At 66.9% G+C, this 55,699-nt stretch carries 51 protein-coding genes and 3 tRNA genes (1 of these 54 cut by a window edge); 23 read left to right on the top strand and 31 right to left on the bottom strand.

Going from position 1 to position 55,699, the window contains the following annotated elements:
• Nucleotides 1-297: the beginning of a 5-histidylcysteine sulfoxide synthase gene (gene ovoA, locus ABD022_RS01300; protein WP_325127192.1), read on the bottom strand. Its footprint begins 1,872 nt before the window's first position; 297 of the gene's 2,169 nt are visible here — the first part of the coding sequence; it begins with the start codon at nt 295-297; its stop codon lies beyond the left edge, outside the window.
• 113 nt (nt 298-410) lie between these two features.
• Nucleotides 411-1,124 (bottom strand): ferredoxin--NADP reductase, encoded by a 714-nt coding sequence (locus ABD022_RS01305; protein WP_343819664.1) that lies wholly within the window; start codon nt 1,122-1,124, stop codon nt 411-413.
• 86 nt (nt 1,125-1,210) lie between these two features.
• Between ABD022_RS01305 and ABD022_RS01310 the strand changes: the two genes are divergently transcribed.
• Complete coding sequence (locus ABD022_RS01310; protein ID WP_343819666.1) at nt 1,211-3,181, top strand: sensor domain-containing diguanylate cyclase; 1,971 nt, start codon at nt 1,211-1,213, stop codon at nt 3,179-3,181.
• Nucleotides 3,182-3,204: 23 nt separating this feature from the next.
• On the opposite strand, the gene ABD022_RS01315 is transcribed toward ABD022_RS01310, so the two are convergent.
• Genes ABD022_RS01315 through ABD022_RS01330 form a run of 4 tightly spaced genes read right to left on the bottom strand, consistent with a single transcriptional unit; the run spans nt 3,205 to nt 7,760 of the window.
• Nucleotides 3,205-3,972 (bottom strand): DeoR/GlpR family DNA-binding transcription regulator, encoded by a 768-nt coding sequence (locus tag ABD022_RS01315; RefSeq protein ID WP_325127198.1) that lies wholly within the window; start codon nt 3,970-3,972, stop codon nt 3,205-3,207.
• Between the two features lies 1 nt (nt 3,973).
• A complete protein-coding gene (locus tag ABD022_RS01320) occupies nt 3,974-5,671 on the bottom strand; it encodes an ABC transporter permease subunit (protein WP_343819668.1) in 1,698 nt (565 codons plus the stop codon).
• Nucleotides 5,672-5,679: 8 nt separating this feature from the next.
• Entirely contained in the window at nt 5,680-6,690 is a 1,011-nt protein-coding gene (locus ABD022_RS01325; RefSeq protein WP_325127203.1) for an ABC transporter ATP-binding protein, read from the bottom strand.
• A gap of 53 nt (nt 6,691-6,743) precedes the next feature.
• The gene (locus ABD022_RS01330) at nt 6,744-7,760 is read right to left on the bottom strand and encodes an ABC transporter substrate-binding protein (protein ID WP_325127205.1); all 1,017 of its coding nucleotides are present in this window, start codon (nt 7,758-7,760) and stop codon (nt 6,744-6,746) included.
• Between the two features lie 209 nt (nt 7,761-7,969).
• On the opposite strand from ABD022_RS01330, the gene hisN reads away from it, so the two are divergent.
• Nucleotides 7,970-8,770 (top strand): histidinol-phosphatase, encoded by an 801-nt coding sequence (hisN, locus tag ABD022_RS01335; RefSeq protein ID WP_325127207.1) that lies wholly within the window; start codon nt 7,970-7,972, stop codon nt 8,768-8,770.
• Between the two features lie 29 nt (nt 8,771-8,799).
• Here the strand turns inward: hisN and ABD022_RS01340 are convergent, their stop codons facing one another.
• The 8 genes from ABD022_RS01340 to ABD022_RS01375 all read right to left on the bottom strand — a co-directional run bounded on the left by ABD022_RS01340 (nt 8,800) and on the right by ABD022_RS01375 (nt 18,549).
• Entirely contained in the window at nt 8,800-10,260 is a 1,461-nt protein-coding gene (locus tag ABD022_RS01340) for a M81 family metallopeptidase (protein WP_325127211.1), read from the bottom strand.
• A gap of 44 nt (nt 10,261-10,304) precedes the next feature.
• On the bottom strand, nt 10,305-11,468 hold the full coding sequence (locus ABD022_RS01345) for an iron-containing alcohol dehydrogenase (RefSeq protein WP_325127213.1): 1,164 nt from the start codon (nt 11,466-11,468) through the stop codon (nt 10,305-10,307).
• A gap of 12 nt (nt 11,469-11,480) precedes the next feature.
• Nucleotides 11,481-12,866 carry an aldehyde dehydrogenase family protein gene (locus ABD022_RS01350; RefSeq protein WP_343819670.1) on the bottom strand — a complete coding sequence of 462 codons (1,386 nt, stop codon included), beginning with the start codon at nt 12,864-12,866 and terminating at the stop codon, nt 11,481-11,483.
• Between the two features lie 19 nt (nt 12,867-12,885).
• On the bottom strand, nt 12,886-14,268 hold the full coding sequence (locus ABD022_RS01355) for a glutamine synthetase family protein (RefSeq protein WP_325127218.1): 1,383 nt from the start codon (nt 14,266-14,268) through the stop codon (nt 12,886-12,888).
• A 72-nt stretch (nt 14,269-14,340) separates the two neighbouring features.
• Nucleotides 14,341-15,387, bottom strand: a complete 1,047-nt coding sequence (locus ABD022_RS01360) for a TRAP transporter substrate-binding protein (RefSeq protein ID WP_325127220.1) — start codon at nt 15,385-15,387, stop codon at nt 14,341-14,343.
• Between the two features lie 82 nt (nt 15,388-15,469).
• Nucleotides 15,470-16,798, bottom strand: coding sequence for a TRAP transporter large permease (locus ABD022_RS01365; RefSeq protein WP_325127222.1), 1,329 nt, complete (start codon nt 16,796-16,798; stop codon nt 15,470-15,472).
• Nucleotides 16,795-17,307 (bottom strand): TRAP transporter small permease subunit, encoded by a 513-nt coding sequence (locus ABD022_RS01370; RefSeq protein ID WP_325127224.1) that lies wholly within the window; start codon nt 17,305-17,307, stop codon nt 16,795-16,797. Before ABD022_RS01370 ends, ABD022_RS01365 begins: the two co-directional genes overlap by 4 nt.
• Nucleotides 17,308-17,487: 180 nt before the next feature.
• Nucleotides 17,488-18,549: a helix-turn-helix domain-containing protein gene (locus ABD022_RS01375; protein ID WP_343819672.1), complete on the bottom strand. Its 1,062-nt coding sequence runs from the start codon at nt 18,547-18,549 to the stop codon at nt 17,488-17,490.
• 178 nt (nt 18,550-18,727) lie between these two features.
• Between ABD022_RS01375 and serA the strand changes: the two genes are divergently transcribed.
• The 7 genes from serA (at nt 18,728) to ABD022_RS01410 (ending at nt 29,182) form a co-directional block, all read left to right on the top strand.
• Nucleotides 18,728-19,927 (top strand): phosphoglycerate dehydrogenase, encoded by a 1,200-nt coding sequence (gene serA, locus ABD022_RS01380; RefSeq protein WP_325127229.1) that lies wholly within the window; start codon nt 18,728-18,730, stop codon nt 19,925-19,927.
• 281 nt (nt 19,928-20,208) lie between these two features.
• The gene (locus ABD022_RS01385; RefSeq protein WP_325127231.1) at nt 20,209-21,639 is read left to right on the top strand and encodes a NarK family nitrate/nitrite MFS transporter; all 1,431 of its coding nucleotides are present in this window, start codon (nt 20,209-20,211) and stop codon (nt 21,637-21,639) included.
• 55 nt (nt 21,640-21,694) lie between these two features.
• Complete coding sequence (locus tag ABD022_RS01390; protein WP_343819674.1) at nt 21,695-25,450, top strand: nitrate reductase subunit alpha; 3,756 nt, start codon at nt 21,695-21,697, stop codon at nt 25,448-25,450.
• 12 nt (nt 25,451-25,462) lie between these two features.
• Nucleotides 25,463-27,004 (top strand): nitrate reductase subunit beta, encoded by a 1,542-nt coding sequence (gene narH, locus ABD022_RS01395; protein WP_325127235.1) that lies wholly within the window; start codon nt 25,463-25,465, stop codon nt 27,002-27,004.
• A 14-nt stretch (nt 27,005-27,018) separates the two neighbouring features.
• Nucleotides 27,019-27,720 carry a nitrate reductase molybdenum cofactor assembly chaperone gene (gene narJ, locus ABD022_RS01400; RefSeq protein ID WP_425545187.1) on the top strand — a complete coding sequence of 234 codons (702 nt, stop codon included), beginning with the start codon at nt 27,019-27,021 and terminating at the stop codon, nt 27,718-27,720.
• 12 nt (nt 27,721-27,732) lie between these two features.
• The gene (narI, locus tag ABD022_RS01405; RefSeq protein ID WP_325127238.1) at nt 27,733-28,419 is read left to right on the top strand and encodes a respiratory nitrate reductase subunit gamma; all 687 of its coding nucleotides are present in this window, start codon (nt 27,733-27,735) and stop codon (nt 28,417-28,419) included.
• A gap of 10 nt (nt 28,420-28,429) precedes the next feature.
• Nucleotides 28,430-29,182 (top strand): peptidylprolyl isomerase, encoded by a 753-nt coding sequence (locus ABD022_RS01410; protein ID WP_343819676.1) that lies wholly within the window; start codon nt 28,430-28,432, stop codon nt 29,180-29,182.
• A gap of 114 nt (nt 29,183-29,296) precedes the next feature.
• On the opposite strand, the gene ABD022_RS01415 is transcribed toward ABD022_RS01410, so the two are convergent.
• Genes ABD022_RS01415 through ABD022_RS01425 form a run of 3 tightly spaced genes read right to left on the bottom strand, consistent with a single transcriptional unit; the run spans nt 29,297 to nt 31,491 of the window.
• Nucleotides 29,297-29,761 (bottom strand): RrF2 family transcriptional regulator, encoded by a 465-nt coding sequence (locus ABD022_RS01415; protein ID WP_325127242.1) that lies wholly within the window; start codon nt 29,759-29,761, stop codon nt 29,297-29,299.
• A gap of 25 nt (nt 29,762-29,786) precedes the next feature.
• Entirely contained in the window at nt 29,787-31,091 is a 1,305-nt protein-coding gene (locus ABD022_RS01420) for an NnrS family protein (protein ID WP_343819678.1), read from the bottom strand.
• Nucleotides 31,069-31,491, bottom strand: coding sequence for a group III truncated hemoglobin (locus tag ABD022_RS01425; RefSeq protein ID WP_343819680.1), 423 nt, complete (start codon nt 31,489-31,491; stop codon nt 31,069-31,071). Before ABD022_RS01425 ends, ABD022_RS01420 begins: the two co-directional genes overlap by 23 nt.
• A gap of 170 nt (nt 31,492-31,661) precedes the next feature.
• On the opposite strand from ABD022_RS01425, the gene ABD022_RS01430 reads away from it, so the two are divergent.
• Both ABD022_RS01430 and ABD022_RS01435 read left to right on the top strand, forming a co-directional pair.
• Nucleotides 31,662-32,756, top strand: a complete 1,095-nt coding sequence (locus ABD022_RS01430) for a glycosyltransferase family 2 protein (protein ID WP_325127247.1) — start codon at nt 31,662-31,664, stop codon at nt 32,754-32,756.
• Nucleotides 32,753-34,399: an ArnT family glycosyltransferase gene (locus ABD022_RS01435; protein ID WP_325127249.1), complete on the top strand. Its 1,647-nt coding sequence runs from the start codon at nt 32,753-32,755 to the stop codon at nt 34,397-34,399. Before ABD022_RS01430 ends, ABD022_RS01435 begins: the two co-directional genes overlap by 4 nt.
• Here the strand turns inward: ABD022_RS01435 and ABD022_RS01440 are convergent.
• On the bottom strand, nt 34,359-34,751 hold the full coding sequence (locus tag ABD022_RS01440) for a GtrA family protein (RefSeq protein ID WP_325127251.1): 393 nt from the start codon (nt 34,749-34,751) through the stop codon (nt 34,359-34,361). The genes ABD022_RS01435 and ABD022_RS01440 overlap by 41 nt on opposite strands.
• A gap of 67 nt (nt 34,752-34,818) precedes the next feature.
• Here ABD022_RS01440 and ABD022_RS01445 point away from each other — a divergent pair, with 67 nt between their 5' ends.
• From ABD022_RS01445 to mobA, 5 genes are all read left to right on the top strand, one after another.
• Nucleotides 34,819-35,598, top strand: coding sequence for a ChbG/HpnK family deacetylase (locus ABD022_RS01445; RefSeq protein ID WP_414647488.1), 780 nt, complete (start codon nt 34,819-34,821; stop codon nt 35,596-35,598).
• Nucleotides 35,595-35,957 carry a protein tyrosine phosphatase family protein gene (locus ABD022_RS01450; protein WP_325127253.1) on the top strand — a complete coding sequence of 121 codons (363 nt, stop codon included), beginning with the start codon at nt 35,595-35,597 and terminating at the stop codon, nt 35,955-35,957. The genes ABD022_RS01445 and ABD022_RS01450 overlap by 4 nt, the downstream gene beginning before the upstream one ends.
• 70 nt (nt 35,958-36,027) lie before the next feature.
• Complete coding sequence (locus ABD022_RS01455) at nt 36,028-36,489, top strand: universal stress protein (RefSeq protein WP_325127255.1); 462 nt, start codon at nt 36,028-36,030, stop codon at nt 36,487-36,489.
• Between the two features lie 4 nt (nt 36,490-36,493).
• Nucleotides 36,494-37,579 (top strand): GTP 3',8-cyclase MoaA, encoded by a 1,086-nt coding sequence (gene moaA / locus ABD022_RS01460; RefSeq protein WP_325127257.1) that lies wholly within the window; start codon nt 36,494-36,496, stop codon nt 37,577-37,579.
• Between the two features lie 202 nt (nt 37,580-37,781).
• Nucleotides 37,782-38,411 (top strand): molybdenum cofactor guanylyltransferase MobA, encoded by a 630-nt coding sequence (gene mobA, locus ABD022_RS01465; RefSeq protein ID WP_325127259.1) that lies wholly within the window; start codon nt 37,782-37,784, stop codon nt 38,409-38,411.
• Nucleotides 38,412-38,476: 65 nt separating this feature from the next.
• Here the strand turns inward: mobA and ABD022_RS01470 are convergent, their stop codons facing one another.
• From ABD022_RS01470 to moaC, 5 genes are read right to left on the bottom strand one after another with little or no spacing between them, the layout of a single operon-like run.
• The gene (locus ABD022_RS01470) at nt 38,477-39,682 is read right to left on the bottom strand and encodes a molybdopterin molybdotransferase MoeA (RefSeq protein WP_343819681.1); all 1,206 of its coding nucleotides are present in this window, start codon (nt 39,680-39,682) and stop codon (nt 38,477-38,479) included.
• A 2-nt stretch (nt 39,683-39,684) separates the two neighbouring features.
• On the bottom strand, nt 39,685-40,212 hold the full coding sequence (gene moaB / locus ABD022_RS01475; protein ID WP_325127263.1) for a molybdenum cofactor biosynthesis protein B: 528 nt from the start codon (nt 40,210-40,212) through the stop codon (nt 39,685-39,687).
• The gene (locus ABD022_RS01480) at nt 40,209-40,667 is read right to left on the bottom strand and encodes a molybdenum cofactor biosynthesis protein MoaE (RefSeq protein ID WP_325127265.1); all 459 of its coding nucleotides are present in this window, start codon (nt 40,665-40,667) and stop codon (nt 40,209-40,211) included. Before ABD022_RS01480 ends, moaB begins: the two co-directional genes overlap by 4 nt.
• Before the next feature lie 7 nt (nt 40,668-40,674).
• Entirely contained in the window at nt 40,675-40,929 is a 255-nt protein-coding gene (locus ABD022_RS01485) for a MoaD/ThiS family protein (protein WP_325127266.1), read from the bottom strand.
• A complete protein-coding gene (gene moaC, locus ABD022_RS01490; RefSeq protein WP_325127269.1) occupies nt 40,907-41,401 on the bottom strand; it encodes a cyclic pyranopterin monophosphate synthase MoaC in 495 nt (164 codons plus the stop codon). The genes ABD022_RS01485 and moaC overlap by 23 nt, the downstream gene beginning before the upstream one ends.
• A 109-nt stretch (nt 41,402-41,510) precedes the next feature.
• Here moaC and ABD022_RS01495 point away from each other — a divergent pair, with 109 nt between their 5' ends.
• Nucleotides 41,511-42,839, top strand: coding sequence for an MFS transporter (locus tag ABD022_RS01495; RefSeq protein WP_343819683.1), 1,329 nt, complete (start codon nt 41,511-41,513; stop codon nt 42,837-42,839).
• Here the strand turns inward: ABD022_RS01495 and ABD022_RS01500 are convergent.
• Both ABD022_RS01500 and bioB read right to left on the bottom strand, forming a co-directional pair.
• On the bottom strand, nt 42,807-43,697 hold the full coding sequence (locus ABD022_RS01500; protein ID WP_343819684.1) for a DMT family transporter: 891 nt from the start codon (nt 43,695-43,697) through the stop codon (nt 42,807-42,809). The genes ABD022_RS01495 and ABD022_RS01500 overlap by 33 nt on opposite strands.
• Nucleotides 43,698-43,751: 54 nt before the next feature.
• Nucleotides 43,752-44,777: a biotin synthase BioB gene (bioB, locus tag ABD022_RS01505; RefSeq protein WP_343819686.1), complete on the bottom strand. Its 1,026-nt coding sequence runs from the start codon at nt 44,775-44,777 to the stop codon at nt 43,752-43,754.
• A 310-nt stretch (nt 44,778-45,087) separates the two neighbouring features.
• Here bioB and ABD022_RS01510 point away from each other — a divergent pair.
• The 3 genes from ABD022_RS01510 (at nt 45,088) to ABD022_RS01520 (ending at nt 45,358) form a co-directional block, all read left to right on the top strand.
• Nucleotides 45,088-45,163 (top strand) — tRNA-Ala (locus tag ABD022_RS01510).
• Between the two features lie 22 nt (nt 45,164-45,185).
• Nucleotides 45,186-45,261, top strand: a tRNA-Glu gene (locus tag ABD022_RS01515).
• A gap of 20 nt (nt 45,262-45,281) precedes the next feature.
• Nucleotides 45,282-45,358: transfer RNA gene (locus ABD022_RS01520), tRNA-Asp, on the top strand.
• 199 nt (nt 45,359-45,557) lie between these two features.
• Here the strand turns inward: ABD022_RS01520 and ABD022_RS01525 are convergent.
• Nucleotides 45,558-46,442: an alpha/beta fold hydrolase gene (locus tag ABD022_RS01525; protein WP_325124695.1), complete on the bottom strand. Its 885-nt coding sequence runs from the start codon at nt 46,440-46,442 to the stop codon at nt 45,558-45,560.
• 148 nt (nt 46,443-46,590) lie between these two features.
• Here ABD022_RS01525 and ABD022_RS01530 point away from each other — a divergent pair, with 148 nt between their 5' ends.
• Nucleotides 46,591-46,962, top strand: coding sequence for a winged helix-turn-helix transcriptional regulator (locus tag ABD022_RS01530; protein WP_325124694.1), 372 nt, complete (start codon nt 46,591-46,593; stop codon nt 46,960-46,962).
• Nucleotides 46,963-47,061: 99 nt separating this feature from the next.
• Here the strand turns inward: ABD022_RS01530 and ABD022_RS01535 are convergent, their stop codons facing one another.
• Nucleotides 47,062-47,448 (bottom strand): MerR family transcriptional regulator, encoded by a 387-nt coding sequence (locus tag ABD022_RS01535; RefSeq protein ID WP_325124693.1) that lies wholly within the window; start codon nt 47,446-47,448, stop codon nt 47,062-47,064.
• A gap of 85 nt (nt 47,449-47,533) precedes the next feature.
• Here ABD022_RS01535 and ABD022_RS01540 point away from each other — a divergent pair, with 85 nt between their 5' ends.
• Together ABD022_RS01540 and ABD022_RS01545 are read left to right on the top strand one after the other, a co-directional pair.
• On the top strand, nt 47,534-48,499 hold the full coding sequence (locus ABD022_RS01540; RefSeq protein WP_425545188.1) for an alpha/beta fold hydrolase: 966 nt from the start codon (nt 47,534-47,536) through the stop codon (nt 48,497-48,499).
• Between the two features lie 237 nt (nt 48,500-48,736).
• A complete protein-coding gene (locus tag ABD022_RS01545) occupies nt 48,737-51,619 on the top strand; it encodes an EAL domain-containing protein (RefSeq protein WP_343819688.1) in 2,883 nt (960 codons plus the stop codon).
• On the opposite strand, the gene lnt is transcribed toward ABD022_RS01545, so the two are convergent.
• The 4 genes from lnt to ABD022_RS01565 form a co-directional block, all read right to left on the bottom strand.
• Nucleotides 51,607-53,256, bottom strand: coding sequence for an apolipoprotein N-acyltransferase (lnt, locus tag ABD022_RS01550; protein WP_343819690.1), 1,650 nt, complete (start codon nt 53,254-53,256; stop codon nt 51,607-51,609). The genes ABD022_RS01545 and lnt overlap by 13 nt on opposite strands.
• The gene (locus ABD022_RS01555; protein WP_325124690.1) at nt 53,246-54,127 is read right to left on the bottom strand and encodes a CorC family transporter; all 882 of its coding nucleotides are present in this window, start codon (nt 54,125-54,127) and stop codon (nt 53,246-53,248) included. Before ABD022_RS01555 ends, lnt begins: the two co-directional genes overlap by 11 nt.
• 81 nt (nt 54,128-54,208) lie before the next feature.
• Nucleotides 54,209-54,685, bottom strand: a complete 477-nt coding sequence (ybeY, locus tag ABD022_RS01560) for an rRNA maturation RNase YbeY (RefSeq protein WP_325124689.1) — start codon at nt 54,683-54,685, stop codon at nt 54,209-54,211.
• Nucleotides 54,675-55,646 (bottom strand): PhoH family protein, encoded by a 972-nt coding sequence (locus tag ABD022_RS01565; protein ID WP_325124702.1) that lies wholly within the window; start codon nt 55,644-55,646, stop codon nt 54,675-54,677. The genes ybeY and ABD022_RS01565 overlap by 11 nt, the downstream gene beginning before the upstream one ends.
• Between the last annotated feature and the right edge of the window lie 53 nt (nt 55,647-55,699).

Here is a 55,699-nt window from a genome sequence, read left to right on the forward strand (position 1 = left end):
CTGGTCGATCAGGCGCGTGAGCATCAGCTTGTTGACGAAGAAGGTCGCGGTGTGGCCGAAGTAGAAGATCAGCGGGTGGCGCAGGGAGATCGGCTTGATGAAATAGGCTTCGTCGCTGGCCAGGCACTGGAACAGGGACTCGTAGCGGTCGAACGTGTCCAGGAAATAGCGCCGCATGGAGGCGCGCAGGCGGTTCGTGTCCGGCTCTGCAAGGTTGGGCGTGCGCGTGAACAGGGCGCCGGGCGCGGTACCGGGTTCGGGAGAGGAAGGCTGTGGCGCGGCGGTCGTGTGCATCATCGGATTCCTGGCGGATTGGATACGGTCGTTGCCTGGCGGCGTGCGTGCGGAGAGACTATTTAGACTACCATGGCCGCGCGCCGGGCGAGGACGGCGGCATGAGCGCCATGGTGTCAGTAGCCATGGAAGGATTCGTCGAGGATGTCTTCATCGGGAACGCCGGCCTCGGCCAGGCGCAGGCGGATTTCCTCGACCATGGCGGGCGTGCCGGTCACATGGCACAGGGGGGCGTCCAGCCCTTGCAGGGCCTGCCGCAGCATGGCCGCGTCGATCCGGCCGTGCAGCCCGTCCCAGCCGCTATCGGCCGGGCCGGTCAGGGTGGCCATCAGGCGCAGGCGCGGATGCCGTTGCGCCAGCGCGCGCAGTTCGTCCAGGAAGGCGGCCTGTTCCCGGGTGCGGTTGGAATACAGCAGCAGGAAGGGCCTGCCGGAATTCCGATGGGCGGCGTCGCGCAGCATGCTGATGCAGGGCGTGATGCCGATGCCCCCGGCCACCAGGACCAGCGGCCGGCTCTCGTCGGCCGGCGGGGTCAGCTTGCCGTAGGGTCCGCTGAAGCGCAATTCGGCGCCGGGTTGCAGTTGCGCCAGGGCCTGCTTGAATGCAGTGGCGCGGATGCGGGTGGCAATGCACAACTCGTCCTCGTGCGGGGCGCTGACCAGCGAAAAGGTATGCCGCAGGGCAGGCGCATCCGGTGCGTCCGACGGCAGAGTCAGCGCAATGGTCTGGCCGGGCTGGAACCGGAAGTCCCCGGGCTTGCGGAAATGCACCGCGACGGTGTCGCGTGCGATCGGGTCGATGCGCAGCAGGGCGGTGGGCCAAATGGCCATGATGTTCTCCTTGGATCGATCCCCTGCCGGCGGGATTTGATCCATAATCTGGTCGGAATGCCCGGCATGGGCTGGTCATTCCTTGGATGCGAAAAAACAATAATACGTTTCACATCTGTGTCAAGGAGACTGATCTGTCGGTGTGCGGCCGGATAGCCCTGGGAGCGCGCAGCAAGGCGGTGCCGCCGGGCGTGCGTGCCTGGTGGCAGCAGGCGTGCATTGCCGCGTTGATCGGCATGCTGCTGCTGTCCTTGCCGGGGGCATCGCGCGCCTTCGCGGCTGTGTCCGGCAATGCCTGCCCCACCCTGGATCTTGCCTTCGGGCAGCCCGACGTGCCGTCCCTGCCGCACCTGTGCTTCCTGCAGGACGAAACCCAGGCGCTCGGGCCGGACGACGTCCTGGCCGGCCGGCTGCCGATGGATCGCCGGGACGCAAGCGAGCTGGTGTTCCGGCACAACCAGTCTGCCTACTGGGTCTATGTGCCCTTGCGCAACCTCGAGCGTGCGCAGCGGGTCTGGTACCTGCAGCTCGACTACCCGTTGCTCGACGAGGTCGATGCCTGGGTCTACGACCTGGACACCGGTCCCGGGGCGGCACCGGTGCTGCTCGACATGGAGCGCATGGGGGATTCGCGCCCCTTCGACGCGCGGCCGGTGCGCCATCGGTTGTTCCTGCTGCCGCTCGAATTCGGGCCGCTGCAGTCGCTCGCGGTCGTCCTGCGGGTCCGCAGCAGCGGCGCGATCAACGTGCCCCTGTCCCTGCACTCGGGCGGCTCGGCCATCGGTTGGGCCCAGGATCAGGGCCTGAGCCAGGGCATGTTCCTGGGCGCGCTCGTCCTGCTGGCCCTGTTCAACGCCGCACTCTACCTGCGGCTGCGGATCCGCCAGCCCCTCTACAACGCGGCCTACATCGTCTGCGCCGGCCTGTTCCTGGCGTCCATGTCCGGCCTGTCCTTCCAGTATCTCTGGCCCGGCTGGCCCTGGCTGGCCAACCGCTCGGTGCCCCTGACCGAAACCCTGGCCATTCTCAGCCTGCTCTGGTTCACGCGGCATTTCCTCGGCATCGATCCCGACCGGTGGCCACGCCAGTCACGCTTGATCCGCCTGCTGGCCCGGGCAGGCGTGGCGCTGTTCGCGGTCAGCCTGTTCGTGCCCTATGCGCTCATCATCAAGATCGACACGGTCTATGCGCTGGCCTGCATGGTGGCGATGTTCGGCCTGGGCCTGCGCCACCTGCGCCGGGGCGAGCGCGCCGCCCGCTGGTACGTGCTGTCCTGGCTGGTGTTCTTCGCCGGTTACCTGGCCTACGGACTGGCGGCCTTTGGCTATATTCCCGGGTTCATGGCGCAGGAGCGCTGGATGCAGATCGCCCTGGGCAGCCAGATGTTCCTGCTGACCTACGCCGAAGTCATGCAGCTGCACGACCTGATGGACCGGGCGCTGGGCATCGAGGCCACGGCGCGCAGTTCCCTGCAGCACGAGGTCCGGGCTCGCACCGAAGACCTGCGCGCCGCCATGGGGGCGCTGGAACGGGCCAACCGGCAGCTGCGCGATCTGACCTTGCACGATCCCCTGACGGGCCTGCTCAACCGGCGCGGCCTGGACGAGGCGCTGGATCAGTTCGCCAAGTCCGGGGAGCCGGCCGCGCGCGGGGTGCTGGTCATCTTCGACCTGGACCATTTCAAGCGGGTCAACGATGTCCATGGGCATGATGCCGGCGATGCCGCGCTGCGCTGGGTCGCCGAGGTCCTGGTCAACCTGCTGCGGCGCCGTTCGGACGTGCTGGCGCGTTTCGGCGGCGAGGAGTTCGTGGCGCTGCTGGCGGCCACTTCGCTCGAAGATGCGCGCATCCTGGCCGGAAGCGTGCTGGATCATGTGCGGCGCCATCCCGTCGATCTCGGAGACGGCGTGACGATCCCGCTGACCCTGAGCGCCGGCGCAGCCGAATGGAGGCCGGGCGACACGCCCCAGTCGCTGTTCCGTCGCGCCGACGAGAATCTGTACCGCGCCAAGGCGTCCGGGCGGGACCGGCTGGTGGCCGACGGCGCCGCGGGCTAGCGTCGCGGCACCGCTTCCTCATTTCACGAGACCAGCACGACTTCGCCGACTTTTTTCCGCAGGGCCTCGAAGCCTTCCGTCTGCCGCGCCTGATGGTTGCAGAACAACCGGCCGATCCGTTCGGGCGGGCAGTAGGTTTCGCGGCTGGATGCGCCGATCTTGCTGTGGTCGGCCAGGATCCAGGTCTCGGCGGCGCCTTCCGACATGGCGCGGGCGATCAGCGCTTCGTCGTGCAGGAAGCTCGCGGCGCCCTGGCGGGCATTGACGGCCACCGGTGACAGCAGGGCGATGTCGGCATGGAAGGTCTGGATCTGCAGGATGGTCGAGGCGCCCGAGGTCGAGGACAGCGCGGTGTTCAGCACGCCCGGCAGGATGATGATCTGGTTGTCGGTGCTGCCGGGGTTTTCGGTGAAGCAGGCGGCCGCGCTCAGCGAGTTCGTGATCAGGGTCAGGCCGCTCAGCCGCGCCAGTTCGCGGGCCAGCAGGGTGGTGGTGCTGCCCGCGTCCATGAACAGGGTGACGGGAGGACGCAGCCGCTGGGCCGCGGCGCGCGCGATGGCCTGCTTGGCCGCGATGTGGATGGTGTTGCGCTTGTCGATGGGCGGCTCGTCGCTCAGGTAGACGGCGCCCCCGTGCACGCGCTGCAGCAGGCCCAGCGCTTCCAGCGCCAGGAAGTCGCGGCGCACCGTTTCCCGGGAAACGCCCAGCTCGCCGATCGCATCCTCGGTCGTGATGCGGCCGTGGCGCTGCAGCAGCATGCGGATTTTCTGGTGGCGCGCTTCGGACCACATGTCAGCTCGTTCCGGAGGAAAGATTGGGGCGGAAATAATAAACCAGCGTGCGCATCATCAGCATCGCGGCCGAGACGACCAGGATGATGATGGTGGAGAAGGCCGCGGCCTGGGATACGAAGCCCGCTTCGTTCAGGTGCATGACCGAGACGGCGGCGACGTTGAGCTGGGGCGTGACCAGGAAGATCACGGCCGACAGGGTCACCATCGAGCGCATGAACAGGAAGAAGAAGACCGCCAGCACGGTCGGCGCGATCACGGGCAGGATGGCGTCTCCCATGACGTGGTGCATCTTGCCGCCCAGGCAGGCGGCGGCTTCCTCCAGGGCCTGGGGCACCATGCGCATGCCGGTGGCCATCGTCAGGAAGCCCTGCGTATGGTAGTGGTAGAAATTGCACAGCGCGATCAGCAGCGCGCTGCCGTACAGCCAGTGAAGGGGATAGTGCGGGTCGTTGAAGGTGAAGATGTACGACAGGCCCAGCACCAGCCCCGGCACGCCCACGGGCAGGACCGACAGCAGGTAGATGGCCTGGGCCAGGCGGCCCTGCAGGCCGCGCACGCCGTAGGCCAGCAGGAACAGCAGCACGATGCCGATCAGGGCGGCCGCCACGGACACGTACAGCGAGGTCCAGATGGGCTGGTAGCCGCTGGCGATGTTCACTTTGAAGTTCGCCAGCGTCAGGGTCATGTCATAGGGCCATAGCTTGACGAAGCTGGCGAACACCACCACGGCGATGATCGCCCAGATGGCCGCCGCCGTGGCGTAGGTGACCAGGCCCAGCAGGACGTCGCGCCCGCGCGACGCGGCGGGGTCCAGCGGAATCCGGTTCTCGGAACTGCCGCCGAACTGCTTCTGGGATGCCACCCGCTCGATGTAGACCGACAGCAGGGCGGGCAGCAGCAGGATGATGCCGACGACCGAGCCCATGCCGAAGTTCTGCTGCCCGGATACCTGGCTGAAGATTTCCGTGGCCAGCACACGGTAGTCGCCGGCGATCACGGCGGCGTTGCCGAAGTCGGTGATCGTGATGGTGAAGACCACGAAGGCGGCGCTCAGCAGGCCGAACTTGCAGTTGGGCAGGGTGATGTCGAAGAACTGCTGCCGCGGGGTGGCGCCCATCACGGTCGCGGCGTCGTAGTAGCGGGCATCGGCGTTGCGCAGCGCCGCCTGGATGATCATGATGGCCTGCGGCAGGGCATAGAACACGTCGGAGATCAGCAGTCCCCAGTAGCCGTAGATGTTCTGCTCGATGCCGGTCCACTGGTAGAGCAGGCCATTGCGCCCCAGCAGGAACAGCAGGCCCAGGCCCTGCACCAGCGAGGGCGCCAGCAGGGGCAGCAGCAGGCTCAGGCGCACCCAGGGCTTGAGCCAGATGCGGCTGCGCTCGAGCGCGTAGGCGATGGGGAAACCCAGCAGGATGCAGACCAGGGTCGTGCTCAGGCTGATGGACAGGCTGTTGATGCCCGCCGTCACCAGCCCGGGCGTGGAAGGAATGGCTGCGTAGTTGTCCAGGCCCAGCGTGCCGTCCCACAGGACGAAGCTCTGCCAGAAGATCGTCAGCAGGGGGTAGCCGAAGAAAAGGATCAGCGCCAGGGTCGGAATGGCGACGCAGACCCGGGTCAGCCACTGCTCGGGGGTGCCCGTCAGGCGCGGATGGCGCAAGCCGGAAGCCGGAACCGCCGCGGAGGAATGAGGCATGGCGTCTCCTAGGCCGTGACCCAGCAGCCGTGCGCGGGATCGATGGTTGGCCGGACCCGGTCGCCTTCGCGGTATGCGGACGCCGCGTGCTGCTCGACGCGCAGGTCCATGTCGCCCCAGCGCAGCGTCATGCGGCACAGGTTTCCCAGGAAGGTCACCGCGCCGACCGTGGCCGGGCCATTGGCGTCGGCCGCCAGGCGGATGTGCTCCGGCCGCACGCACAACAGCCATCGGGACTCGTCCGCCGGCGGCGGGTGGGCGGCCAGCATCTCGGGCGCATGCCGGCGCGTCCAGTCGGCAGACAGCAGGTTGCTCAGGCCGATGAAGTCCGCGACGAAGCGGGTGCCGGGTTCGTGATAGAGCTGCCAGGGGGATCCGACCTGCTCGATGGCGCCGTTGTTCATGCAGACGATGGTGTCGGCCAGCATCAGGGCTTCTTCCTGATCGTGCGTCACCATGATGGTGGGGATCTTCAGGCGGCGCTGGACTTCGCGGATTTCGTGGCGCATTTCGTTGCGCACCCGCGCGTCCAGGGCTGAGAGCGGCTCGTCCAGCAGGATCAGGCGCGGGTTGACGGCCAGGGCCCGGGCCAGGGCCACGCGCTGTTGCTGGCCGCCCGAAAGCTGCCAGGGAAACCGCTCGGCCATGTCGGGGATGCGGATCAGCTGGAGCAGCTCGTCGACGCGGGCCGCGATCCGTGCGGGGGGCTCGCGCCGGATGCGCAGCCCGTAGCCGATGTTCTCGCGCACGGTCATGTTCGGGAACAACGAATAGGACTGGAAGACGATGCCGAAGTTGCGGCTGCGCGGCGGCATCTGCCCCAGGTCCTGTCCCGAGAACAGGATCTCGCCGCCATCGGCCTGCAGGAGCCCGGCGATGATTCTCAGCAGGGTCGTCTTGCCGCAGCCGCTGGGGCCCAGCAGGCAGACGAAATCGTGCGGTCCGACGCTCAGGCTGATGTCCTTGAGCGCCTGGAAACCGTCGAATGACTTGTGGACATGGGAGAGTTCCAGGCTCATGCGGGCTCCGGGGTGCGGCGGGCCGGCCGCGCAGGCGGCGCGGCCCGGGGCGGTCAGCGGGCGGTCATCTGCTGCCAGGTCTTGAGCGTTTCCGCACGGCCGGCGGCCGACTTCTCGAAGTCGATCGGGAACAGGACCTTGCCCACATCCTGCGGCAGGCCGGCCTTGATCAGCTGTTCGGAAGGCTCGACGCCGGGGATGGTGACGATTTCCTTGTATTTCTTGTACAGGGCGGCGGCCTCCGGCGACAGCGTCCAGTCGAGGAAGCGCTTGGCGTCGTCCGGGTTCCGGGTGCTCGACAGGATGCCCGAGGCTTCCAGCTCGTAGCCTTCCCAGTCGGACGGGATCACCATCTTGATCGGGAAGCCGGCCTCGATGGATTGCATGGCGGGGAAGGCGAAGGAAATGCCGATGGTGTATTCGCCGGTGCGCGCCATCTTGCAGGGCTTGGAGCCGGAACTGGTGTATTGGGCGATGTTCATGTTCAGGCGCTTGAGCAGGTCCCAGCCCTTTTCATCGCCCAGCCCTTGCAGGATGGCGGCGATCTGCAGCCAGCCCGTGCCCGAGGCGGCCGGATTGGGCATGACGAGCTCGTCCTTGTAGACCGGCTTGGTCAGGTCTTCCCAGGACGCCGGCATGGGCAGGTTCTTGGACTTGAGGCGCTCGGTGTTGACGCAGAAGGCCGCCATGTAGCCGGTGGCTGCGAACCAGGTGCCGTCCTTGCCGCGGTAGATGGGCGCCAGCTGCTTGGCGGCGGCCGGCTCGTATTGCATCAGGGCGCCGTGGATGCGGGGATCGAGCATGTTGGTGACGGCGAAGCCCCAGATCACGTCGGTGCGCGGGTTCTTGGCTTCGGCCAGCAGCCGCGCCGCCATGTCGCCGGTGGACAGGCGCAGCACGTGGAATTCGACGTCCGGCATGGCGGTTTTGGCGGCCGCCATGTATTCGGTGACCTCGTCGTCTTCCAGGGCGGTGTAGATGGTCAGTGGCTTGGCCTGGGCCGAGTGGATGAGGCCGGCGCCGGCAAGCGCGATCGCCGCCGCGAGGGCCCTTTGTGTGGAATGTCGCATGTGTGTCTCCTGCTGTCGTGGTGTAAGCCGGTCTGTGCCGGATCGGAAGGAGATTCGCGGCGGCTGCAGGGGTGGCGTATTGCGGCCGTGCCAACGAGCCGGGGCGCCTCGTGTTGTTATTTTGTGGAAATTTGCAAAATCATGCAAGAGTCATCAGAATACTTTTTCACCCGGCCTTCGCCGCCGGTCAACCGCCACGGGAGCCCGCGATGCCGATGACTCAGACCGTACCGCCCTGGACCGACGAGGTCCTCGATTTCGCCCAGGACCTGGCGGGCCAGGCGCGCGCCATGGCCCTGCGGTGGTTCCGCCATCGGCCCCGGGTCGAAACCAAGGCCGACGCCAGTCCCGTGACCGTGGCCGACCGCCAGGTCGAGGAATTCCTGCGCGCGGAAATCGGCCGCCGCTATCCCGACCACGGCCTGCTCGGCGAGGAATTCGGCATCCAGGATGGCGAGGCGCCGGTCGTGTGGTCGATCGACCCGATCGACGGCACTCGCAGCTTCATTACCGGCAATCCCCTGTGGGGCTGTCTGCTGGCCGTGCTGCACGAGCAGCGTCCCGTGTTCGGCATCATCGACGTGCCATGCACGGGGGAACGCTGGGTGGGGGTGCGCGGGCGCGGCAGCTGGCTCAACGGCGAACGCTGCCGCACGCGGACGGGGTCCAGGCTGCAGGACGCCATCCTCCAGACCACCTCGCCGGACCTGTTCGCCGGCGAGGATGCCCGCGCGTTCGAGCGCCTGAGTTCGGCGGTTCACCTGCGGCGTTTCGGCGGCGATTGCTATGCCTATGCCTTGCTGGCGAGCGGCACGGTCGATCTGGTGGCCGAGGCCGGCCTGATGCCCTATGACTATCTGGCGCTGGCGCCGGTGATCGAGGGCGCCGGCGGCGTCATCACCGATTGGCGGGGCGGGCCCCTGGGCCCCCGTTCCGACGGCCGGGTGCTCGCGGCGGCCAATGCCGATCTGCACCGCCAGGCCCTCCGGATCCTGGCGGCGGATGCCTGACGGCGCCTGCCGCCGGCGACCGGGCCGCATCACAGGATCTCCACGCCGGGACGCAGGCGCCTGAACGTCAGGTCGTGCAGGTCGGCCGTGTTCGCGCCGGGCGCCTTGACCATCAGGATTCCGTCGGCCAGGGCGGCGAAGTCGGCCCGGAAGTGGACCGAGCTTTTCAGCACCAGGATCCGGTAGTCCCGGGGATCGGCGCCCAGGTGCCTGAACATCGCCTGGTCGGCGGCCTGCTGCTTGCGGCTGGAAATCAGGATGTCCACGCCGTCCCGGCGTACGCGGACCATGGAACCCAGGTCCATGCGGCAGCCCAGGTAGAACGGACCCGTGCCGACGAAGCGGCCATCGCCCAGTGACAGGATCTCGAACGGCCCCGGCACCGGTTCTTCTCCGGGAAAGCCGCGCCCTCCCAGGGGCCGGTCGATGCGTGCGCCCACGCCCAGGGTATGCGCTTCGCGCGCAAAGGCCGCGTCGCACAGGACAGCCACGCAGGCCTGCCCGATGCCTCGGTCCAGCAGCGCGCGCAGCGTGCCGGTGGTGTCGCCGGATCCGCCGCCGCCCGGATTGTCCTGGGTGTCGGCCAGGATGTAGCGCCCCGGCCTCCGGTGTGCCAGCGCGTCCAGGGCTTCGCCGGGGGCGTACAACCGCCCCGTGAACGAGCGCCGCCGCGCCTCGACTTCCGCCGCCAGCGTCCGGACGGCTTGGTCGGCCTGCTCGAGATTCCGGGCGTAGGCCAGGACGCTGGGCCCGGATGCGGGCGTGTCCGACAGGGGAAAGCCGGGGATGAACTGCACTTCGGGGCAGTCGTCCGTTTCGAGAGCGCCCGCGGCAGCCATCAGGACCCCGGCCGGCTCGCCGTCCAGCGTGCACTGCCAGGGCATGGACACCAGGAAATCCAGCTTGCGCCAGGCGGCAAAAAAGGTCTCGCCGGCCAGAAGGCGCTGCATCATCCGTGCCGCTCGCTGCCCGGTTTCGGCCATGTCCACGTGGGGATAGCTGCGATAGGCGACCATGGCCTGGGTCCGGTCCACCATGGCCTGGGTGACGATGGCGTGGAAATCCAGCGCGGCCACGTAGGGCAGCGCCGGCCCGGTCACGCCGCGCAGGCGCCGCAGCAGTTCGCCCTCGGCGTCGTCCAGGCTCTGGGTGACCATCGAACCGTGCAGGTCCAGGAACAGGCCGTCCAGGGCCTGGCCGCGCAGGCGCGTTTCGATGCGGGCGGCGATGGCCTCGAAGGCTGCGTCCGCGACCGGGCCCGAGGGGTTGGCCGAACACCAGAGCAGCGGGACAATTTCGTGCCCGGCCGCCCGCATGGCGGCGATGAAGCCGCTGACCGCCAGGTTCATGTCCCGTGTCGCTTCGATGATCGCGTCGCCTTCGGTCAGGCCCGGCCAGGCATCGGCCTCCTCGAAGCGGTCCAGCCCCGTGACGTCCGGGGCGAAGGTATTGGTTTCGTGCAGGAAGCCGAGCACGCCGATCCGGGCCATGGCGATGTCCTTGAGTCGGGGGTTCCGGATGCGCGGGGGCGGCGCTACAAAGTGCCGTCGATCGCGTCGCGCAGTATCCGGTCGTATTCCTGCGCTGTATAGGGAATCGGGTTGGTGGCGGCCGAGCCGTCCTTCACGGCGAGTTCACCGACCCGGCCCACCGCGTCGCCCGGGATGCCGATGGCGGACAGGGCATGCGGGATGCCGATGGCTTCGCGCAGGGCCAGCACCCAGTCCAGCACTGCGCCGAAGCCGGGCCGGGGCAGGTCGAGATAACGCGCCAGGCGCGTCATCGTGCCGGTGATCGCCGGCTCGTTCGCCTTCAGGACATACGGCATGAGAATGGCGTTCAGCGTCCCGTGATGGGCGTCATAGAGCGCGCCCAGCGGGTGGGCCAGGGCGTGCATGGCGCCCAGCCCCTTCTGGAATGCGGTGGCGCCCATGCTGGAGGCAACCAGCATGCAGTGGCGGGCCTCCAGATCCGTGCCGTCGTCGACCGCGCGTTTCAGGTATTCGTGTACCAGGCGGCTGCCTTCCATGCCGATGCCCGTGGCCATCGGATGATGCACCGGCGAGCACAGGGCTTCGAGATTGTGCGACAGGGCGTCCATGCCGGTTGCGGCGGTCAGGCGGGGGGGCAGGGCCGTGGTCAGCTCGGCGTCCAGGATCACCAGGGCGGGCAGCATGCGGGCATGGAAGATGATGCGCTTGACGTGGGCGTTCTCGTCGGTGATCACCGATGCGCGGCCCACTTCGGAGCCCGTCCCGGCCGTCGTGGGCACGGCCACGACGGGCACCATGCCGGCGACATTGACGCGCTTGTAGTTGTCGCCGATGTCCTCGAAATCCCAGAGCGGGCGGGTCTGGCCGACCATCAGGGCGATGGCCTTGGCCGCGTCCAGCGCCGAGCCGCCGCCGAAGGCGATGACGCCGTCGTGGCCGCCCGCGTGGAAAGCCGCGACGCCGTCGTCCACGTTCTGGCCGGTGGGGTTGCCCTTGATGCGGGAAAACAGGCCGCAGGCCAGGCCCGCATCGCGGCAGGATTGCACGGCCCCGGCGATGATGGGCAGGGCGGCCAGGCCGGGGTCGGTGACCAGCAGGGGGCGATGCATGCCCAGGTCCTTGCACTGTTGCGGCAGTTCGCGGATCCGGCCCGGGCCGGCCTTGATGGCGGTGGGGTAGTTCCAGTTGGCGGTCAGTTCGGTCATGGTGATGCGCTCCTAGAGTGCGCGCAGGTGGTAGGACTTGACGCGCGTGAGCATGTGATAGCCGTAGATGGATAGTGAAATGCCGTGGCCGGTGTGCTTGACGCCGGTCCAGGCCAGGGCCGGGTCCAGGTAGTCGCAGCGGTTCATGAACACGGTCCCCGTCTCCAGCTGCTGCCCCAGGTGGCGGGCGGCATCCATGTCCCGGGTGAAGATCGCCGCCGTCAGGCCGTAGCGGCAGTCGTTCATCAGCGCCACCGCCTGTTCGTCGGACGCCACCGGCATGATCCCGACCACCGGGCCGAAGCATTCTTCGTTCATGACCGGCATCTCGTGGCTGACCTGCGTCAGGATGCTGGGCGCCAGGTAGGTGCTGCCGGGCAGCGCCATGGGAAAGCGTCCCGGGTCCACGCAGTCGCGCGCGCCCATGCCGATCGAGCGGGTCAGCGTGGCGCGGATTTCCTCGGCGGCCTTCAGCCGCACCACGGGCCCCAGGTTGATGTTGGGGTCCAGGGGGTTGCCCAGCCGGTATTGCTCTGCCAGGGCCACGGCCCGGTCCACGAAAGTCCGGTAGTGGGACTGGTGCACGTAGATCCGCTGGATGCCGCAGCATGACTGGCCGGAATTGAAGAAGGCGCCGTCCACCAGGGTTTCGACCGCCTGGTCCAGGTCGGCGTCCTCGCGCACGTAGGCGGGGTCGTTGCCGCCCAGTTCGAGTCCCCGGCCGATGAACCGGCCGGTGGCGGCCTCTTCCACCGCCGCGCCGCCGCGCACCGACCCCGTGAAGGCCACGTAGTCGACGGCTGGCGACTGGATCAGCGCGCGGATGGTGTCGTGCGTTGCATGGACATACTGGAACAGCCCTGCGGGCAGGCCCGCGTCGGCAAAGGCCTGGACCATCTGCTCGGCGCACAGGGGCGTCTGATCCGAGTGCTTGAGGATGACGGCGTTGCCGGCCGCAAGCGCGGGCACGATGCTGTTGACGGCGGTCAGCAGCGGGTAGTTCCATGGCGCGATGGTCAGCACGACGCCGACCGGCTCGCGCTCGATCGAGCGGTGCAGGTTGTCGCGCACCGGCAGGCCCAGCGGCGCCAGGGCTTCTTCGGCGATTGACAGCATGTAGCGGCCGCGCTCGGCGAAGCCGCGCAGTTCGCCCGGCGACTGGCTGATCGGCCGGCCCATCTGCTCGGTGATGGAGATGGCGAATGTTTCCGTGCGCGCCACGACCTGGTCGATGGCCTTTTCCAGCAGCGCCACGCGCGCGGACAGCGGTTGCTGCGCCCAGTCGCGCTGGGCCCGCCGTGCCGCCAGGGTGATGCGTTCCAGGTCGGCGGCGGTGGCGTGCGGCCGGCGCAGCAGTTCTTGCCCGTCGATGGGGCTGATCGTGATGAGTTCGCTCATGGTGGGGCGCCTGCTCGGCTCAGATGATTTCGAAATAGCGCTGGAGTTCCCAGTCGGTCACGTACTCGCGGAATTTGCGCTCTTCCCATTCGCGGGTGGACGCCAGGTGTTCCACGAACACGTCGCCGAACAGCTCCCGCGCGGCCTGCGACCGGCGCAGGCGCTGGGCGGCATCCCAGAGCGTGTGGGGAAACTTGATGTCGTCGGGGAACTGCTGCGCGTAGGCGTTGCCGGAAGTGAAGGCGGGCTCCAGTTCCTGCTCGATGCCCAGCAGTCCCGAACCCAGGGCCGCGGCCAGGGCGATGTACGGGTTGGCGTCGGCCGAGCCGATGCGCACCTCGATGCGCTGGGCCTTGGGGCTGCCCGGGATCACCCGCAGCGCCGTGGTCCGGTTCTCGATTCCCAGGCTGGCTTCCAGCGGTGCCCAGTATCCGGGCACCAGGCGGGTGTAGCTGTTGATGGTCTGCGCGTACATCGCCATGAATTCGGGCATGTAGTGCTGCAGGCCGGCGGCGAAATGCCGCTGCGTGCGACTCATGGTGTGCTCCGCCGCGGGGTCGTGGAAGACGTTCCTGCCGGTTTTGCGGTCCGCCAGCGACAAATGGATGTGGCCGCTCTGGCCGGAGCAGTGATGCGACCATTTGGCCATGAAGGTCGCCATCAGGCCCTGCTGTTCGGCCAGGGCCTTGGTGAATGTCTTGAACAGGAACCCCTTGTCGGCTGCCTGGCCGATGCGGTCCACGGCGATGGCGGCTTCCAGGACACCCGGCCCGGTCTCCGTGTGCAGGCTCTCGATCGGGATGTCCATGCGTTCGCACAGGTCCATCAGTTCTTCGTAGAAGTCCGCATGGACGGTGCTGCGCAGGACCGAATACCCGAAGTTGCCGGGCGTCCAGTTCCTCAGGTTGCGGTATTGCTTTTCGCGGACGGAATCGGGCGTCTCGTCGAACATGAAGAATTCGTATTCGAGCGCGGCGTAGGCATCGAAGCCCATGGCGGCGGCGCGGTCGATCACGCGATGCAGCAGGCGGCGCGGGCAGACGCCGGCCGCGGGGCCGTCGAGTTCCGCAATGAAGAACAGCATGTCCTCGCCCTGGGCGTTGCGCTCGAGCGGCAGGCGGCGGCAGGAACGCGGGTCGATGCGGGCGGGGGCGTCCGGGTAGGCGGTGTGCCAGCCGGTGAAGGCGGTGTTGTCGTAGAGCTCGTCGTTGGAATCCCAGCCCATCACGACATCGCAAAAGGCGAAGCCGTGCTTCAGCGAGCTGATGAACTTGTCCTTGCGCATGTACTTGCCGCGGATGACGCCGTCGATGTCGGACAGCCCCAGCTTGATGTGCGTGAGGCTGCTCTGCTCGACCAGCGCAATGGCCTCGTCTATGGTCTGGATGGATCGCTCTTGCATGATGCACCTTTGTGCCGTGTCGATGAACCGGGGGGCGTCGCACGGGCAGCCCCCCGGACCTGAAGATCGGAATCAGGCGAAACGGTACGGAGGGCCGGCCTTGGCCATGACTTCCGTGTATTGCTTCAGGATGCCGATGACCTTGGCATCGCGGGGGCTCTTCTGGGCGATTTCATCCCAGAACTTGTGGGCCTCGGTTTCCACCGCCTTCCATTCCGATTCGGGGATGGTGGTCAGTTCCAGTTTCCCGCCCTGGGTGCGGTAGTGGGCCTCGCCCCACCAGTACCAGTGCTGGCGGTAATAGTGCGAACTGTCCATGCACAGCTGGAACAGGGTCTTCAGGTGGTCGGGCACCGCATTCCACTTTTCCGTGTTGGCGATGTAGGAGCCCGCCCAGGCGCCCGATACGTTGTTGGTCAGGTAGTATTTGGTGACGTCCGCCCAGCCCACGGTATAGACCTCCGTGATGCCCGACCAGCAGACGCCGTCGAGCTCGCCGGTCTGCAGCGCGACCTGCACGTCCTCGTAGGGCAGGGTCACCGGCACGACCCCCAGGCGCGACAGGAAGCGCCCGCCGGTCGGAAAGGTATACAGCCGCAGTCCCTTCAGGTCCGCCAGCGATTTGATCGGCCGGGTCGTCGCCATGTTGCAGGGGTCCCAGGCGCCCGTGCCCAGCCAGGTGACGTTCTCGACTTCGCTGTAGGCTTCCTTCCAGATGTCGTTCAGGCCGTACCAGTGCCACAGGGCGGGCACGTCCAGGCTGTAGCGCGACGCCAGGGGGAAGTAGGCCGCGAAGATCGCGACGTCGACCGGCGCGGCCATGGAATCGTCGTCGCTCTGGGCGGCGTCGATGGTGCCTTTCTGGACGGCGCGAAAGAGCTCGCCCTGCGGGACGAGCTGGTCGGCCGTGTAGAGCTCGATCTCCATCTGGCCGTTGGCGGCCTGGTTGAAGGCGTCGATGGACGGCTTGATCACGTGGGCGGCCAGGGCCGGGCCGGCATAGGTCTGCAGCCGCCACTTGATGGGGGCCTGCGCGCGCACGACGGCGGGGGCCGCGATGGCGCCGGCGCCCAGGGCGGCGCCGCCGGCCAGCTTCAGGAATTCTCGTCTTTGCGTCATTGTCTCTGTCCTCCGGAGGGTAGGGGCAGCGCGCCGCGCCGTGCTGTCCCGCGTGATGACCCAGTGCTTCGCCGGCGTTTGCCTAGCGGGCGCGGTTGGAATAAAGATCGGGCAGCCACAGGGCGATATCGGGTATCCACATGATGATTGCCAGGGTGATGATCATCAGGATGGCAAAGGGCACGATCGACTTGTAGATGTCGACGATGGTGATTTCGGGGGGCGCCATCGCCCGCATCAGGAACAGGTTGTAGCCGAAGGGCGGGATGATGTAGGCCAACTGGCAGGTGATGGTGTACAGGATGCCGAACCAGATCGGGCTGAAGCCGAGCGCCTTCACCAGCGGGATGTACAGCGGCGCCACGATGACCAGCATCGCGGTGTCGTCCAGGAACATGCCCAGCACGATGAAGGACAGCATCATGATGATCAGGATGGTCCAGCGATCGAAGCCTAGCTGGCTCAGGAACAGCTTCTCGATGGCCTTGATCGCGCCCAGCCCGTCGTAGACGGCGCCGAAACACAGGGCGGCCAGGATGATCCACATGAACATGCAGCTGACGCTGAGCGTCTGGCGCAGGCAGGATTCCATGACCTGGCCGTTGAGCCTGCCCTTGAAGGCGGCGGCGATCGTGGCCAGGCCGGCGCCCAGCGCGGAAGTCTCCACCAGGCTGGTGACGCCCGACATGAAGCAGCCCATCATGATGGCGAAGATCAGGACCGGCAGGATGCCTTCGCGCAGCAGCCTCCACTTCTCGGGTTCTTCGGCCCTGCGTTCGTCTTCGGACAGCGGCGGCCCGAGCTTCGGGTTCATGCGGCAGCGGATGTAGATGTAGACCGTGAACAGCGCCGCCATCAGCAGTCCGGGCAGGATGCCGGCGATCCACAGCTGCAGCACCGGCTGGCGGGCGATCATGGCGTACAGCACCAGCACGATGCTGGGCGGGATCAGGATGCCCAGCGAGCTGCCGGCCTGGATGACGCCCGTGACCATGACCTTGTCGTAGCCGCGCTGCATCATCTGCGGCAGGGCGACACTGGCGCCGATGGCCATGCCGGCCACGCTCAGGCCGTTCATCGCCGAGATCAGCACCATCAGGCCGATGGTGCCGATCCCCAGGCCCCCGGGCAGGGGGCCCATCCAGACGTGGAACATGCGGTAGAGCTTGTCGGCCAGTCCCGACTCGGACAGCATGAAGCCCATGAACACGAACAGGGGCAGGGTCAGCAGGGCGAACCAGTTCAGCACCGTGAAGGTGGCATTGAACGGCATTTCGATGTCGTTGCCGCCCCACAGGAAATACGCCGCCGTGGCGCCGATGAAGCCGACGACCCCGTAGACGCGCTGCCCGGTGGTCATCAGCACCAGCAGCGATGAAAACATGGTCAGGGTGATCAGTTCGTGGCTCATTCGATGGGCTTCCCGATCGCGGTCGCCAGGTCCCGGAAGAACGTGGCCAGGGTCTGGAGCAGCATCATGAAGATGCCGAAGGTCATGATGATCTTGATGGGGGCCAGCGGTGGCGCCCAGGCGGTGTAGTTGCGCTGGTCGTTGACGAGCGCGTATTCGGTGCTGGATATCCCGCCCAGCAGCAGGAAGGCCAGGAAGACGATGACCAGCCAGATCGTGATGGCGTCCATGCAGGCCCGGGTGCGCGGGCTCCAGCGCGAATACAGCAGATCCATCCGCACATGGGCGTCCAGCTGCATGGAATAGCCGCCGCCCAGCAGGTAGTAGGCCGACAACAGGAACTGGGCGCTTTCCATCATCCAGTTGATGTACACGTTGAAGGCCATCCGCATGATGGTCGAATACAGGAACCCGGCCATCATGACGAGGACGAAATACATGGCGAAGCGCCCGATGAACCGGTTCACGCGGTCAACCCAGCGCACATAGAGCTTGATGATGCCCGGCACGTGCCTCCTCCTGGGGCGGTCCGGCCGTGGCCTGCCGCCGCTTTCTGATGAGGCCTATGATTGCGCGTGCCTGGGGCAGCGCCTATCTGAAAATGGCACTGCTCTATCGGGAATCGGCAATGCCTTATCGGATTTCGGCAAAACCAGGGTTATTCCCGATGCCCTTCGGGGCAGGGCCGTTCAGCCGTGCGTGGGGATGTGCTTCAGGGTGGCGGATGGGCATTCACCGAACAGATGCCGGTAATCCTGGGAGAACTGGCCCAGGTGCTCGAAACCCCAGGTGGTGGCGGCCTGGGTGACGCGGCCGGAGAAGTCCTGCGCATTGCGAAGCCGCCGCCGTACCTGGTTCAGTTTCAGGATGCGCAGGTAGGCCAGCGGGGACAGCCCGACGGCGGTCTGGAAGCTGTATTGCAGGGTGCGCCGGCTGATGTGCAGCTGGCGGCAGATGTCGGCGATCGACAGGCGGTGGCTGGCCTGGGCCAGGACCAGTTCGCGGGCCTGCTGGACGATCTGGCGGCTGTGGCGGATGCGGGAATAGTGGGGATCGGGATCGGGCCGGGATCCCTGCGCAATGGCGGTCCAGAGCAGGTCCAGCACGGTTTCCTGCAGGGCTTCGGCCGTGGCGCCGCCGGCCGGCAGGGGCTCGAACAGCGCGTGGCCCAGGGTCTGGGTCATGCGCTGGTACAGCACGGGCTCGATCGTCAAGGTGCCGCCTTCGCCCAGCATGTCGCTGATGTCCTCGTCCTGCGGCGTCAGGTGCTCGCGCAGCAGGTCCTGGTCCAGCACGATGCCGAAGATGTTGTAGTCCTGGGGCGTGTTCAGTTCGAACTGGCGGGCGCCGGGCCGGAACAGCAGGGTATGGTCGGGAATGGGCAGGGCATCGAGGCGTGAGACCTGCTGGTGCGGGGCGGGCAGACCGAACCACAGGGAATCCCGCCAGGCGGCGCAGGACTGGCGCAGGGCCTGATTGGCCGATTCCTGGAAAAGCTGCAGGCGGGGCAGCCACAGCTCGGTCAGGCGGCCCTGGAAATCGCCCGAGGAGAACTGGTCGTAGCTCTGTTCCCACTGGCTCAGATTGCGTGCGTGGTCGTCGGCGTCGCGCGCGGTCCGGGTCCGGCGGCGGATGGCCGGCTGCGAGGGTGGCGTATCGTAGGCGAATGACGTGACCATCGTGGAAACCACCTTGCTGATGATGTCGGAGGTGACGGCTGCCGGTAAAACGGTGCGGCTCTTGCGGGGCATGGGGCGGCGAACCCCGGAACGGGGTGCGACCCCGCCGTATGGATATGAGCATATATCCCCGAACATAGAATACCCGTGAAATTTGTGGGTTTTGACCCTGCCTTCATTAGGGATGACCCTGACGAGAAGCTTGAAATATCGCACAATGAATGTTTTTCATTTGCCGGAAAGGGTCCAAATGCCACGCATAGTCCTGTTCGAAAACATACACGCCAGCGCCCGGGAAGTCTTCGTCGCGGCGGGGTTCGACGATGTCGTCACCCATGCGGGGGCGCTTGCGGGCGACGCCCTGCGCGAGGCGCTGCAGGGCGCGAACGCGGTCGGCATCCGTTCCCGGACCCATCTCGATCAGGCGCTGCTGGCCGACCTGCCGGATCTGCGGGCCATCGGCTGCTTCTGCATCGGCACCAACCAGGTGGACCTGGAAGCCGCCGCGCTGCGCGGGATTCCGGTGTTCAATGCGCCGTTCTCGAACACCCGTTCGGTTGCGGAACTGGTGCTGGGCGAGGCCATCCTGCTGCTGCGCCGCATCCCGGAAAAGAACGCCCGCGTCCATGAAGGTTTCTGGGACAAGACTGCCGACGGCGCCTACGAGGCGCGCGGCAAGACGCTGGGCATCGTCGGCTACGGCAACATCGGCTCGCAGGTGGGCATCCTGGCCGAATCCTTCGGCATGCGCGTGATCTACCACGACATCGAGGCCAAGCTGCCCCTGGGCAACGCCCATGCCACGTCCTCGCTGAAAAAATTCCTTGGCCAGGCCGATGTGGTCACCCTGCACGTGCCCGGCGGCAAGGACACGGCCAACCTGATCGACGCCGAAGCCATTGCCGCGATGCGCCCCGGCAGCATCCTGATCAATGCCTCGCGCGGCACGGTGGTGGATATCCCCGCGCTGCAGCGCGCCCTGAAATCCGGCCATCTGTCGGGCGCCGCCATCGATGTGTTCCCCACCGAACCCAAGAGCCGCGACGAAGCGCTGGACAGCCCCCTGCGCGGCATGCACAACGTGATCCTCACGCCGCACATCGGCGGCAGCACCCAGGAATCCCAGGAAAACATCGGCCGCGAAGTCGCCGAGAAGCTCAAGCGCTTCATCAGCAGCGGCACGACCAAGGGCGCCGTCAACTTCCCGGAAATCTCCTATCACGAGCAGGCGGGTGCGGCACGCATCATCCACATCCACCAGAACGTGCCGGGCGCCATGGGCGCGCTCAGCAACCTGATGGGCGAATACGGCCTGAACATCGTCAGCCAGCAGCTGCAGACGCGCGGCAAGATCGGCTATGCCATCACCGACGTCGACGGCGAGGCCACCGACCAGGTCATCGAAGGCCTGCGCCGCCATCCGATCACGATCCGCTGCGACCGGGTCTGACGCGCCCGCGCCCGGCCGCGTGTCCGGGCAGGCCGCGTTTCCCGGCATGGATTTCCCGGCCTAGGGAAGTCCCTATAGACCCCGCGCTCTGCGGGGTCTTTCCGTTCTCCGGGCATGCTTCTATACTGGACCAGGCATTCCCAGGTGACCCGCTGACATGATTCTGCTGTATGGAAGGTCCGGTGTCCTGCATGGAAGATCCGCGACTGTTTGATCCAGATCAGCGTCCCTACCGAACGTAGGGGTTTAAGGTGTGGGGTCCCTGTACCAGGAGCCCTCGCATGCGCCCATCGCCCGATGTTGCTTCGTCCACGACCCGCCGCGGTCGCCTGCTCACCGTCTGGACGCCCGAGGACAAAGCTTTCTGGGTACGCGAAGGCAGCGCGATCGCCAACGTCAATCTCTGGATATCGATCCCGGCCCTGTTCCTGGCCTTTGCCGTCTGGCAGATGTGGAGCGTGGTGGCCGTCAACCTGCCCAATCTGGGCTTCCAGTACACCGAGAACCAGCTCTTCTGGCTGGCGGCGCTGCCCGCCCTGTCCGGCGCCACCCTGCGCATCTTCTATTCCTTCATGGTGCCCGTGTTCGGCGGCAGGCGCTGGACGGCGCTGACCACGGCCAGCCTGCTGCTGCCCACCATCGGGGTGGGGCTGGCGGTCCAGGATCCATCCACGCCGTATTCCACCATGCTGCTCCTGGCCCTGTTGTGCGGCCTGGGGGGCGGGAATTTCTCCTCGTCGATGTCCAACATCAGCTTCTTCTTCCCGAAGGAACGCAAGGGATCCGCCCTGGGCCTGAACGCCGGCCTGGGCAACCTGGGCGTCTCCTCGGTGCAGTTCCTGGCGCCGCTGGTCATCACCATGGGCATCCTGGGGCCGTGGGCGGGCGAGCCGCAGATGGCGAAGCTGTCGGGCGCGCACGGCGGTCCGGTCGAGATCTGGGCCCAGAACGCCGCCTTCATCTGGGTGCCGTTCATCATCATCGTGTCGATGCTGGCCTGGGTGGGCATGCACGACATCGCCGACGCCAAGGCGTCCTTCCGCGACCAGTCCGTCATCTTCAAGCGCAAGCACAACTGGATCATGTGCTTCCTGTACCTGGGCACGTTCGGTTCCTTCATCGGCTTTTCCGCCGGCTTCCCGCTGCTGATCAAATACCTGTATCCCGACGTCCGTCCGCTGCAGTACGCCTGGCTGGGGCCGCTGGTCGGCGCCGTGGCCAGGCCCTTCGGCGGCTGGCTGTCCGACCGCCTCGGGGGGGCGCGGGTCACCTTCTGGACTTTCTTCTGGATGATCCTGGGGGTGCTGGGGGTCATGGCCTCGCTGCCGGGCGGCCAGTCGTCGGGAACTTTCCTCGGATTCCTGCTGTCTTTCCTGTTCCTGTTCTTCCTGACCGGCATCGGCAACGGTTCGACTTTCGCCATGATTCCGGTGATCTTCAACACGCTGGCCCAGCGCCGCCATGCCGCAGGCGGGCCGGGCGGCCAGGCGAGCGCCGACGCCGAAGGCGCCAAGGAATCCGCCGCCGTGCTCGGTTTCAGCGGCGCCATGGGGGCCTACGGCGGCTTCTTCATTCCCAAGAGCTTCGGCACGTCCTTCGAACTCACGGGCACCCCGTACGCCGCCCTGGTGTTCTTCGTCGTGTTCTATGCCGTTTCGATCGCCGTGACCTGGTGGTATTACTCGCGCCGCCGCGCCGAAATCCCCTGCTGAGACGCGGTCCCGCCGCCCGTCCGCGGCCGAACCCCTTTCCAATGGAGCATCTACCGTGAGCCATTTCATCGACCGCCTGAAGTATTTTTCCCGTCCCAAGGAATCCTTTTCCGATGGGCACGGCGCCGTGGTCCGCGAAGACCGCACCTGGGAAGACGCCTACCGCAACCGCTGGCAGCACGACAAGATCGTGCGTTCCACGCACGGCGTGAACTGCACCGGGTCGTGTTCCTGGAAAATCTACGTCAAGGGCGGCCTGGTCACCTGGGAAACGCAGCAGACCGACTATCCGCGCACCCGTCCCGACATGCCCAATCACGAGCCGCGCGGCTGTCCTCGGGGGGCCACGTTCTCGTGGTACCTGTACAGCGCCAACCGCGTCAAGTACCCGATGCTGCGTGGCCGCCTGGCCCGGCTGTGGCGCGAGCAGCGCAAGACGATGGGCGCCGTCCAGGCCTGGGAGGCCATCGTGTCCGACCCGGAAAAGGCCGCCAGCTACAAGTCCGTGCGCGGCCTGGGCGGCTTCGTGCGTTCCAACTGGGACGAGGTCAACGAGATCATCGCGGCGGCCAACATCCACACCATCAAACGCCATGGCCCCGACCGCATCGCCGGTTTCTCGCCGATCCCGGCCATGTCCATGGTGTCCTATGCGTCCGGCAGCCGCTACCTGTCGCTGCTGGGCGGGTCGCTGCTGAGCTTCTACGACTGGTATTGCGACCTGCCGCCGTCCAGCCCCCAGACCTGGGGCGAGCAGACCGACGTCAGTGAATCGGCCGACTGGTACAACTCGACCTTCATCATGCTGTGGGGCTCGAACGTGCCCCAGACCCGCACGCCCGATGCCCACTTCATGGTCGAGGCCCGCTACCGGGGCGCCAAGGTCGTGTCCGTGTTCCCGGACTACGCCGAGGGCGCCAAGTTCGGCGACATCTGGCTGCACCCCAAGCAGGGGACCGACGCGGCGCTGGCCCTGGCGATGGGCCATGTCGTCCTGAAGGAATTCCACCTGGCGGGCAAGAGCGCCTACTTCGAGCGCTATTGCCGCCAGTACACCGACATGCCCTTCCTGGTGCGCCTGGTGCGCCAGGGAGACCACTATGTGCCCGACCGCAAGCTGCGGGCAGCCGATTTCGCCGATCGGCTGGGCCAGGACAACAACCCTGAATGGAAGACCGTCGCCATCGACCAGGACAGCGGCGAACTGATCGTGCCCCAGGGCTCCATCGGCTTCCGCTGGGGCCAGCAGGAAGGCGGTGACGCCGGCAAGTGGAACCTGGAATTGAAGGACGCCCGGGGACACGAGGTGCGGCCGTGCCTGTCGCTGATCGACGCCAGCGACGAGGTCGCGCCGGTGGCCTTCCCGTATTTCGGCGGCATCCACCATGATCATTTCCAGGGCACGGAGCACGACGAGGTGCTGGTGCGCAACCTGCCGGTCAGGCGCGTCCGGACCGCCGACGGCGATGTCCTGGTCGCCACGGTGTTCGACCTGTTCGTGGCCAACTACGGCATCGACCGGGGGCTGGGCGGCGACAACGTGGCGTCGTCCTATGACGACGACGTGCCGTACACCCCCGCCTGGCAGGAGCGCATCACCGGCGTGGACCGCGAGAAGGTCATCACCGTGGCCCGCCAGTTCGCCGACAACGCCGACAAGACCGAAGGCAAGTCCATGGTCATCCTGGGCGCCGGCCTGAACCATTGGTACCACATGGACATGTCGTACCGGGGCATCATCAACCTGGTGTCCATGTGCGGCTGCGTGGGGCAGTCCGGCGGCGGCTGGTGCCACTACGTGGGCCAGGAAAAGCTGCGTCCGCAGACTGGCTGGACCATGCTGACCTTCGCGCTGGACTGGCTGCGGCCGCCGCGCCACATGAACGGCACCTCGTTCTTCTACGCGCACACCGACCAGTGGCGCTACGAAAAGCTCCAGGTGCCCGAACTGCTCTCGCCCCTGGCGGATGCCTCGAAGTACCAGGGCAGCCTGATCGACATGAACGTGCGCGCCGAGCGCATGGGCTGGCTGCCCACGGCGCCGCAGCTGCAGACCAATCCGCTCGAAGTCGTGCGCAACGCCCGGGTGGCCGGGCAGGATCCCAAGGAATACGCCGTCGGCGCCCTGCGCAACGGCTCGCTGAAGTTTTCCTGCGAGGACCCCGATCATCCCGACAACTTCCCGCGCAACATGTTCGTCTGGCGATCCAACATCCTGGGGTCGTCCGGCAAGGGGCATGAATACTTCCTCAAGCACCTGCTGGGCACCCAGCATGGCGTGCAGGGCAAGGACCTGGGCGAGGCGGGCGGGGTCAAGCCGCTGGAAGTCGCCTGGCGCGACGACGCTCCCCAGGGCAAGCTCGACCTGCTGGTGACCCTGGACTTCCGCATGTCCACGACCTGCCTGTATTCGGACGTGGTGCTGCCCACGGCCACCTGGTACGAGAAGAACGACCTGAACACCTCGGACATGCACCCCTTCATCCATCCGCTGTCCGCGGCCGTGGATCCGATCTGGGAATCGCGCAGCGACTGGGAAATCTACAAGGATCTGGCGAAGAAGTTCTCCGAACTGGCTGCCGATGCCGACCTGCCCGACGAAGACCTGGTGCTGCAGCCCCTGCAGCATGATTCCCCGGGCGAGCTGAGCGACCCCTACGACGTGCGCGAATGGCGCAAGGGCGAATGCGACCTGATCCCCGGCAAGACGTTGCCGAACATGATGGTCGTCAACCGGGACTACAAGCACGTCTACGAGCGCTTCACCACGCTCGGGCCGCTGGCGGAAAAGCTCGGCAACGGCGGCAAGGGCATCGCCTGGGACACCAAGGAAGAAGTCGAGCTGCTGCGCCAGCTGAACGGCCGCGAGCGCGAGCCCGGCGTGGGCCAGGGCCAGCCGCGCATCTTCACCGACATCGATGCCTGCGAGACCGTCCTGACCCTGGCGCCGGAAACCAACGGCCACGTGGCCCTGAAGGCCTGGCAGGCCCTGTCGAAGTTCACCGGCCGCGACCATTCCCACCTGGTCAGGTCCAGCGAGCACGAGAAGATCCGCTTCCGCGACATCCAGGCCCAGCCGCGCAAGATCCTGACTTCGCCCACCTGGTCCGGGATCGAGTCCGACAAGGTCAGCTACAGCGCCGGCTATACCAACGTGCACGAGCTCATCCCGTGGCGCACGCTGACCGGGCGCCAGGAACTCTACCAGGATCACCCCTGGATGCGCGATTTCGGCGAATCCCTGTGCGTGTACCGGCCGCCGGTGGACACCAAGACCATCAAGCCGATGCTGGAAAAGCAGTTCAGCAACGGCGAACCGCACGTGGTGCTGAACTTCATCACGCCGCATCAGAAATGGGGTATCCACTCCACCTATTCGGACAACCTGATCATGCTGACGCTTTCGCGCGGCGGCCCGATCGTCTGGATGTCCGAGATCGATGCGGCCAAGGCGGGCATCGTGGACAACGACTGGATCGAGGTCTTCAACGTCAACGGCGCGCTGGTCGCGCGCGCCGTGGTCAGCCAGCGGGTGCCCGAAGGCATGACCATGATGTACCACGCCCAGGAAAAGATCGTGAACGTGCCGGGGTCGGAAATCACGGGCAAGCGCGGCGGCATCCACAATTCCGTCACCCGCACCGTGCTCAAGCCCACGCACATGATCGGCGGCTACGCCCAGCTGTCCTATGGCTTCAATTACTACGGCACGGTCGGCTCGAACCGCGACGAATTCGTGGTCGTCCGCAAAATGAAGAAAATCGACTGGATGGACGAGACCCACGAAGTGTCCGCCCAGCCCCAGGCCTGAGGAGTCCGGCACATGAAAATCCGCGCGCAAGTCGCCATGGTCCTGAACCTGGACAAATGCATCGGCTGCCATACCTGTTCGATCACCTGCAAGAACGTCTGGACGTCCCGCGAGGGCATGGAATACGCCTGGTTCAACAACGTCGAGACCAAGCCCGGCGTGGGCTACCCCAAGGACTGGGAAAACCAGGACCGCTGGAACGGCGGCTGGCGCCGCCGCGACAACGGCCGCATCGAGCCTCGCCAGGGCGGCAAGCTGCGCCTGCTGTCGCGCATCTTCTCGAACCCGAACCTGCCCGAGATCGACGACTACTACGAGCCCTTCACCTACGATTACGATTACCTGCAGAAAGCCCCGGAACGCACCACGCCGCCCGTGGCGCGGCCGCGTTCCCTGATTTCCGGCAAGCGCATGGAAAAGATCGAGTGGGGGCCCAACTGGGAAGAAATCCTGGGGGGTGAATTCGCCAAGCGTTCGCAGGACTACAACTTCGAGGCGGTGCAGAAGGACATCTACGGGCAGTTCGAGAACACCTTCATGATGTACCTGCCGCGCCTGTGCGAGCATTGCCTGAACCCCACCTGCGTGGCCAGCTGCCCGTCGGGTTCCATCTACAAGCGCGCCGAGGACGGCATTGTCCTGATCGACCAGGACAAGTGCCGCGGCTGGCGCATGTGTGTCTCCGGCTGCCCGTACAAGAAGATCTACTACAACTGGAAATCCGGCAAGGCGGAAAAGTGCATCTTCTGCTACCCGCGCATCGAGGCGGGCATGCCCACGGTCTGTTCCGAGACCTGCGTGGGGCGGATCCGCTACCTGGGCGTTCTGCTCTACGATGCCGACGGCATCGAGGCGGCCGCCAGCACGACCCACGAAAAGGACCTGTACCAGGCGCAGCTGGACCTGTTCCTGGATCCGAACGATCCGGAAGTCCGCCGCCAGGCCCTGGCCGACGGGATTCCCGAAAACTGGCTGGACGCGGCCTGCAATTCCCCGGTCTACAAGATGGCCGTCGAATGGAAGATCGCCTTCCCGCTGCATCCGGAATACCGCACCCTGCCCATGGTGTGGTACGTGCCGCCGCTCTCGCCGATCCAGTCGGCCGCCAACAGCGGCCGGATCGGCGCGTTCGGCGAAATTCCCGATGTGCAGTCCCTGCGCATCCCCCTGCGCTACCTGGCCAATCTCCTGACCGCTGGCGACGAGGCACCGATCGCCACGGCGCTGGAGCGCCTGCTGGGCATGCGCGCCTTCATGCGTGCGCGCTCGGTGGACCGCCAGGAACGGCTCGACATCCTGGACCAGGTCGGCCTCACCCTGCATCAGGTCGAGGACATGCACCGCTACCTGGCCATTGCCAACTACGAGGACCGCTTCGTGGTGCCCACCGCACACCGGGAAAACGCCGAGAATGCCTTCGAGATCCGGGGCGGCTGCGGCTTCACATTCGGCAATGGCTGCTCGGGCGGCGCATCCGAGGGCTCGCTGTTCGGCAAGCCGCGCAACAAGCGCAAGCCCAGCGTGGTATTCCTGGATCCGGCCCGCACGGCCTGAACGGGAGAGACGCCATGGATTCCATCCAATCCCCCCCCCGCCAGGTGCCGGTGTTCTCGGTGTTGTCCGTCCTGCTCGGCTATCCCGAGCAGGACTGGCTCGATGCCCTGCCGGAACTGCATGCGGCCCTGCCTGCCGATGTACGCACCCGGCTGGCGCCCCTGTTCGATTTCCTGGACCAGGGCGACGACCTGATCGATCTGCAAGAGCAATACGTCGCCACCTTCGATCGCCGGGCCGCCCATTCGCTGCACCTGTTCGAACACGTGCATGGCGAATCCCGCGACCGTGGGCAGGCCATGGTGGACCTGCGCAACGAATACCTGAAGTACGGCCTGGAGCCGTCCACGGTCGAATTGCCGGACTACGTGCCGCTGTTCCTGGAATTCCTGGGGCAGATCCCCCCGGACGCCGCCGAAAACCTGCTGGGCGACGCCATCCACGTGCTGGCCCGGCTGGGCGACAAGCTGCGGGAGGCCGGCAGCCCCTATGCCTGCCTGTTCGCCCAGCTGCGGACCATGACCGACGTCGAACCCGAGGTTCTCCCCGATCCCCCCGAAGGCGACATGGAGGAGACCCTGATCACCTTCGGCCCCGAGGCCGATGGCACCGAGCCGCTGCTGATGCGGCGTCCGGGCGGCGCGGGCGGCGTGCAGCCCATCGTGTTCCACCCGCCACGTTCCCGCAAGCCGGGCCCGGCCGACGGCCAGGCCTGAGAGGAGATTCAGATGAAAGACACACTCGACCTGTTTTTCTTTGGGGTGTATCCCTATATCGCCCTGACCGTCTTCTTCCTGGGCAGCCTGGTGCGTTTCGAGCGCGAGCAGTACACCTGGAAAAGCGATTCCAGCCAGCTGTTGCGCAGGGGCACGCTGGGTTGGGGCAGCAACCTGTTCCACATCGGCATCATTTCCCTGTTCTTCACCCACCTGGTGGGGCTGCTGACGCCGCCGGCCGTCTACCATGCCTTCGGCGTGACGACGGCGTTCAAGCAGTTGATGGCCATCGTGGTCGGCGCGATCCTGGGGGTCGTTTGCCTGATCGGGCTGCTGCTGCTGATCCATCGCCGCTGGACGGAAATCCGCCTGGCGCACAATTCCAATCTGTCCGATTGGGTGACGCTGCTGTGGATCCTGATGGTGCTGGTGGTGGGCATCGCCTCGATCTTCACGTCCGTGCATCACACGGACGGCGCGGTGATGGTCCAGCTGGGCGAATGGGCCCAGCGCATCGTCACCTTCCGGGGCGGCGCGGTGGGTGCCATGGAAGGCGTGCCCGCCGTCTACCGCCTGCACATGGTGCTGGGCATGACGCTGTTCCTGATCTTTCCGTTCACCCGCCTGGTGCACGTGTGGTCCGGCTTCGCCTCGGTGACCTACCTGGCCCGGGCGTGGCAGATCGTGCGGCCGCGCTGAACGCCACGGGATGCAGATGATCACAGTCAACGACACCCTCATCACCGAGGACGAGATCCTGGCCGAAGTCCCGCGCCACCAGCGGGAAAGCAATCCCCGCCTGGCGGCCGGCCAGGAGCTGGTGCTGCGCGTCCTGTGCCGGCAGCGTGCCGCCGAGCTGGACCTGTCGGCCGAGGACGACGATGCCCTGCTCGAGGCCGTGCTGGCCCACGACGTGCGCACGCCCCAGGCGGACGAGGCAAGCTGCCGGCGCTACTACGAGCAGCACCCCGACGAATTCCGCGAAGGCGACCGGGTCGAGGCATGGCACATCCTGTTCCAGGCGACGTCGGGGCTGGACGTGCAGAAGTTGCGCGCCCGTGCCAACGGCGTGCTGGCCGAACTGCACCGCGAAGGACTGGGTGCGTTTGCGGCCTTTGCCCGGAGCTATTCCAATTGCCCCACCGGAGCGGGCGGTGGCGCCCTGGGCGAACTGTCTCGCGGCGAGATGGTGCCCGAATTCGAGCGGGCGATCTTCGCCCTGCCGGAATACACCCTGGGCGGCGAGCTGGTCGAGACCCGCTTCGGTTTCCACATCGTGCGCACCGGCCGCAAGACCGAGGGCCGTGCCCTGCCGTTCGAGTCCGTGCATGAACGGCTGGCGGCCTGGCTCGAGGAATCCAGCCGGCGGCGGGCCGTGCATCAGTACCTGAAGCAATTGGTCGGAGCCGCCCGCATCGAAGGCATCCCCATGCCGGGGGCGGATTCGCCGCTGGTGCAATAGCAGGATTGCCGCTGCGCGCGTGGCGGCGGGCGGTGCGCAAACTCGTCGCGCTGCCCACCCTTCAGGCAGTGCGCGCCGGCTGCTCCCGCCTTTCCTTCGGATACATCGGGCGGCTTACGTGGTTGTCGGGAAACCACCCGCCGCCGCGCGCTCGGGTGCGATGCGGATCGCGGCCGGCGGGAAGGGGGGAATCACGTCGGCCAGGGTATGGGCGTCCAGGTGATCCATGAAGGCCTTCATCGCGCCCGCCACGATGGGTTTCAGGCCGCAGCAGCCGCTCAGGATGCAATGGTTGTCGGAGCCCATGCATTCGACCAGGGCCAGGTCGTTTTCCATGTCGCGGATCAGCGCCCCCAGGCGAATTTCACCGGGCTCGTGGGCCAGTTCCATGCCGCCGTTCTTGCCGCGCACGGTGCGGATCCAGCCGCGCTGGGCCAGGCGGTGCGTGATCTTCATCAGGTGCGGCTCGGAAATGCCGTAGACCTGGGCGATCTCGGCGATGGTGCAGAGGCGGTCGCGGTGGCTGCCGAGATAGATCAGCAGCCGTACCGCGTAGTCGCTCATGTTGGTCAGGCGCATGGCGGGCTCGGGCTCGAAGCGGGGGTCAGCGCGCCTGGGCCGGCTGCGCGGAAGCCCGGGGCGGCGCGACGACGGGCGCGGGCTTGTCCGGACGGGGTCGGATCAGCATCGGCACGAAGCGCCACAGGTACAGGCCCATGCACAGGATCCAGGCGACGGCGGCCAGGTGGAGCAGGTGGGGGCTGGCTGCCGAGGGCCACAGCGCGGCCAGCCGGAAGACGGCTGCCGCGATCATCAGCCAGTAGCTGGCCAGCATGCTGCCGTCCAGGGCCAGCGGGCGCCCGAGATGGCCCAGGGCCGTGCGGGTCAGCATGCCGATGATCAGGATGCAGAAACCCGCCATGCCGATCAGGTGGACGTGCGTGGCGCTGCGCGCCAGCAGGCCGCTCAGCAGCGACGGATCGAGCAGGCCGCTGACCTGGACAGCCGCGGCCAGCAGCCCCACGCCGATGAAGGCATAGCCCAGGTACAGGATCCACAGCATCGGCTTGCGCAGCACCGCCAGCGGCCGCCAGGCCAGCAACTGGCCCAGGCTGATGAGGCCGGTCAGCGCCAGGCTGAAGGCCATGAGCAGCGGCAGGAAGGCCGGCCCGTCGCCGGCGGCGGGCAGAATCTGCATCAGCACGCCGGCAGCCATCGCCAGGACGCTGAAGACCATCTGGACGTGGCCGGAGCGGGTCAGCATGGGGATCTGCAGGCCCTGGACCATGCGCATGGAGAAGAAGGGGATGACGCGCCGGGCGATCAGCAGGGCGATCACGGCCATGCCGATCAGGCCCAGGTCGAAGCGCTGCATCAGCAGGGCGTAGTTGCCGTTCCGGGCCGCCAGCAGGTACAGCAGGTCGGCCACGCCGAGCGCCAGCATCACCGCGGGCAGGCCATAGTTGCGGCGGCTGCGGCCCTTGATCATCACGCGCATCAGGCTGGCCGAGGCGACCAGGAAGAACAGCACTTCCGCGGCCGTGGCGATCCAGAAGCCCGGCAGCCCGCCTGCCAGGAAACCGACGCGGGCGATCACCCACAGCAGGCTCAGCAGGCCCAGGGGACGCCCGGACAGGGGATTGAAACCGGTCCAGGTGGCGCTGGCAGTCAGCAGGAAGCCGACCGCGATGGTGATGATGAAGCCCCACAGCATTTCGTGGGCATGCCAGTAGACGTGCGGCAGGGGGCCGTCCAGCACCTGCGGGACGAAGATCCACAGGGCGATGGAGATCAGCGCCCAGGCGGCGCCGGCCATGTACAGCGGCCGGAATCCCAGGGCCAGGAAGGCCGTCATGGATGGCCGTTGCGCGGCGGCGGCCGGTTCCTCAATATTCAGCAGGCGGGACATGGGCGTCGAACTCCGTCACGGGTTGATCTGGTTGGTGGCTGACTTGGTAGCCGTACCACAGGCTGCGGGCGATGCGGCGGGCGAAGTCCTCGGCCTGGGCGGTGAAGGCGGTATTGTCGAATTCGTCCAGCGTTTCACGGAACAGGTCCAGCCAGCGGACGAACATCGGGCCTTCCAGGCCTGGCAGGGCGACGTGGCGCGGCATGGGCGTGCCGCTGTAGGTGCCGGTGCGCAGCAGCAGCGACGACCAGAAGCGCACCATGCGTTCCAGGTGCTCGTCCCAGTCGTCGATATGGGCGTCGAAGATCGGCCCCAGGATGGGATCCTGCCGGACCCGGCGGTAGAAGTTGTGGACGAGGGCGACGATTTCGTCCTCTGTACAGACCGGAGTGTCTTCCATGCGGGAGGCAGATCAGGATTTCAAAGGTTCATATTATAGATATCTTATCGCCGGGTCGTAAAGCCCATCCTGGAGAGCCGCGGCCCGCCCGGCCTGCCGTTCAGTTATGATCGTAGACTTCACTCGTCCCCTGGATTGCGCGCCGTCCAGCCCCGCTGGCGTTTCACACCATGCCCGAAACCGTCACACTGTCCTGCGTCATTCCCTGCCTGAACGAGCAGGCCAACCTGGGCGTGCTGCTGCCGGAATTGCTGGCCGTGCTGGCACGCCAGGATTGCGTGCCGGAAATCATCGTCGTCGACGACGGCAGCACGGACGGCACCCCCGATCTGATGCGCCACTGGGTCAGCCTGCATCCGGAAATCGTCTACCTGCGCCTGTCGCGCAATTTCGGCAAGGAAGCCGCCCTGACCGCTGGGCTGGACGTGGCGCGCGGCGATGCCGTGGTCTGCCTGGATGCCGACATGCAGCATCCGCCGGACATGATCCCGGCGATGCTGGCGCGCTGGCGTTCCGGGGTGCATATGGTCTATGCCGTGCGCGCCTCGCGCGACGACGAGACCTGGTTTAAGCGCATCGGCACCCGGGTGTTCTACGCGCTGATGCGCACGTCCGATGGCCTGGGCGTGCCGCCCAACGCCGGGGATTTCCGCCTGATGGACCGGGCCGTGGTCGATGCCCTGAAGCGGCTGCCGGAACGCGACCGCTTCATGAAGGGCCTGTTCGCCTGGGTCGGCTTCCAGTCCGAAGCCATGACCTATACGCCGCCCCAGCGGCTGCATGGCATCAGCCGCTTCCGGCCCCTGAAACTGCTGCGCTTCGCCGTGGACGGGCTGACGGCCTTCACCACCTGGCCGCTGCGGCTGCTGAGCCTGCTGGGCGCCTGCGTGTCGCTGCTGGCCTTTCTGTATGGCCTGTTCATCATCGTCTCCCACCTGCTCTATGGCGACGCGGTGCGCGGCTGGGCCACCCTGATCACCGTGATCCTGTTCTTCGCCGGGGTCAACCTGATGTCGCTGGGAGTGGTGGGGGAATACGTCGCCAGGATCTTCACCGAGGTCAAGGGCCGCCCCGTCTACCTGCTGCGCGAGCGCGCCGGCACGGGGCTCGATGCCGGCTACGGCAGCACCGGAAGCGCCGGCCCCCGGCCGGGGCTGGAAGTCCCGCCGCCACTCCATCCGCAGGCCGGCACCGGCCTGCCGCCCGAGGCCGGGGATCCCCGCGCATCCGGCGCTTCCCCCGCACCAGGAGAACGGCCGACATGAAGTTTCCCGCGATCGGTACTCGCCTGGTGGACGCCGGCGAGTCGCTCTGGCGGCGCCTGCAGGCCCGGCGCGCCTGGCCCTGGGTGGCGCTGTTCTCTTTTCTCTGGCTGGCGGCCACGACCTGGATGTATCCGCTGCTGCTGCCCGACGAGGGCCGTTACGTCGGGGTGGCCTGGTACATGCTGGCCTCGGGGGATTACCTGACGCCGCACCTGGACGGCCTGCCGTTCTTCCACAAGCCGCCGCTGTTCTACTGGCTGACGGCGGCATCCCTGGCGCTGTTCGGCGACAATGCCTGGGCCGGGCGCCTGTGCTCGGTGCTGGCCGCCACGGCGCTGGTGACGGTCTTCTACGTCTTCCTGCGCCGCTACGCCAGCGGCCGTGCCGCGGGCCGCACGACCCTGATCCTGGCGGTGCAGCCCTTCCTGTTCGGCGCGGCGCATTACGCCAACCTGGACATGCTGGTGGCCGCCCTGATGGGCCTGACCGTGATGGCGGGCGCAGACGCGGTGTTCCGCCGCGAGCAGTTGCGGCCCGATGGCTGGTCGCTGGCGGCCATGTACGCCGCTGCGGCGGCCGGGTTCCTGGCCAAGGGCCTGATCGGCATCGTGCTGCCGGGCGGCGTGCTGTTCTTCTGGCTCCTGGGCCGGCGCCGGTACCGCGCCCTGGCACGCCTGCTGTGGTGGCCGGGCATCCTGCTGTTCCTGGCACTGACCCTGCCCTGGATGGTGACCATGCAGCTGCGCCATCCCGGCTTCTTCGATTACTACATCGTCTACCAGCATTTCCAGCGCTTTCTCGAAACCGGCTTCAACAATCCGCACCCGTTCTGGTTCTATGTGCCGGTGGTGCTGGGCCTGACCCTGCCGTGGTCGATCCAGTTGTGGCGCTGGTTCCAGCCCCAGGGGCCGCTGCAGACGGCGTTCGTGCCGCCCGCCCACCGGATCGAGCAGGTCGACCGCCGCGTGCTGCGTGGCCTGATGCTGTCCTGGCTGGCGGTGGTGCTGGTGTTCTTCTCGATCCCGGCTTCCAAGCTGGTCGGCTACGTGATCGCCGTCCTGCCGCCGCTGGCCTGGTTCATCCAGGAAACCTTCGAGCAGCGGGAAGAGTCCAACGCGCCGGGCGCGGGGCGCAGCCTGGTCCGCCATGCCCTGGTGGCAGCCGGCCTGTGCCTGCTGGCGGTGGCGGCGCTGGTGCTGTTCCCGCAACGCAGCACCAAGGGACTCGCCCAGGCGCTGGCGGCGTCGGCGCAGCCCGGCGATCATCTGGTCATGCTCGACCAGTACTCCTACGACGTGCCGATGTATGCCGGCTGGCGCGATCCGATCATCGCCGTCTCCCATTGGGACGACCCGCGCATCATGCAGGGCGACGACTGGCGCCGTGAGCTGGCCGATGCAGCCGGGTTCGCGCCCGATCGGGGCGCCGACAGGCTCTGGCCGGAGCAACGGCTGCAGGCCTATCTGTGCGATCCGGGTCATGCGACGACCTGGCTGCTGGCCTGGCTGGACGAGGCGGAACGCTATCCGGCGCTGGCGGGCCGCGAGCCCTGGGCACAGTCGCGCAAGATGGGTCTGTGGCGCGTTCCGGCCGCCGAGACCGTCAATGGCTGCGGCGAAACGCCCAGTAGCGCCCCAGAATGAACGTCATTCCCGCGATGCCGATCAGCACCAGGGCCAGCAGCACGTCGTAGCGGATCGCCGTCAGGTGCAGCAGCGTGGCGTAGGCGGCTTCGTTGACGGCGAAACCCAGGGCGGACACCACGAAGAACCGCGTGGCCGCGCGCAGCAGCGGCGCGCGCTGGTGGCGGAAGGTCAGGTGGTAGTGGCCCGCGAACGAAACGCCGAACGCCACCAACCAGCCGACCCCGTTGGCGGCCAGCGGGGGCAGGTTTCCCAGGGATACGCAGGCAACGGCGACCACCCAGTGGGTGGCCGCGGCCGCGCAGCCTACAATGACGAACCAGCCGATCTGGGCAGCGAGTTTCTTGAACATGGATCCGGGGTCACAAACAGCAGGGCATCGATACCGGCGCATTGTATTGTGCGCCGATGATTTCGGAATGAATCCGGCGGTCAACGCCGGCATTCTCTCATTGGCCGCGCAGGGCCGCCTGTCGGCCACCAGCCTGCTGGTCGACGGCCCGGCCGTGCGCCGGGGCGCACACGCCCTGCAGGCCAGCGGCCTGCAGATCGGCCTGCACCTGAACTTCACCGAATCCTTCGGCCAGCCAGGCCTGTGCCTGCCCCTGGGGGCACTGATCCGGGCAGCCTGGCTGGGGCGCCTGCCGGGCGATGCCGTGCGCGCCGCCGTGCAGCGGCAGCTGGCGCTGTTCCAGGACATCACGGGCCGGGTGCCTGATTACATCGATGGTCATCAGCACGTGCATCAGTTGCCCGGCATCCGCGATGCGCTGCTCGATGCGCTGCCCGAGCCCCGGGACGGCCGGCCCTGGATCCGCGATGTCGGGCGGCCCCGCATGTCGGGCCTGCCGCCGCGCCTGCGGTTCAAGGCCGCCGTCATCGCCGGGCTGGGCGCTGCCGGCCTGAGGCGGCGGGCGGTTGCGCGCGGCCATGCGCTGAATCCCGGCTTCCTGGGCGTGTATGATTTCCAGGGTGGCGTTCCTGCCTACGAAGGGTGGATGCGCCGCTGGCTGGCGTCGTGCCGCGACGGCGACGTGCTGATGTGCCATCCCGCGCTCGGCGCGGATGGCACGGACGCCCTGTCGGCGCAGCGCCAGGCCGAACACGAGGTGCTGGCGAGTCCGCTCATGGGGCGGCTGCTGGCGGAACATCACCTGACGATCGAAGGGGCGGCGCACCGCCCCGAGGAACCCGCATGAGCCCGACCTACCAAACCCTGACGCCCGATTTCTCCGTCGCTCCCCAGCTGCAGCCCGATGACATGCAGGCCCTGGCGGACGCGGGCTTCAAGTCCGTCATCATCAACCGCCCGGACGGCGAAGGCGGCCCCGAACAACCCCTGTCCGACGACGTGTTGCGGGCCGCCCGGGCGGCCGGACTGCAGGCGCGCTACCAGCCCGTGGTCAGCGGCGCGATCACGGCCGCCGACGTGGCCGAGTTCGCCGGGCTGCTGCGCGAGCTGCCTGCGCCGGTGCTGGCCTTCTGCCGTTCGGGGGCGCGCTGCACGAATCTGTTCGTGGCGGCCCGGGAATCTGGCATAGATCAAACTCAGGGCTGATCCGACTGTCATTTCGCCGGACCAGCGGTTATGCTCGTGTCTCCTAGTCAGCGTTTTGGATGATCCGCGTATGTTCAAGAAGATCCTGATCCCCACGGATGGCTCCAAGCTTTCCGCCCAGGCGGCCAACAAAGGCGTCTGCTTCGCCCGTACCATCGGCGCGGAGATCGTTGCGCTGCATGTGACCCAGCCCTTTGCCGCCACGGTCGGCTTCGACGGCATGGCCGCTGCCTATGCCATCACGGACGAAGACTACGACCGGACTGCCGCCGAGCAGGCCCAGAAGTACCTCCAGGCCGTGCTCGACCGGGCCGAGACCGCCGGTGTCAAGGCCACGTCCCTGGCCGTGTCCAATTTCAACGTCGCCGACGGCATCGTGCAGGCCGCCCAGACAGAAGGCTGCGACCTGATCTTCATCGGCAGCCATGGCCGCAGCGGCCTGTCGCGCCTGCTGCTGGGCAGCGTCACGGTCAAGGTCCTGGGCCTGGCCAAGGTCGCCACCCTGGTCTACCGGGTCAAGGAAAACGACTGATTCCATGCCCCGCGTGATCCATCACCGGCCTGCAACGGCGCCGGAAGACCGCGATGCGGTCGCCGCGCCGGGTGGGTCGGTGTCCGACGCGTTCGGGCGCCCCTTGCGTGACTTGCGGATCTCGGTCACCGACCGCTGCAATTTCCGCTGCACCTACTGCATGCCGCGCGAGCTGTTCGGCGCCGACCATGCCTTCCTGCCCCACGGGGCCTTGCTCACCTTCGAGGAAATCACCCGGTTTGCCAGGATCGCCCTGGCAAGCGGGGTGCGCAAGATCCGCCTGACGGGCGGGGAACCCCTGTTGCGCAAGCAGATCGAAACCCTGGTCGGCATGCTGGCGGGCCTGCGCACGCCGGACGGCGAACCGCCCGAGCTGACCCTCACCACCAACGGCACGTTGCTGGCCCGCAAGGCCCGCGCGCTGGCCGACGCCGGCCTGACGCGCGTGACGGTCAGCCTCGACGCGCTGGACGATGCCCTGTTCGAGCGCATGAGCGACAGCGGCGTGCCGGTCGCCACGATCCTCGATGGCATCGAGGCCGCCGCCGCAGCGGGCCTGAAGCCCGTCAAAGTCAACATGGTCGTGCGGCGCGGCATGAACGACGGCCAGATCCTGCCGATGGCGCGCCATTTCAGGGGCACCGGGCACACGCTGCGCTTCATTGAATACATGGATGTCGGCAATACCAACGGCTGGCGCATGGACGAAGTCGTCACCGGAGCGGAAATCGTGCGGATCATCGGCGCCGAATTCCCGCTGCGGCCGGTCCAGGCCCGCTATCGGGGCGAAGTCGCCGCCCGCTGGGCCTACGAGGACGGCGCGGGCGAAATCGGCCTGATCACCAGCGTGTCCCAGCCCTTCTGCGGAGACTGTACCCGGCTGCGCCTGTCGCCCGAGGGGCGGCTGTTCACCTGCCTGTTCGCCGAGCAGGGGCACGACATCCGCGAACTGCTGCGCAGCGGGGCCAGCGATGATGCGCTGGCCCGGCGCCTGGCGGGCGTCTGGCAGGCCCGCGACGACCGCTATTCCGAGCGCCGCGGAGAGGCCCACCGCGACCACAAAGTAGAAATGAGCTACATCGGGGGATGAGACAGGACACATGAGGGTCCCTGCGGACCCTCATGTGCCTGTCGAATCGGAGCGCCTTGCAAGGCGCGACGTGGAGGGATGTTTCGAACGAAGCCCGGAGGGTCCCTGCGGACCCTCATGTGCCTGTCGAATCGGAGCGCCTTGCAAGGCGCGACGTGGAGGGATGTTTCGGACGAAGCCCGGAGGGTCCCTGCGGACCCTCATGTGCCTGTCGAATCGGAGCGCCTTGCAAGGCGCGACGTGGAGGTTAGCTGAAGTGTTTGATGGACTGGTCCTGGCGGGCGGGCAATCCCGGCGCATGCGCACAGCCCATGGCGGCCAGGCCGACAAGGGACTGATGACCTGGCGCGGCGAGCCCCTGGTGGCCCATGCCTGCCGCCAGCTGCGTGCCCAGGGGGCGGGCTCCCTGTGGATCAGCGCCAACCGCCATTTCGACGATTACGCAGCCTACGGCACGGTCGTGAGCGACGATCCGGCGCATGCCGATTGCGGCCCCCTGGCCGGCGTGCTGGCCGGGTTGCGGCGGTCGCGATCCCCCTGGCTGTTCGTGCTGCCGGTGGATGTGCTGCGCTGGCCCGAAGACCTGGGCGCGCGCCTGGGCGCGGCGGCCCGGCCCGGCAGCCCGGCCTATGCATGCACACCCGATGGTCCGCATCCGCTCTGCCTGATGGCGCATCGCGACCTGGCCGACGGGCTGCAGGCCTACCTGGATGCGGGTGGCCGCCAGGTCCAGGGCTGGCTGCGCTCCTGCGGCGCGGCCGCTGTCGATTTTCCCGGCGCAGACGTGCTGGTCAACCTGAATACCCCCGAGGACTGGGAACGCTGGCGCTGACCCCAGGCTGTTGCGCCCGGCTTCGAGATGCCTGGGGATGGCCGGCGCGCATGCGGGCCCGGATGTCAGGACAGCCAGTCGGACAGCGCCATCCAGTCGACTTCCGCACCCGATTCCAGCCGTGCGCCCGCCGGGATGCGGGCCAGGCCGTGCGCCCAGGCCAGGCTGGACAGCGCACCTGAACTCTGCTGGGAATGCGGCGTCAGGCGGGGCAGCCCGGCACCCTGCGCAGCCTGGACCCGCAGGAAATCATCGCGTTCGCCGCCCACGGGACGGAGCGTGTCGAGGATGCCGCGCCGCACGGGGGGCAGTACGTCCCGTCGGCCCTGCAGGCCGCGGATCAGGGGGCTGACCAGCAGCATGAACACGGCGAACGCCGAGACCGGGTTGCCGGGCAGGCAGACCACCGGACGGCCGTTCAGCTCGGCCAGTGCGACCGGCTTGCCCGGCTTCATGCGCACCTTCCACAGGTCCAGCGTGCCGCCCAGGGATTCGAGGGCGGGCTTGACCAGGTCCTTTTCTCCGACCGAAGCCCCGCCCACGCTGAGCACCAGATCGCAGGCTTCGTTCAGTTCGGCCAGCGCCCGGCGGGTGGCGTCCGCGTCGTCGCGGGCGTGGCGCAGCATGGGTACGGCCGTACCCAGGCCGCTGCACAGGCTGGCGAGCATCGGGGCGTTGGAATTGTGGATCGCGGCCGGCGGCAGGGGCTGGCCGGGCGGGATGAGTTCGTCGCCCGTGGTCAGGATGCCGACCTTCAGGCGGGGAAAGACCGGGGCCCGGTCGTAGCCCTGGGCCGCCAGGACGGCCAATTGGCCGGCCCCCAGGCGGGTGCCCCGGGCGAGGACGGCCTGGCCCCGCTGCATGTCTTCCCCCTGGCGGCGGATGTGCCGCCCCGGTACGGAAGGCGCCAGGATGGTGACGCGTCCGTCGTCCTCGCGACAGTCTTCCTGCATGACCACGGTATCGGCGCCGGCCGGGATCACGCTGCCGGTGAACAGCCGGATGGCCTGGCCGGGAAGCAGGGGTTCGGGGGCCTGGCCGGCAAAGCAGCGCTGCTGGACCGGCAGCGTGGTGCCGGGGACCACCGCATCTGCGGCGCGCAGCGCGTAGCCATCCATGGCGCTGTTGTCGGCGGGCGGCAGGTCGAGAACGGCGACGATGTCCTTGGCCAGCACGCGGCCGCAAAGCGCGTCGAGCGCGACGGTTTCGTGTGCGGCGGGCGCGCGTCCGCGCGCCGCCAGACGGGCCTGGGCGGTATCGAAGTCGAGCATGGTCAGGTTTCCGTACGTGCGCGGTAGGCGCTGGCGAAATTGCAGGGGCGCTGGCGGCTGTCGAGCTGGGGCTGGAGGATCTTTTCCCAGGCCAGCCGGCAGGCGCCCGTCGAGCCGGGCAGGCAGAACACCAGGGTGTCGTTGGCCAGGCCGCCCAGGGCGTCGGATTGCAGCGAGGAAGCGCCGATGTCCAGCCAGGAAAGGTGGCGGAACAGCTCGCCGAAGCCGGACACGGTCTGGTCCAGCAGGGGCGCGACGGCGGGGATGGTGGATTTGCCGTGGGTGAAGCCGGTGCCGCCGTTGCACAGGACCACCTGGATTTCGGGATCCGCGATCCAGTCGCTGACGACCTTGCGGATCTGGTAGCGGTCGTCGGGGCATAGCGCGCGGGCCTGCAGGATGTGGCCCGCTTCGCCCAGGGCGGCGGCCAGGTAGTCGCCTGTCGTGTCCTCGGCGGCGGTCCGGCGGCTGGAGATCGTCAGCACCGCGCAGCGCAGGTTGACGGGCGGCAGGGCGGGGTTGGCTTTCATGGCGTATCCCACTGGGCGGTTTTCTCGGCGTCGGCGGCCTGCTGTTCGACCCAGAAGGCGCGGCCGTCGGCCAGGGTTTCGCGCTTCCAGAACGGCGCGCGGGTTTTCAGTGCGTCGATGATGTATTCGCAGGCCCGGAAGGCCTGGCCGCGGTGGGCGGCGGCCACGCCGACAAAGACGATGGGATCGCCCAGCGGCAGCTCGCCCACCCGGTGGACGACCACGGTGTCGAGGATGTCCCAGCGCTGCCTGGCGTGATCGCACAGCGCCTGGATCTCGCGCTCGCACATGCCTGGATAGTGTTCCAGGAACAGGCTGCGGGATCCGGCGTCGGGGCTGTAGTCGCGGACCATGCCCAGGAAGTGCACCAGGGCGCCGGCACGCCCGGCCGCGCGGGCCTGCAGCAGCCCGGTCAGTTCGGCGACGTCGAAGCGTTCGGTCTGGATGCGGATCATGATGGTCCTAGCCGCCGGTGACCGGCTCGAACACGGCGACTTCGTCGCCCGGCCGGATCATGGCGGTGCGTGCGGCGTGCTCCTGGTTGATGGCGAGCTTCAGGCGGGCCGAAGGGCCCAGGGCGGGGCAGCGCGCTGCCAGCGCGTCGAGCCAGTCGCCGGCCCGGACGGGAGCGTCCAGGGGCTGGGTCTCGCGCCGCACGCCCATGTGCTCCGCCACCTGGGCGAAATACAGGACGTCAATCGTTGTGCCAGTCGCCACTCTTGCCTCCGGTTTTGCTGAGCAGGCGGATCTGCTCGATGACGATGCCCTTGTCGGCCGCCTTGCACATGTCGTAGACCGTCAGGGCGGCGACCGAGCAGGCAGTCATCGCTTCCATTTCGACCCCGGTCTGGTGACGGGTGCGGCAGGTGGCGCGGATGGTGAGCGTGCGGCTGGATTCGTCGGCCGAGAAATCCACCCCGGCGAAGCTGAGCGGCAGGCTGTGGCACAGGGGGATCATTTCGGCGCAGCGCTTGGCCGCCAGGATGCCGGCGATGCGGGCCGTGTTCAGGACCTCGCCCTTGGCGTTGGCCTGGGCAGACAGCAAGCCCCAGGCATGCGCGTTCAGGCGCACCCGGCCTTCGGCCACGGCGGTGCGGTCGGTGGGCGCCTTGGCACCGACGTCGACCATGCGGACCTGGCCGTTTTCATCCAGGTGGCTGAGGGTGGGGGAGAGGTCTGCTTCGCTCATGGTCCTATGATAAACGAGGACGAAGCCGGGCGGCAGGCACCACTGCTATGATGGTTATTTGAGGGCAAGGCCGGCTGGATGCCGGCAGGGCTCCCGACCGGAATCCCGCATGGCCAAGACGATCGGCGCTTTCTTTTCCCTGTACCTGGCGACTCTGATCCTGTTGCTCAGTTCGGGGCTGTTCAATACCTACCTGGGCCTGCGGCTGACGGCGCTGTCCGTGTCCGAAATCTGGGTCGGGGCGATGATCGCCGCGTACTACCTGGGCCTGGTGCTGGGCGCCCGGGTGGGCCACCGCCTGATCATCGGCGTGGGCCATATCCGCGCCTATGCGGCCTGTGCGGCGCTGGTCACCGTCACGGTGCTGGTCATGATCCTGATCCAGGGCCTGTGGATCTGGCTGGCGTTGCGCTTCGTTGCGGGCATTGCCATGGTCAGCCTGTTCATCGCCATCGAAAGCTGGCTCAACGAGCAGACCGAGAACGCCTCGCGGGGCACCGTATTCGGCTTCTACATGGTTGCGTCCTGTCTGGGCACCGTGCTGGGCCAGCTGGCGCTGGGGCTGTTTCCGAAACTGGATTCCGAGCCACTGGTGTTCGTGGCCATCTGCAGCGTGCTCAGCCTGATCCCCGTGACCCTGACGCGGCGCCTGCACCCGGCGCTGCAGGTGCCCGCACCGCTGGCCCTGCGGTACTACGTGGCGCGCGTGCCGATGTCCCTGACCGTGCTGTTCCTGGCCGGCATGCTGACGGGCGCGTTCTATGGCCTGGCGCCCGTCTACGGGCTGCAGCACGGCATGGACAACCACCAGGTGGGGGTGTTCCTGGCCGTGTCCGTGGCGGCCGGCCTGGTGTGCCAGTGGCCCCTGGGCTGGCTGGCCGATCACATGAGCCGGGTGCGCCTGATCCGGTGCGGTGCGCTGCTCCTGCTGGTCCTGGGCGTGCCGCTGTGGGGCTGGTTCCAGTTTCCCTACCTGGCCCTGGTCGCGTTTTCCGGGGTGCTGGGCATCGTCCAGTTCACGCTCTATCCCATGGGTGCGGCCTTCGCCAACGACAATGTCGATCCCGAGCGGCGGGTGGGCCTGAGCGCCTTGCTGTACATGGTCTACGGCCTGGGGGCCTGCCTGGGGCCGCTGGCGGCGGGCGGCCTGATGCGGGCCTGGGGGCCGGACGTGTATTTCGTCTTCGTGTCGGCCTGTGCCGCCCTGCTGGTGGTGTTCATCCGCGAGCGGAAGGTCAAGGGCACGCACCGCAGCGAAGACGCGCCCACCCAGTTCGTGCCCATGGCCGACACGCTGCAGAATTCCCACGTGATGGCGGTGCTGGATCCGCGCGTCGATCCGCAGCGCGACATATCCCACGACCCGGTGATCGACGATCCCCTGGCGGATGCAGCGCCGCAGGCGTCAGCGGGGGAACAGCAGGACGATCGCGCCTAGGGCCAGGCCGATGCCCAGCATGTTCAGCGGACTCAGGCGTTCGCGGAACACGCCCGCGCCCACCAGTGTCCCGATCGAGATCACGCCGATGTTCATGGCCGCGAACACCAGCGTGGGATTGTCCGGGAAGGTCTGGTGCGCGCGGATGTAGAAATAGATGTTGCCGAAATTCAGCCCGCCCAGCAGTATCCCGGACGCCAGGCTGCGGGCGTCCCAGCGGGTGCGCCGGAACAGCAGCCACAGGCACATCAGCAGGCCCGCCAGGACGAAGCTCAGCAGCAGGCTGCCGGTGAAGCCGGCGCCGATCCGGGCCATCTGCTTGAACAGGATGTCGATGCAGCCGTAGCCCGCCCAGACGCCCAGCAGCACGGCCCAGCCGCGCGCCGCGGACTCCTGCGGTTCTTCCTGGTGCGCCATTGCCCTGGCCGGAAGCCGCGCGCCGTTGGCCCGGGGGCGTGCCAGCAGGCAGGCCAGCGCACACAGTGCCAGGGCGATGCCGAAGGCCTTGCGGCCCGACAGGACTTCATGGAACACCAGGAAGGCGGCCAGGATCGGCAGGATCAGCGACAGGCGCTGGGCCGTGTCGCTGCGCACGATCCCGGCGCGGCGCACGGCCGCCGCCATGACCAGGAACACGGTGGGCAGCAGCACGCCCAGCAGGCCCAGGATCAGCCAGACGGCGGGCGGCTGCTCGAACAGCGTGTCCAGGGGCGGGCGCAGCAGCCACACGCTGAGCGCCGCGGCCGTCGCGTAGTTGACGGCGATGGCCTGGTCGACCTGGATCTTGCCGGCCCGGGCCAGCTTCAGGAAGATCGAGACGACGACGCTGAAGGAGATGCTGAGGATCAGGGTGTGCATGGTCGGGTAACGAAAGGATGGGCGGCGGTGCGTGGGATCATGAAGCCGTATGCGTCAGACCGGACTGGAAGCCTTGGCCGTGGCGGCGGGTGGGCACGCGGCCTCGGGTTCTTCCTGGGGCATCGGCACCAGCCCCAGGCGCTCGAACAGCCGGGCATCGGCCTGCGCCTGCGGGTTCGGGGTGGTCAGCAGGCGTTCGCCGTGGAAGATCGAGTTGGCGCCGGCCATGAAGCACAGGGCCTGGGTGCTGTCGTGCATGCCTTCGCGGCCCGCGGACAGGCGCACCACGGCGCGGGGCATGGCGATGCGGGCAACCGCGATCGTGCGCACGAATTCGATGGGATCCAGGTCGGGCGCGTCGGCCAGCGGGGTGCCCGGCGCCTTCACCAACTGGTTGATCGGGACGGATTCCGGATAGGGCTCCAGGTTGGCCAGGGTGGCGATCAGGCCTGCGCGGATCTCGCGCGATTCCCCCATGCCGACGATGCCGCCGCAGCACACCTTCAGGCCGGCTTCGCGCACGCGCTGCAGCGTGTCCAGCCTGTCCTGGAAGCTCCGGGAGCGGATGATCTCGCCATAGTATTCGGGGGCGGTATCCAGATTGTGGTTGTAATAGTCCAGGCCGGCGGCCTTCAGGCGTTCGGCCTGGCCGTCCTTCAGCATGCCCAGGGTGACGCAGGTCTCCAGTCCCAGGGCCTTGACGGCCTGCACGTGCTCGATCACCTGGTCGAGCTGGCGTTCGGTCGGCGAGCGCCAGGCGGCCCCCATGCAGAAGCGCTGCGCGCCCGCGTCCCGCGCCTTGCGCGCGGCTTCCAGCACCTGGTCCAGCGGCATCAGCGGCGCCGGTTCCACCTCGGTCTGGTAGCGCGAGGATTGGGGGCAGTAGGCGCAGTCCTCGGGACAGGCGCCTGTCTTGATCGACAGCAGGCTGGATTGCTGGACGGCATTGGCCGGGTGGTGCGCCCGGTGCACGGTCTGGGCCCGCAGCAGCAGGTCGTTGAAGGGCAGGGCGAACAGGTCCAGGATCGCCTGGGTCGTCCAGGCGGGGACCAGGGTTTCGTGACGGATGCTGGCGTGCATGGCGGGCTCCGGAATGTAAAACAGCCCGGATCGTAGGCGCTGCAGGCCTGCCCTGCAAGCCGCAACATTCCTCTATCGGTCGCCAAGTTGCTGCCAAGTCATGGCTATTGGCGCCATTTTCATGGCAATCGGATGGCTGGTCCGGCTTTCGGCCGCGATCTTTCCCGGCGGGCCCAGATGTAAAGAGTTGTGATCCAGGACCGGGTCGGAAAGGGGCCTGACAGGGACTGAAGAAAAAAATCTGGGCTCGCTTGCACGCGAAAAAAAATTCGTGCATAATCTCGTTTCTTCGTTAACGAAGACCTTGTTTGGGGGTATAGCTCAGCTGGGAGAGCGCTTGCATGGCATGCAAGAGGTCAGCGGTTCGATCCCGCTTACCTCCACCAAACTTTCGTTGTCGAATGTCCTGTCCCCTTCGTCTAGAGGCCTAGGACATCACCCTTTCACGGTGAGTACAGGGGTTCGAATCCCCTAGGGGACGCCAGGATTTTCTGGCACCGCTGCGGAGCGGTAGTTCAGTTGGTTAGAATACCGGCCTGTCACGCCGGGGGTCGCGGGTTCGAGCCCCGTCCGCTCCGCCAAGGAATTCAAGAAAAGCACCTACGTCATGTAGGTGCTTTTTTTCGCCCGGCTCATGTCACAAAGCCGGGGTCTTTCTTCCGAAGCCTGGACTTTCCAGCTGGCGTCGCAATGATGGCGCGTATGGCGATGGCGGTTCGCTGATCAAAGCATCCAACGAGAACTGGCCTGGAATCAGATAGGGGTTCCAGCCGGAAATCACTAAAGTGCATCAATCCAGGAAGCCACGGCAGCGTTCACATCGTCCTTGCGGTCTTGCATGATCCAGTGGCCTGCGTGGGGCCATGCGTCGACCTTCGATTTGGCGTTAGAGAACCACGGGCGCATACGGTCGGCCTGGGTCGGATTGCGGCAGAGATGATAAAACGGCAACGCCAGGCGCTTGCAGAATTCCGCGCTGGCCTCGCCGACGCCTACTTGATCCGGTCCTACAAACAAGGGGCCAAATGATTCGCGTACCGCGATTTTTTCCATCCCTATGGCGCGTCTCGCGTGCCAGCTTTGCAGGGCTGGGTCCGTGGCCGGATCGTAGACTTGCTTGAACAAGGCCGCCGCTACCATGCCCGGGTCGGCAGACTGCAGATTTTCAGTGACGTCTGCAAAAGCTGCCCCCACCTTGTCTGAGAATCCTAACGAACCGTCAACGGAGACCACGGCCTTAACCAGATCAGGCCGCTTTACCGCAAGGCGCGCAGCAATCTGTCCTCCCATCGAGTGGCCCACGAGAATGAACTTCTGATTTGGGTAGTGGGTTGTGATCAGCGACTCGATGTCGCGAACATAATCATCAGGCTTGTAGGCACCCGAAGGCATGACTTCGGATCTTCCGTGCCCCCGCAAATCCACTGCTATCACCCGGTACTTGCTTTCAAAGTATGGCAATTGCCAGATCCAGTCATTGGAATCGGCGGTCCAGCCATGCAGAAACATCAGATTTTCACCGGTTCCCGCTTCAGTAAAAAACAGTTTCGCGGTAAGCCCGCTGGCTGCGATCGCGCTAGGCACGGGGCTGGCGGCTACCAGCGCGGCTGCCGCGGTTTGCTTGAGCCAGCTGCGCCGGGACATACCAAATTGCTGCATTTCCATTGATGATTCTCCTGGATGTCTGATGTCTTTGTTCGACCCCCGGACCGTTTCCGGGATCTAGGGATCGAGCGGGATATGATGGTATACAATTTATACTTAGTGTCAATTACGCACTTCAAGGTGCCTAGGTATACGCGAGGTTATCGGGATGCCGCATGATGTGAGCAATGTGTTTTTTGCGGACTGCGCTGCGCGCTCTTTTTTCGATCAGGTCGCCAATAAATGGTCGGTCATGATCCTTAGCGTGCTCAGTGAGAAGCCGACGCGCTTCAACGAAATCAGGCGGCGGCTGGAAGGCGTAACGCACAAGGCGCTCACTCAGGCGCTGCGGCGCCTGGAGCGTAACGGGCTGATTGCCCGGCACGTATTGGCCACTTCGCCGGTTGCGGTCGAATATTCACTCACGGAGCTTGGACGTACCCTGCAAATACCGCTGGGGGCCGTATACGATTGGGCGATCCATCATTTGCGCGATATTGAACAAGCGCGGGAGGCTTATGACGGAAGGGCCTCAACCTGAAATGCTCGCGGTGCAACGGCAGCTGCTCATCGCGAATGGCTGCCTCTCGCCATGGTTGCCTGGCGCAGTAGGCTGCGGAGTTGCCCGCTACGCCAACGGCTACTGATCGGCTTCCTGGCTTTCGATCAGCATGGCGCGCAGGCGTTGGCGTTGGTTTTCAAGCGCTTCTATTTGCCGTTCGAGGATTGCGAGCCGCTTGCGCTGAGCTTCCGTAATGTTTGCGCATGCTTTCGCGCCTTCGATTAATAGCATGCAATCGGGAAAGCTGCGGATTTCTTCCAGGCTGAAGCCGGTCGCTATAAGACGCTGGATCTGCCTGACTTGGGTGATGGCCACTGCCGGGAAGGAACGATAGCCGTTCTCGGCTCGGGTCGATGCCAACAGACCCTGCTGATCGTAGTGACGAATTGAGCGCACGCTGGCTCCGGTTGCCCTGGCCAGGGCACCGATTTTCAGATCGTCGGCAGGCGATGGTCTTTGCTTCATGGATTGAACGATATCACTTTCTGCTTGACCGTGACATTAGTGTCAGGGTTTAGGATGCGATTTTTCGTTCTACCAGAGCTTCAACATGAAATCTTCAAAGGCCTTCAAACACTGGCAAAGCTGGCTGGTTGCGGTTGTTCTTATGGGGGCTTCCGTACTGGTGCAGGCCGCTACGAAATCCTATACCGTGACTGCTCCTGATGGTGTATCCATCGCAGTACAGGAAGCTGGAGATCCAAACGGCCCACCCATTGTCTTCATTCACGGCTTGCTGGGCAGTCATTTGAGCTGGGAAAAGCAGGTCGGCAGTCCGGCGCTGCAGCATTACAGATTGATCACGTATGACATGCGGGGGCATGGTGTTTCCGGCCAGCCGGAGAATGCCGATGCTTACAGCGATGGACGGCATTGGGCCGATGATTTGGCTGCCGTCATTGCCGGGGCGGGTGTCGAGCAGCAGGTTGTCGTGGGATGGTCTCTCGGGGCGGCCGTGATTACCAATTACTTGGCCGCTTATGGCGACGAGAAGATTGCCGGCGCCGTGTATGTGGGCGGTGTCATCGAGCTCGCGCCCGAACAGATCGTTCCGCACCCACGTGTGTACAGTGGAATGGCGTCGCCCGACCTGAAGACCCACCTCGATGCCGAGCGTGAGTTCGTGGCACTGTGCTTTTCCACCCAGCCTGATGCCGTAACTTTCCAACGCCTGTTGGCCAATGCGGCCATGGCCTCCGAGAACATGCAGAATGCAGTGCAAAGGATGTCACTGGATGCGCCCAAGGGATTGGGAGCGATGCACAAGCCGTTGTTGTTGATCTATGGCGCTGAAGACGCGCTGGTTCGGGCGAAGCCTTCCTTCAACCGAGCCAAGGAGCTGAATCCCAATCTGACCGGCAAGTTCTACCTAGAGTCGGGGCATTCCCCCTTCTTCGAGGAACCTGACCGGTTCAATCGTGATCTTGCCGTCTTTATGGACACTATCGAGGCGCGGCGCTCCCCACTGCCGGAAGACTCGCCTGGCCGGTATTCGTGGCAATCGACCAGCCATTGAGCCCAATGCCCGACAGCGGTTGGGCGCCGGGAAATGGCCCCGCGGCTGGTGTGGCCGGTCGATGACCTGCGCAGGTTCCGCCGGGTCATCGCAGCGGCGTCAAAACCCCGATCTCCGCCTGTGGATTCCGGTTGTTAACGTATTGTTCTTTTCCGTGCATCCAGTAACATGCCAGGGGATGGCGTTCCGGGCCGTGCTTCGGCTCGCCGTTGCTGTCGTTCATCTCACAGGGAAGGCATGAGCCCTCACACATCGCGCGCTGCATGGCCGGCGGTCCGATCGTCCTTCGGGCCGGGGACGGTTTCTGCTGCCTTCTTCCTGTTCATGCTGGTCTTCGTGCTGGGGAATGCGGTTGTCGTGCATTCCCTGCTGTCGCGCTATGAAAGCGCGCTCGATCAGGCCGTCACCCTGGACCGCATGCGCGCTTCCAGCCAGCAGCTGGCGGTGCGGGCGATGCGCCTGTCGGACGGCGCCCTGGTGCAGGCCGGCCAGCTCAGCCAGGAAATGGACCTGATGGACCGCGCCCTGCAGGCCCTGGACCAGGGCGGCGTCATCGACGGGCGCGAGATCCCCGCGCTGGATCATTCCGCCGCGCGCGATTTCCTGCCGCGGATCCGGCGCGACTGGGCCACCCTGCGCGGCCGGCTGCAGTCCGTGCTGCTGGGCACCTATGTACGCGACGAGCATGCGTCCGGACCCCATGAATTGCCGCAGACCATCCAGCGCCAGTGGGTGGCCGACGATGCCGAGACCCTGCTCGGCACGCTGGATGCCTGTGCCGACGTGCTGATCCCCCTGCTGCGCGAGGGCAAGGACCGCGCCCTGCTGGCCAGCGGCGGGCTGGTGCTTCTGGATCTGGTGGTGCTGCTGTGCCTGTACCTGCTGTTGCGCCGCCATCTGGTCCGGCCGCTGCGCGAGCTGAGGATCGCATGCCGCGAGCTGGTCAGGGGCCATTACGATGCCCGGATCAGCTACCGGGGGGCGGGCGAACTCGGCCAGGTGGCCCGTGATTTCAACGACGGCATCCGCCAGGTCCACGACCTGCTGGCCAAGATGCGCGAAGACCAGGCCGGGTTGCTCAGGGCCGACACCATTTTCCAGGGCCTGGCATCGAATTCCATCGTGGGCATCTTCCTGGTCGAGAACGAGCGCTTCACTTTCGTCAGCCACAAGATGGCCGAGATCTTCGGCTACGAGCCGCGCGAGATGGTCGACACCATGACGCTGCTGAGCATCGTGGTGCCCCGCGAGCGTTTCCTGATGGCCGAATCGATCAAGGCCAGCCAGAGCCGCCGCGACGGCACGCTGCGGTTCGAGCGCCACGGCCGCCGCAAGGACGGTTCGGAGATCGACATCGAAGTGTTCAGCTCGACCGTGCGGGTGGGCGAGCAGGTGTCCATCATCGGCCTCGTCCAGGACATCACCGAGCGCAAGCAGGCCGAATCGTCGGCCCAGCTGGCCGCCATCGCCTACGAGAACAGCAGCGAGGCCATTGCCATCACCGACTCCGCCGGTGTGGTGATCGACGTCAATCCGGCATATTCGCGGATGACCGGCTACTGGCCCGACGAGATCGCCGGCGAACTGCTGCCCCTGCTGCGGCCGGGCCGCCACAACCGCGATTTCTACGACGAGATGTGGCATGCCATCAACACCCACGGGCGCTGGGAAGGCGAATACTGGGGGCAACGCAAATCGGGCGAGGACTATGCCGAACGCGTGGTCATGGATACGGCCTGGAACCACGATGGCTCGGTCAATTGCCGGGTCGCGATGCTCAGCGACGTGACGCAGAAGAAGCAGATCGAGGCGCAGATCTGGAACCAGGCGCACCACGATCCCCTGACCGGCCTGCCGAACCGCCAGTACTTCAATGAACGCCTGCGGGCCGCCGTCCAGACCGCCGACCGGTCGGGGCAGTCGCTGGCGCTGCTGTTCCTGGACCTGGACCTGTTCAAGGAAATCAACGATTCCATGGGGCATGCGACAGGCGACCGGCTGCTGGTCGAGGTCGCCCGGCGCCTGCAGGCGTGCGTCACCCCGGAAAGCAGCTTCGTGGCGCGCCTGGGGGGCGACGAGTTCGTCGTTCTCCTGGGCGATATGTCCGACAAGGCGCAGATCGATGCCTTGTGCAGGGCCATCCTGGACCGGATCACGGAACCCTACCGCCTGGGCGGCGATCCCCTGCGGATTTCGGCCAGCCTGGGCGTGGCGCTGTATCCGCAGGATGCCGAAGACGCCGAGGCCCTGATGCGCCACGTGGACATGGCAATGTATGTGGCCAAGGATTCCGGCCGCAACTGCTTTCACTATTTCGACCGGGGCATGCGCGAACGCGCACGCATGCAGCGCGACCTGATGTACGCCCTGCCGCAGGCCATCGGCGACGGACAGTTCTTTCTCCTGTTCCAGCCCATCCATGCCTTCCGCACCGGGCGCATCGTGCAGGCCGAAGTCCTGCTGCGCTGGCGGCATCCGGAATTCGGCGTGATCGCTCCCGCCGACTTCATTCCCTTTGCCGAGGAACGCCTGCTGCTGCGGCCATTGGGCGACTGGGTGTTCCGCGAGGCCATACGCCAGCTGGCGCACTGGCGCAAGGACCTGGCGCCGGACCTGCGCCTGACGATCAACGTGTCGCCCACCCAGCTCGGCCTGGATGATTCGGGCCTGGATACCGTGTTCGGGCTGTTCAATACGCTGGGCCTGCCGCCGGATTGCCTGGTCCTGGAACTCAGCGAACACATGCTCGTGGCCGAGGACCAGCAGATGCGCGACCGGCTGCTGCGCCTGCACGAGTCCGGGCTCAGCTTCAGCGTCGGCGCCGTGACGATCGGCATGCCGGCCCTGCTGGCGGTGCACGAACTGCCGTTCGAGACGCTCAAGCTCGAGCGCTCCACGACGGAGCGGCTGCTGGGCAGCGAGCATGCAGCCATGGTCAGCGAGGCCATCATCGCCCTGGCGCACCGGCTGGGTCTGCGGGTGACTGCCGAAGGCATCACGTGCCAGGCAGAATACGAACTGCTGCGCGATGCCGGATGCGACGAGGGCCAGGGCTACTGGTTCGATGAACCCCTGGACCAGGACGCCTTCGAGCGGCGGCTGCAGGATCAGGCCGGATAGCGCCTTTTCCGGGCGGCCAGCAGCAGTCCCAGCAACGTCCAGGCCAGGATCGGCGCATTGCCCCAGCGCACGTAGGGGGTCAGCCCCTGGGTACCCTGGACTTCGGCATCCAGGACGCCCGGGCGGCCGGGATCGAGCGCCCCCAGCACTTGTCCGTGCGCGTCGATGACGGCGGTGGCGCCGGTGTTGGTCGCGCGCACCACGGGGCGGGCGGTTTCCAGGGCCCGCATGCGGGCGATCCACAGATGCTGGCGCAGCGCCCAGCCGTCGCCGAACCAGGCCAGGTTGCTCAGGTTGACCAGGATGCTGGCGCCTGGCGCATCGGGGCCGTCGGATGCCACCGTGGCGGCGATTTCTTCGCCGAAAGTATCTTCATAGCAGATGTCGACCGCCAGGAACTGGTCGTCGACCGCCAGCGGCGGTTGCCGTTCGGTGCCGCGGTCGAAGTCCCCCAGGGGAATCTGCAGCGCGCGCACGAACCAGTGAAAGCCCGGGGGGATGAATTCGCCGAAGGGGACCAGGTGGCGCTTGTCGTAATGCCAGCCGTTGCCGGCCGCGGACGGCGAAGCAGCCTGCGGGCGCAGGGCGATGGCGCCGTTGGTGTATCGGTCGCCCGTCGGGGTGGCTACATGCAGCGGTGCTCCGAGCACGAAGGTTGCGCCCATGGTCTCGGCGGCCGCCTGCCATTGTCGCCATACGGCTTCGGGCACCTGGTCCTGGAAGACCGGCAGCACGGTTTCCGGCAGGATCACCACGGCGGGGCGGTCAGCCTCGCTCTTGGGGGCCAGCGAGGCCAGGCGCTGGATGCGGTCCTGCGTGGGCAGGAAGAGTTCGGGCTGGAACTTGTCGGACTGGGGCGTGGCCGGCTGCACCAGGCGCACCATCAGGGGATTGCCCAGGGGGCGGGACCATTCCATGTGGCTCCAGGCGATGCCCAGCAGCCCGGCCAGCAGGGCCAGCCCCACCACAGCGGCTGCGCTGCGGTCGTAGGCGGTGTCCTTGGCGCGGGCCATCAGCGCCACGGCGGCGGCGGAAAACGCCGCCAGCCAGGCCAGGCCGTAGACGCCGACAAATGGCGCCCAGGCGGCGAACATGCCTTCGGCATGCGCGTAGCCGATGTTCAGCCAGGTGAATCCCGTGAACAGCGTGCCGCGCAGCCATTCGGCCAGTGTCCAGGCCGAGGCCCAGGCGATGGCGTTCAGTATCTGGCGCGGGGCGCGGCGCTCGGGGCTGCCCTGGCCGGCGCACAGCCAGGCGGTCAGGGCGCAGGCCCCGGCCGCATAGGCGGCCATGGCCGCCGCGAACAGCAGCAGGGCAGCGACGGCCAGGAGCAGGGGCAGGCCGCCGAATCGGTGCATGCTGATGGTCAGCCAGTAGACACCGATGCCGAATTGGGACAGCCCGAACAGCCAGCCCAGGATCGCGGCTCGGCGCGGACCCGCAGCATGGAAGGTCAGGGCGGCCAGGACGGCCAGCGTGGCAATCTGCACGAAGGGCAGGCTCCAGGCCGGCAGGGGGCCGGGTGCGAAGCAGAGCGCCTGCAGGCCGCCGCCGAGCAGTGCCGCCAGGGGCGCGCGCCAGGCACGCCGCCCGGCCGCCGTTCCGGTTTGTGCCGCGTTCGTGGGCTCAGGCGGCATGTTCCGAGGCGGGCGGGGTGGGGTCCAGCCGCTGGATGTGCAGCCAGCGCGCCCGCTTGCCGTCGGCGCTTACGACGGTGAAGACCAGGCCGTGGCGTTCGAGGCGCTCGCCGCGCCGCGGGATGTGGCCCAGTTCGGCCGCCAGCCAGCCATTGAGCGTGTCGACATCCTCGTCGGGCAGGTGGACGCCGAAGGTTTCGTTGAAATCCTCGATTTCGGCGGTCCCCATCGCGCGCCAGCTGTTCTCGCCGGTGCGGAAGATGGTCTTTTCGGCCTCGTCGTCGAATTCGTCTTCGATGTCGCCGACGATCTGCTCCAGCACGTCCTCCATGGTCACCAGACCGCAGATGCCGCCATGCTCGTCGATGACGATGGCCAGGTGATTGCGGCTCACGCGGAACTCGTGCAGCAGTTCGTTCAGGCGTTTGGATTCGGGAATGAAGACGGGCGGGCGCACCAGGGCGCGGATGTCCAGTGCGTGGTCCGCCAGGGCCAGCAGCAGGTCCTTGGCGAGCAGCACGCCGATGATGTTGTCGCGGTCGTCTTCGTAGACGGGGAAGCGGGAATGGCCGGTATCGGTGATGGCCGGCATCAGTTCGGGCAGCGGCCGCGAGATGTCGAGCAGGTCCATGCGCGAGCGCGGCACCATGATGTCGGCCACGGTCTTGTCGGCGACCGCCAGGGCTCCGGAAATCATGGCGTACGATTCGCCGTCGAGGACGGAGTGATCGTGGGCTGCTTCGAGCACGGCGCGGATATCGTCGCGGTCGGCGGGCGGAGCAGGGCGCAAAAGCGCCTTGAGACGGGAAAGAAGGGAACGCGCGGGCCGGGGAGGTCGAGGCTCTGAATCGGAAGCGTGTGGGTCTGGCATTGTCCTGAGGACGAGTGACGGATTCTGTAGCATAACCGATAAACGGCGCGAGCCGTTCGGCGGTCGAAGCCTGTGGCCCGGCTATGCGCCGCGATAAGGATCGGGGATGCCCTGGGTGGCCAGGATGCGGGTTTCCAGGGCCTCCATGCGTTCGGCCTCGTCGGTTTCGATGTGGTCGTGGCCCAGGGCGTGCAGCACGCCGTGTGTGACCAGGTGGGCGGCGTGGTCCAGCAGGGGCTTGCCCTGCTCGGCCGCCTCGCGCTCCAGGACCGGCAGGCAGAGCACGATGTCGCCGCTGATCATCCCCGAGGGGTCGGCGCCGTATTCGAAGGTCAGGACATTGGTGGCGTAGTCGCGCCCGCGCCAGGCGGCGTTCAGTTCGCGGCCTTCCGCGGTGTCGACGATGCGCAGGGTCAGCGTCACGGGGCTGCCTGCGCGCGGCTCGGGCGCGGCCAGGGCAAAGGCCAGCGCGCGCCCCACCCAGCGCCGCAGGCGCCAGCGCGGCAGGGCAGGGGCCTGGACCGCGTACTGGACCGACAGGGTGAAATCAGGATACATGGTCGCCCGCACGTTCGTAGGCTTCGACGATGCGGCCCACCAGCGGGTGGCGCACCACGTCGCGGCTGGTGAAGCGGGTCTGAGCGATCCCCGGCACGTCGTCGAGGACATCCAGTGCGTGCAGCAACCCGCTCTGCTGGCCCTTGGGCAGATCCACCTGGGACGGGTCGCCGTTGATGACGGCCTTGCTGCCGAAGCCGATCCGCGTCAGGAACATCTTCATCTGTTCCGGCGTGGTGTTCTGCGCTTCGTCGAGGATGATGAAGGCGTGGTTCAGGGTGCGGCCGCGCATGTAGGCCAGCGGCGCGATCTCGATGGTCTGTTTCTCGAACAGGCGCTGCGTGCGCTCGAAGCCCAGCAGGTCGTACAGCGCGTCGTAGAGCGGCCGCAGGTAGGGGTCGACCTTCTGGACCAGATCGCCGGGCAGGAAGCCCAGGCGCTCGCCGGCTTCGACGGCGGGGCGCGTCAGCACCAGCCGGGTCACCGATTCGCGCTCCAGCGCGTCGATGGCGCAGGCCACGGCCAGCCAGGTCTTGCCGGTGCCGGCCGGCCCGACGCCGAAGGTCACGTCGTGCTTCAGGATGGCGTTCAGGTAGTCGCGCTGGCGCGGAGTGCGCGGCCGCAGGTCGGATTTGCGGGTGCGCAGGTTCAGGCTGGCGTCGTCCACCGGCGGCAGTTCGGGCAGATCCGCCGCGCCGGCGGGGGATTCTTCCGTGCGGGCGCCCAGTTCCACCAGGCCCAGTTGCAGGCTGTCCAGGGACAGGGGCGCGTGTGCGGCGCGTTCGTGGAACCAGCGCAGCGCCCGTGCGGCCGGGCGCGCCTGGGGCCCCCGGATGGTGAAGCGGGTGCCGCGCCGGGCGATCTCCACCCCGTAGGCCTGGGCGATCTGGCGCAGGTTTTCGTCCAGAGGGCCGCACAGGTTGGCCAGGTGGTCGTTGCCGGCTTCCAGCTGCAGCGTCAGCGGCCGGGATTTCGTGGCGCCGTGCGTCGTTTCCTCTGGGGAATGCGCGTGCC

It is taken from the genome of Castellaniella daejeonensis, from assembly GCF_039523555.1.
GTDB classification, from domain to species: Bacteria; Pseudomonadota; Gammaproteobacteria; order Burkholderiales; family Burkholderiaceae_B; genus Castellaniella; species Castellaniella daejeonensis.

Bases quoted from the DNA above. Each gene is read 5' to 3' on its own strand.
- hisN (WP_325127207.1), top strand. From the start codon at position 7,970: ATGCCGATGACTCAGACCGTACCGCCCTGGACCGACGAGGTCCTCGAT.
- ABD022_RS01320 (WP_343819668.1), bottom strand. From the start codon at position 5,671: ATGCCTCATTCCTCCGCGGCGGTTCCGGCTTCCGGCTTGCGCCATCCG.
- ABD022_RS01365 (WP_325127222.1), bottom strand. From the start codon at position 16,798: ATGAGCCACGAACTGATCACCCTGACCATGTTTTCATCGCTGCTGGTG.
- ABD022_RS01535 (WP_325124693.1), bottom strand. From the start codon at position 47,448: ATGAAGCAAAGACCATCGCCTGCCGACGATCTGAAAATCGGTGCCCTG.
- ABD022_RS01360 (WP_325127220.1), bottom strand. From the start codon at position 15,387: ATGACGCAAAGACGAGAATTCCTGAAGCTGGCCGGCGGCGCCGCCCTG.
- narH (WP_325127235.1), top strand. From the start codon at position 25,463: ATGAAAATCCGCGCGCAAGTCGCCATGGTCCTGAACCTGGACAAATGC.
- ABD022_RS01315 (WP_325127198.1), bottom strand. From the start codon at position 3,972: ATGTGGTCCGAAGCGCGCCACCAGAAAATCCGCATGCTGCTGCAGCGC.
- ABD022_RS01495 (WP_343819683.1), top strand. From the start codon at position 41,511: ATGGCCAAGACGATCGGCGCTTTCTTTTCCCTGTACCTGGCGACTCTG.
- ABD022_RS01525 (WP_325124695.1), bottom strand. From the start codon at position 46,442: ATGGAAATGCAGCAATTTGGTATGTCCCGGCGCAGCTGGCTCAAGCAA.
- ABD022_RS01500 (WP_343819684.1), bottom strand. From the start codon at position 43,697: ATGCACACCCTGATCCTCAGCATCTCCTTCAGCGTCGTCGTCTCGATC.
- ABD022_RS01325 (WP_325127203.1), bottom strand. From the start codon at position 6,690: ATGAGCCTGGAACTCTCCCATGTCCACAAGTCATTCGACGGTTTCCAG.
- moaC (WP_325127269.1), bottom strand. From the start codon at position 41,401: ATGAGCGAAGCAGACCTCTCCCCCACCCTCAGCCACCTGGATGAAAAC.
- ABD022_RS01385 (WP_325127231.1), top strand. From the start codon at position 20,209: ATGCGCCCATCGCCCGATGTTGCTTCGTCCACGACCCGCCGCGGTCGC.
- ABD022_RS01435 (WP_325127249.1), top strand. From the start codon at position 32,753: ATGAAGTTTCCCGCGATCGGTACTCGCCTGGTGGACGCCGGCGAGTCG.
- ABD022_RS01445 (WP_414647488.1), top strand. From the start codon at position 34,819: ATGAATCCGGCGGTCAACGCCGGCATTCTCTCATTGGCCGCGCAGGGC.
- ABD022_RS01340 (WP_325127211.1), bottom strand. From the start codon at position 10,260: ATGGCCCGGATCGGCGTGCTCGGCTTCCTGCACGAAACCAATACCTTC.
- lnt (WP_343819690.1), bottom strand. From the start codon at position 53,256: ATGCCGCCTGAGCCCACGAACGCGGCACAAACCGGAACGGCGGCCGGG.
- ABD022_RS01345 (WP_325127213.1), bottom strand. From the start codon at position 11,468: ATGACCGAACTGACCGCCAACTGGAACTACCCCACCGCCATCAAGGCC.
- ABD022_RS01540 (WP_425545188.1), top strand. From the start codon at position 47,534: ATGAAATCTTCAAAGGCCTTCAAACACTGGCAAAGCTGGCTGGTTGCG.
- ABD022_RS01440 (WP_325127251.1), bottom strand. From the start codon at position 34,751: ATGTTCAAGAAACTCGCTGCCCAGATCGGCTGGTTCGTCATTGTAGGC.
- ABD022_RS01375 (WP_343819672.1), bottom strand. From the start codon at position 18,549: ATGCCCCGCAAGAGCCGCACCGTTTTACCGGCAGCCGTCACCTCCGAC.
- bioB (WP_343819686.1), bottom strand. From the start codon at position 44,777: ATGCACGCCAGCATCCGTCACGAAACCCTGGTCCCCGCCTGGACGACC.
- ABD022_RS01355 (WP_325127218.1), bottom strand. From the start codon at position 14,268: ATGCAAGAGCGATCCATCCAGACCATAGACGAGGCCATTGCGCTGGTC.
- moaB (WP_325127263.1), bottom strand. From the start codon at position 40,212: ATGAAAGCCAACCCCGCCCTGCCGCCCGTCAACCTGCGCTGCGCGGTG.
- moaA (WP_325127257.1), top strand. From the start codon at position 36,494: ATGCCCCGCGTGATCCATCACCGGCCTGCAACGGCGCCGGAAGACCGC.
- ABD022_RS01480 (WP_325127265.1), bottom strand. From the start codon at position 40,667: ATGATCCGCATCCAGACCGAACGCTTCGACGTCGCCGAACTGACCGGG.
- ABD022_RS01330 (WP_325127205.1), bottom strand. From the start codon at position 7,760: ATGCGACATTCCACACAAAGGGCCCTCGCGGCGGCGATCGCGCTTGCC.
- ABD022_RS01470 (WP_343819681.1), bottom strand. From the start codon at position 39,682: ATGCTCGACTTCGATACCGCCCAGGCCCGTCTGGCGGCGCGCGGACGC.
- ABD022_RS01415 (WP_325127242.1), bottom strand. From the start codon at position 29,761: ATGCGCCTGACCAACATGAGCGACTACGCGGTACGGCTGCTGATCTAT.
- ABD022_RS01430 (WP_325127247.1), top strand. From the start codon at position 31,662: ATGCCCGAAACCGTCACACTGTCCTGCGTCATTCCCTGCCTGAACGAG.
- narJ (WP_425545187.1), top strand. From the start codon at position 27,019: ATGGATTCCATCCAATCCCCCCCCCGCCAGGTGCCGGTGTTCTCGGTG.
- ABD022_RS01310 (WP_343819666.1), top strand. From the start codon at position 1,211: ATGCGAAAAAACAATAATACGTTTCACATCTGTGTCAAGGAGACTGAT.
- ABD022_RS01450 (WP_325127253.1), top strand. From the start codon at position 35,595: ATGAGCCCGACCTACCAAACCCTGACGCCCGATTTCTCCGTCGCTCCC.
- ybeY (WP_325124689.1), bottom strand. From the start codon at position 54,685: ATGTATCCTGATTTCACCCTGTCGGTCCAGTACGCGGTCCAGGCCCCT.
- ABD022_RS01305 (WP_343819664.1), bottom strand. From the start codon at position 1,124: ATGGCCATTTGGCCCACCGCCCTGCTGCGCATCGACCCGATCGCACGC.
- ABD022_RS01455 (WP_325127255.1), top strand. From the start codon at position 36,028: ATGTTCAAGAAGATCCTGATCCCCACGGATGGCTCCAAGCTTTCCGCC.
- serA (WP_325127229.1), top strand. From the start codon at position 18,728: ATGCCACGCATAGTCCTGTTCGAAAACATACACGCCAGCGCCCGGGAA.
- narI (WP_325127238.1), top strand. From the start codon at position 27,733: ATGAAAGACACACTCGACCTGTTTTTCTTTGGGGTGTATCCCTATATC.
- ABD022_RS01350 (WP_343819670.1), bottom strand. From the start codon at position 12,866: ATGAGCGAACTCATCACGATCAGCCCCATCGACGGGCAAGAACTGCTG.
- ABD022_RS01555 (WP_325124690.1), bottom strand. From the start codon at position 54,127: ATGCCAGACCCACACGCTTCCGATTCAGAGCCTCGACCTCCCCGGCCC.
- ABD022_RS01545 (WP_343819688.1), top strand. From the start codon at position 48,737: ATGAGCCCTCACACATCGCGCGCTGCATGGCCGGCGGTCCGATCGTCC.
- mobA (WP_325127259.1), top strand. From the start codon at position 37,782: ATGTGCCTGTCGAATCGGAGCGCCTTGCAAGGCGCGACGTGGAGGTTA.
- ABD022_RS01425 (WP_343819680.1), bottom strand. From the start codon at position 31,491: ATGGAAGACACTCCGGTCTGTACAGAGGACGAAATCGTCGCCCTCGTC.
- ABD022_RS01530 (WP_325124694.1), top strand. From the start codon at position 46,591: ATGCCGCATGATGTGAGCAATGTGTTTTTTGCGGACTGCGCTGCGCGC.
- ABD022_RS01410 (WP_343819676.1), top strand. From the start codon at position 28,430: ATGCAGATGATCACAGTCAACGACACCCTCATCACCGAGGACGAGATC.
- ABD022_RS01420 (WP_343819678.1), bottom strand. From the start codon at position 31,091: ATGTCCCGCCTGCTGAATATTGAGGAACCGGCCGCCGCCGCGCAACGG.